Source organism: Streptomyces sp. NPDC001530, assembly GCF_042894545.1.
In the GTDB taxonomy this organism is placed as follows: Bacteria; Actinomycetota; Actinomycetes; order Streptomycetales; family Streptomycetaceae; genus Streptomyces.
Window position 1 is genome coordinate 441,343 of record NZ_JBIAVS010000002.1, and the last position, 57,671, is coordinate 499,013.

Consider the following 57,671-nt stretch of genomic DNA (forward strand, 5'->3'; position numbering starts at 1 on the left):
GCCGGGGGTGGGTGGGGGCTTGTCGCGCTGTACCCCGCGCCCCTTCAGGGGCGCGGGGAACTGCGCAATCTTTTAGGGGGTCTGGGGGCGCAGCCCCCAGATACGGGACGGGTAGGGGCGGAGGGGGCGAAAACCGTCTACCCCAGCACGTCACCCACCCGCACCCGCCGGAACTCGATCGTCTCGTACGTCCCCGTCGCGCCCGTCTCATAGAGGAGACCGACCCGGCTCGCGCCGAGCTGCACGAGGTCGGAGTACGCGGCCCGCTGCGAGGAGAGGGTCTTCGCCTTGGTGAAGGTCGCACCGGCGTCGTTGCTGCGCCAGATGGCCATGGACTGTCGGGCGGTCGGGACGGAGGGGCCGGAGAAGAGGAGGGGAGCGGAAGGGCCGGTCAGTTGGAGGACGCTCGCCTGGACCACGGGGACGTCGTTCAGGGTGGGCTGGATCGCGTAGGGGCGATCCAGGGTCTCCCCGCCGTCGCTGGAGTAGGAGTCGAGGCGGTTACCGGTACTCGTGCCGTTCTGGTCCCGGGACGTGAAGTACAGCCGACCATCGGGAAGTTCCGCCACCCCGCTCTCGTTCGCGTTGTCGACCCCGTCGTACGAGTCGTCCACGAAGCCCAGCCGCCACGTGACCCCGCCGTCGTCGCTGTAGAGGGCATGCGCCCCGTAGTACTTGGGCTCCTGCCCGGTGTCGGCGGAGCCCGGCGGCGGCGCGGCGGAGTGGTTGGCGGGGACGACGAGGCGGCCGGCGTGCGGACCGTGGCGCAACGCGATCGCATGGCCCGGCCCGGTGGCGTACCACCGCCAGCTCGGCAGCTTCACCTCCGCCGTGATGTCGCGTGGAGGCGAGAAGTGGCGGCCGTCGTCCCGGCTCGTCTGGACGAAGACGCGGCGGCTCTGCTCCGCGGTGACCTCACCGCGCATGATCTGCGCCTCGGTCACCGCACCGCTGTTGTAGGACGTGAGGAGGACGACGCTGCCGGTGCGGGGGTCCACGACCGGCGCCGGGTTGCCCCGGGTGTCGCCGTCCCCGGACGCGACGACCCGCAACGGACCCCACGTACAGCCGCCGTCGAAGGAGCGTCTGAGGACGACGTCGATGTTGCCGGTGTCGCCCGCGCTGTTGTGTCTCCCCTCGGCGAAGGCGAGCAGCGTGCCCGCGCGGGTGGTGACCGTGGCGGGGATGCGGTACGTGTCGTAGCCGCCCTGACCCGCCGTGTACGGCACGGAGGAGGTGCACCCCCGGCTCGCGAGCGGCGCGCCCGACGCGGTGCCGGTGGCCGCGAGCGCGGTGAGCAGTCCGGCGGCCGCCGCCAACGCGACCCTTCGGCTTGTGACAGTCATGGCACTCCCTGGACTGGATGGACGCAGACATGGGACGTGTGACGTATGACGTATGACGTATGACGTGCGACATGGGATGTCCAGGAGAACCTAGTGCGCCCAGGGAGACACAGCAATATCCGTGCCGCTACGGCGTGTTGATGTGGCGTCAGCTCAGCACGCGGCGCCGGGAGTGACGAGTCCCGACTCGTACGCCACGATCACCAGCTGGGCCCGGTCGCGGGCGCCCAGCTTGCCCATGATGCGGCTGACGTGGGTCTTCGCAGTGAGCGGGCTCAGGCCCAACGCTCCGGCGATCTCGGTGTTGTTGAGGCCGCGCGCGACCAGCGTCAGCACCTCGCGCTCGCGGCCGGACAGTCCGTCCGGGCCACCCGCCGCGGGCGCGGAAGCCGACGGGCTGCGCAGGAAACTGGCGATCAGACGGGCGGTCGGGCCCGGCGAGAGCAGGGCGTCCCCGGAGGCCACCGTACGGATGGCGTCGAGCAGCTCGGCGGGTCTCGTGTCCTTCACCAGGAAGCCGGACGCGCCCGCGCGCAACGCCTCCGCGATGTGCTCGTCGGTGTCGTACGTGGTGAGGACGAGGACCTTGACCCCGGCCAGGTCCTCGTCGGCCGCGATCAGCCGGGTCGCCTCGATGCCGTCCAGGTCGGGCATGCGGATGTCCATGACGACCAGGTCGGCCCGCGCACTGCGCGCCAGATCCACCGCCTCCCGGCCGGTGGCCGCCTGCCCGACGACCTCCATGTCCCGCGCCGACTCCACCAGCATGGCGAACGCGGCCCGCACGAGCGTCTGATCGTCGGCGAGCAGTACGCGGATGGTCATCGGGGCTCTCCGCCTCGTTCGAGTTCAGGCGCACCTATGGGGCCGGATACGCGTGCGGGGTCATGTGGACGATCGGGATCGGAGACGCGTACGGGATCAGAAGCGCGTACGGGATCAGACGCAGGTACGGGATCAGAGGCGCGTACCGGAACAGACGCGCGTACGGCTTCGACATCCCGTACAGACGTCACAGACGTCCCAGACGTCCCAGCCGTACGCGTGGAACCCCCCGTCCCCAGCGGCAGCACCGCCCACACCCCGAACCCACCCCCCTCCCGCACCCCGGCCTCCAGTGTCCCGCCCACACTACGAGCCCGCTCCCGCATCCCCACGAGCCCGAAGCCGGGTGTGCCGCCCGCGTCGCCGACGCCGTCGTCCGTGACCGTCACATGCAGGGCCCAGCCCTCCGACCGCAGGTCGACGCGGACGCTCACGTCGGGACCCGCGTGGCGTACGGCGTTGGTGAGTGCCTCCTGGACGATGCGGTAGGCGGCGGCGCCGACGGCGGTCGGGACGTCGCCCGCCTCCACCGCGACCTCCGTCTCCACCTCGGCGCCCGCGGTCCGTGCCGCCGTCACCAGGTCCCGCACCCCGTCGAGCCCGGGCAGCGGCCCGCGCCCGTCGCCGCCGAACTCGGACGCGCGCAGCACCTCCAGGGTGGTGCGCAGTTCGCCGCGTGCGGTGCGGCAGGTCTCGGAGATGTCGTCGAGGGCCTGGGCGACCGCCGTACGGTCGAGGCGGTCGGGGTCGGCGGCCAGGACGTGCGCGGCGACGGACGTCTGGACGCCGATGAGGGTGATGCTGTGGGCGAGCAGGTCGTGCAGGTCGCGGGCGATGCGCAGGCGTTCCTCGGCGACGCGGCGGCGCGCCTCCTCCTCGCGGGTCCGTTCGGCGCGTTCGGCGCGTTCGAGGACCGAGGTGACGTACTGGCGGTGCACGCGCACATACACGCCGAGGACGAGAACCGCGACGACCCAGCCGGTGACGCGCAGCGCCTGAGCGCCCTCGGCTGCGCCCTGCCCGAACTTGACGGTGAGCATGATGCCGATGACGCCGCCGCCGACCAGGACGGAGCGCCGCGGGCGCCCCGTCATGGCGACGGTGAACAGGGCGACCAGCGCGACGACCAGCGGGGCAGTGTGGTTGAAGTCCAGCGCGTGGTACGGGCCGACGCAGGCGATGAGCGCGAGGAACGCGGCGAGCGGGGCACGCCGCCGCCACACCATCGGGACGTGCGCGGCGATCAGGAGGGTCCAGCCGAGCCCGTCCGGCCGACGGCCGTCGCCGCCGACCGTGAGCGCCACGGACACGTCGACGACCAGCATCGCGGCGGTGAGCAGCACGTCCTGGCGCAGCACCCGCGCGGGGCTGACGCTCCTGCGGTGTGCGAAGCCCGTGAGCAGTATGCGTTTGGCGTCCACCGGTTCATCCTCCGCCAGGGGGGTGCCCCTCCGGGAAGAGGGGCACCCGACATGATTCAGCCGACGGCGACGGGTGTTGTCTTCTGCGGGGACTCCGGCGGCTCCGGCTCCTTCGACAGGCGTCCCGGCCACCACACCTTCCTCCGCAGCGCGACGCTCGCGCTGGTCACCAGGTACGTCCGGACGAGGAACGTGTCGAGCAGCACCCCGACCGAGATCACGAACCCGAGCTCGACGAGCTGCACCAGCCCCATGTTCGTGAGTACGGCGAAGGTCGCGGCGAGGACCAATCCGGCCGAGGCGATCACCCCTCCCGTCGTCCGCAGCGCGGTCAGTGCGGCGGTGACGGGTTCGGCGCCGGACAGCGACTCCTCCCGCATCCGGTGCATGAGGAAGATCCCGTAGTCGACGCCGAGCGCGACCAGGAAGACGAAGGACAGCAGCCCGAGCCCCGGATCGGTCCCCTCGAACCCGAACAGCGGCCCGAAGACCAGCCCGCCGATGCCGAGCGTCGCGCCCCACACCGCGATCACGGCGGCGACCAGCAGCAGCGGGGCGACCAGGCTGCGCAGCAGCGCGATCAGGATCAGCAGCACGGAGACGAGCACGATCGGCACGACGACGAGCCGGTCGCGGGCGTTGGTGTCCTGCAGGTCGATCTGCTGGGCGCTCGGGCCACCGACGTACGAGCCCTGGAGATCTCCCCGCAACGACTTGATCGTGGCGGTCTCGGCCGCCGACTGGGGCGCGCCCCTGGCGATGACGGAGATCTCGGTCCAGCCCTTTCCGCTCCGGCCCCGCTCGGCGCTCGCGACCCCCTGGTGGTCACGGACGGCGGCCAGCGTGGCGTCCGCCCGCCCGGTGGGGGTGATCACGGTGATCGGCTGGGTGCCCTGCCCCGGGTACGCCGTGGCGAGTGTCTCGATGGCGGCGACCGAATCCGGCTTGTGGACGAAGGAGTCCTGCTGCTTGAGACCGCCGGGCAGGTTCAGGGCGCCCAGGGCGAGCGCCCCGAGGAGTACGGCCCCGCCCGCGAGGACGGCGTACGGCCGGCGCCCGGCGGAGGACCCCATCGCGGCGAACAGGCTCCGCCGCTGCTTGGGCGTACTCCCGTACGCGGGCACGAGCGGCCAGAACACCCGGCGCCCGAGCAGGACGAGTACGGCGGGCAACAGGGTCAGCATGGCGACGAGCGCGCACAGCACCCCGACGGTGCCCATCGGGCCCATGCCCCGGCTGCTGTTGAGGTCGGCGGCGAGCAGGCAGATCAGTCCGGCGGCGACAGTGCCGGAGGAGGCGAGCACGGCGGGCCCGCAGCCGCGCAGGGCCGCCCGCATGGCGTCGTACGGCCGCTCCAAGCGCCGCAACTCCTCCCGGTAGCGGGAGATGAGCAGCAGCGCGTAGTCGGTCCCAGCGCCGAACACGAGGATGGTCATCATGCCCGAGCTCTGGCCGGTGATGCTGGTGCCGAACGCCTCGTGGAGCCCGTACGCGACACCCATCGACAGGTAGTCGGCGACGCCCGCGACGGCGAGCGGCACCAGCCACAGCAGCGGGCTGCGGTAGATGAGGATCAGCAGGACGGCGACCACGGCGACGGTGGTGTAGAGCAGCGGTCCGCCGAGGGAGTTGTAGACCTCGGCGGCGTCGGTGGCGAGCGCGCCGGGGCCGCCCACGTCGACGCTCATCCCGTGCTCGCTGCGGGCGACCTCGCGTACGTCGTTGACGAAGGCGTCGCGCTTCTTCTCGTCGGTGCCGGGCGCGGAGCTGGCGACCGGGTACATCACCGTGGTCCCGTCCTTCGACGGGACCCCCTTCGGGGGTGCGGTGAGCGGGTTCTCCTGGGTGATCTCGGCGATCTGGCGGGCGGCCGTGGCGCGGTCGGCGGCGCTCAGCCCGCCGTCGCGATGGTAGACGAGCACCAGCTCGGTGGTCTCGCCGCCGGGCAACTGGTCCTCGATCTTGGCCACTTGGGTGGAGTCCGCGCTCGCCGGCAGATAGTCCACGGCACGGTCGTGCTGCACGTCCGCAAGCTTCGACGCGAACGGACCGACGGCCGCCAGCACGGCCACCCAGAGCCCGAGCAGCACCCAGGGCACGGCCCTTCGCCGCGTACGCGCGCTCGTCGTCCGCGTGGTTGTCTTTCCGGGCCCCATGACGGGGTCCTCCCCTCCTGGCCGGGTGTCTGGACAGTCACCAGGCTCCCGGCGCGCGACGTCTGGTTCGTCGCGCGGGAGGGCGAGTTCGGGGCTACTCCGAGGGGTGGCCGAACGGGGGGATTACTCCCTGGGGAGTATTACGACGGCGTACGCGCCGCCACCAGCAGCCGCGTCACATCGTCCGAGCAGATCGTCAGCGCCGCGCCCACGGTGGCCAGGACATCGCGCTCGCCGGGGGTGTACGGCCCGTCGGCCAGCGCGATGCGGGCGCCCTGGAGGAGGATCGCCTCCCGGCCGGTCGGCGCGAGGTGCGGGGCCAGCGGGTCCAGGGCCTCGTGGAGCTCTATGGCCAGACTCGCGCCGCACGGCTCCCCCGAGACGCGGCCGGTGTCGGCGGCGAGCGCCTCGACGAGGGCGCCGAGCTGGTCCTCCGTGCAGTCGTCGAAGCCGGCCGAGCGGACCGCTCCGGCGGCGGTCTCCAGGGACGTACGGGCGCAGGTGCCGCCCGCGGCGAGGACGGCGAGGGCGACGGTGTGGACGGCGTCACGGAGCATCGCCGAGAAGCGGGTGGTGGTGGGGTGGTCGAGGACGTCGGCGCCGTAGTGGTGGCGGCAGGCGGCGCATTCGACGACGGGTCCGGTCTCGCCGCGCGGGAGGACGGGAACGCCGAGGAGGGTGAACCGGCGGCGGCCGGTCAGGCGCTGGTAGTTGCGGTCGCCTCCGCAGCCGGGGCAGAAGAACTCGCCGTCGCCGACGGTCGTCCACGCGGTACGGGTGCCCAGAATGCGGGAAACCTGAACTGCACGACCGTTTCGTCCCCGTCCTGGCAGCACCGTCGCACACCTCCGTAACCCCGCGGCAACATCGCCGCGCTGGCGTGATGTTAGCCACATTGTTGATGTGGAGTCAGTACCCCTGACGAGACCTGCCCGTGACCTCCACTTGGATTGGCCGGTATACGACGCGGCCCCGCCCGCCTTCGAAAGGCGGACGGGGCCGGAAAGAACCAGGTGAACGAGGTCAGCGGGCCGCGCGGTTGACCGCGGAGACGACGGCCTTCAGCGAGGCACGTGTCGTGTTCGCGTCGATACCGATTCCCCACAGGACCTTGTCGTCGATCGCGCATTCGATGTACGAGGCGGCCTGCGCGGAGGCGCCCTCGCTCATCGTGTGCTCCTGGTAGTCAAGCAGGCGTACGTCGATGCCGACGGACTGCAGGGCGTCGAAGAACGCGGAGATCGGACCGTTGCCGGTACCGGTCAGGACCGTGTCCGCGCCGTCGACCGAGGCCTCGACCGTCAGCGTGTCCACGCCGTCCTTGTCCGTCGTGGACTGGCCGTTCTTGACCTGGATACGACCCCACGCGTTGTCGGGGTTCGGCAGGTACTCGTCCTGGAAGGTCGCCCAGATGTCCTTCGGCGTGACCTCGCCGCCCTCGGCATCCGTCTTCGCCTGGATGATCTTCGAGAACTCGATCTGCATGCGGCGCGGCAGGTCCAGCTTGTGGTCGTTCTTCAGGACGTAGGCGATACCGCCCTTGCCGGACTGCGAGTTGACACGGATGACGGCCTCGTACGAGCGGCCGACGTCCTTCGGGTCGATCGGCAGATACGGGACGGCCCACTCGATGTCGTCGACCGTGACGCCCTTGGCGGCCGCGTCGGCCTCCATCGCGTCGAAGCCCTTCTTGATGGCGTCCTGGTGGGAGCCGGAGAAGGAGGTGTAGACGAGGTCGCCGACGTACGGGTGGCGTGCGTGGACCTCCATCTGGTTGCAGTACTCCCACGTACGACGGATCTCGTCGATGTCGGAGAAGTCGATCTGCGGGTCGACGCCCTGCGAGAACAGGTTCATGCCCAGGGTGACCAGGTCGACGTTGCCGGTGCGCTCGCCCTGCCCGAACAGACAGCCCTCGACGCGGTCGGCGCCGGCCATCAGCGCCAGCTCTGCGGCGGCGACGGCCGTACCGCGGTCGTTGTGCGGGTGGATCGACAGGCAGACGTACGCGCGGCGGGACAGGCTGCGGCCCATCCACTCGAAGCGGTCCGCGTGCGTGGAGGGGGTCGAACGCTCCACCGTGGCGGGCAGGTTGAGGATGATCTCGCGGCCCGGACCGGGCTGCCAGACGTCCATGACCGCCTCGCAGACCTCCAGCGCGAAGTCCAGCTCGGTGTCGGTGAAGATCTCGGGGCTGTACTGGTAGCCGAACTCGGTCTCCGGGCCCAGCAGCTTCTCGGCGTACTCCATGACCAGGCGCGTGCCGTCGACGGCGATCTGCTTGATCTGGTCCTTGGAGCCGCGGAAGACGACCCGGCGGAAGACCGGGGCGGTCGCGTTGTACAGGTGGACGTTCGCGCGCTTGGCGCCCTTCAGCGACTCGACGGTCCGCTCGATCAGGTCCTCACGGGCCTGGGTCAGTACGGAGATCGTCACGTCGTCGGGGATCGCGCCCTCTTCCTCGATGATCGAGCGCACGAAGTCGAAGTCGGTCTGGCCGGAGGCGGGGAAGCCGACCTCGATCTCCTTGTAGCCCATCTTCACCAGCAGGTCGAACATCTCGCGCTTGCGGGCGGGCGACATGGGGTCGATCAGAGCCTGGTTGCCGTCGCGCAGGTCGGTGGAGAGCCAGCGAGGGGCGACGGTGATCCGGTTGTTCGGCCAGGTGCGGTCGGGGATGTCGACCTGCTCGTACTGGCCGTACTTGTGGATCGGCATGGACGTGGGCTGCTGGCGGTTCTGGCTGTTCGCCATGGTGCGTGGGCTCCTCGTGGTGTCCGGAAAGGACGGCCGACGGCGCAACGCCAGACTCCGCGGGGAGGGGGTCGGCCTCGACTACAGGCCCTCGCCGCGGCAGCTAAGGAGAAGCAGCCCGAAACGCATGATGCTCCGCAGCCTAGCCGAGCCGTGCTCCTCGCGGGGGGCCGTATCAGTATGCGGGATCGCTGGAGCATTTTGGACAAATAGTGCTCCATACCACTTTTCTGCGGAGCGTGGGCCTCCTTATCGCCCCATTTCACCAATCTTGGTTGCAGGTAGTGACAGTGGCATAACTCAGTGCAAGGGTGCCGGGCATGACGACCAACGGGGGCTTCGAGCCCGTCTTCTGCACCATCGTGCCGCCCCACGTCCTCGACAAGCTCGCCCAGCACGAGGACCCCGCACTCGCCGGACCCGCGCGCCAGACCCTCGAGCGCGACGCCTACGAGCGCACCCACCGCCGGCTGACCACGGTCATCGGCGCCCCGAGCGTCGCCCCGCCCAGGGAAGCGGCCGAGGAGAAGCCGCACCGCACGATCTACGACGCCCGCCACCACCAGGACCTGCCCGGCAAGAAGGTCCGCGGCGAGGGCGACAAGCCCGGCAAGGACGCCACCGTCAACCGCGCGTACGCCGGTCTGGGCGCCACCTTCGAGCTGTACCTGAAGGCGTACCAGCGCAACTCGATCAACGGCGAGGGCCTGCCGCTCGACGCCACCGTGCACTTCGACCAGAACTACAACAACGCGTTCTGGAACGGCGAGCAGATGGTGTTCGGCGACGGTGACGGCGAGATCTTCCTCGACTTCACCATCCCGGTCGACGTCATCGGCCACGAGCTGACCCACGGCGTCACCCAGTACACGGCGAACCTGACCTACTTCGGCCAGCCGGGTGCCCTGAACGAGTCCATGTCGGACGTCTTCGGCTCGCTGATCAAGCAGTACACGCTCGGCCAGACCGCCGCCGAGGCCGACTGGCTGATCGGCGCGGGGCTCCTCGCCCCGCGCGTCACCGGCACGGCGCTGCGCTCCATGAAGGAGCCGGGCAGCGCGTACGACGACGACGTGCTCGGCAAGGACCCGCAGCCCGCCACGATGGACCACTACGTCCGCACGGGCCGCGACAACGGCGGTGTCCACATCAACTCCGGCATCCCCAACCACGCCTTCTACCTCGTCGCCCAGGCCCTCGGCGGCCACGCGTGGGAGCGGGCCGGACAGATCTGGTACGACGTCCTCACCGGCGGCGAGCTGGAGTCCCAGGCGAGCTTCGCCGACTTCGCCAAGCTGACGGTCGCGCAGGCGCGCGGCCGCTACGGCGAGGGCGAGGAGCTCCAGTCCGTACTGAAGGCCTGGGAGCAGGTCGGAGTACCGAGCACGTAGCGCTCGGGTAGCACCGTCCGCCGACTCGTACTAGACAGGAACCATGCGTATTCAGGTGAGGCGCACGGGCGGGTTCGCGGGCATCGAGCGCTTTGCCGAGGTGGACACCTCGGAACGCCCCGACGCCCACGAGTGGCACGCCCTGGCCGAACAGGCAATCGCCGCCGGCCGGGGCACGCCTCCCGTGGGCGTTCCGGACGGCTTCAAATACCAGATCACGGTGGACGACAAGACGGTGTACGCCGCGGATCCGAGACTGACGGAGGAGCAGAGGAAGCTGATCTCGAGGGTGCTGAAGGAGGGCGCGTAGAAACCGGGCGTTCGAGGGGAGCGCCGGTCACGGGGCGCGGGGCCCCTCCCCCCGTAGGCGCCCCCGAAAGCCATAACGCCTAGTTCACTCCGTACCGTTGACTTCTGTTACCGCCGGTACGGATGATCGCGCGCATGGCGACGAACCCCCTCCCGCAGTTCCCGCCCGGCTTCCTCTGGGGCGTGTCCACCTCGGCCCACCAGATCGAGGGGGCCGTGACCGAACGCGCCCCCTCGGTATGGGACGCGTTCACGGCCGAACCCGGCCGAATAAAGGACGGCTCGAACGCGGAGGTGGCCTGCGACCACTACCACCGCTACCCAGAGGACGTCGCACTCATAGCCGGCCTCGGAGTGGACGCATACCGCTTCTCCATCTCCTGGCCCCGCGTGAACTCCCCCGGCGGCCTCGACTTCTACGACCGCCTGGTGGACGAACTCTGCGCCGCGGGCATCCGCCCGGTGCCGACCCTCTTCCACTGGGACCTGCCGGTGGAGCTGGACTGGCTGAGCCGGGACACTTCCCAGCGCTTCGCCGAGTACGCGGCCGTCGTCGCCGCACGCCTCGGCGACCGCGTACAGAAGTGGATCACCCTCAACGAGCCTGCCGAGCACACCCTGTTGGGCCATGCGCTCGGCGCCCACGCCCCCGGCAAGCAGCTCCTGTTCGACGCGCTGCCGGTGGCCCACCACCAGCTCCTCGCCCATGGCCTCGCCGTACAGGCGCTGCGCGCGGCCGGAGTCACCGACATCGGGATCGCCAACTCGCACGGCCCGACCTGGGCGGCATCGCGCCGCACCGAGGACGTGGAGGCCGCGGACTTCTACGACCTCCTCCTCAACCGGCTGTTCGCCGACCCACTGCTGCTGGGCCAATACCCGCAGGGCATCGGCGAGTTGATGCCAGGCGACGTCGAGTCGGACCTGAAGGTCATCGCGGAGCCGCTGGACTGGTACGGGATCAACTACTACCAGCCGACCAAGGTGGGCGCCCCCGAGGGCGCCGAGATCGAGTTCAGCGGACTGACCCTGCCCGCCGAACTCCCCTTCTCCGTCCGCGAACTGGAGGGCTATCCAGTCACGGACTTCGGCTGGCCCGTCGTCCCGGAAGCGCTCACCGAGCTGCTGGTCGGCTTCCACGAGCGCTACGGCGACCGGCTCCCGCCCGTGGTCATCACCGAGAACGGCTGCTCGTACGAGGGCATCGACGACCAGGAGCGGATCACCTTCCTGGACGGTCATGTCCGGGCGCTGCACCGGGCGTGGGAGCAGGGCGTGGACGTACGCGGCTACTTCGTCTGGTCGCTGATGGACAACTTCGAGTGGGCGGAGGGGTACGCACGCCGCTTTGGTCTCGTCCACGTCGACTACGACACGCTGGAGCGGACTCCGAAGGCGTCGTACGCGTGGCTGCGGGACGCCCTGCGGGCGCAGAGATGACCACCGAGGACTCCGTACGGCTGACCGCTCTGGCCGAGCCCGTCGAGCGGGTCGGCCGGGGCTGGACCTCGGCGCTCTCGCTCGCCAACGGGGCGATCTGGGTGGGCTGGTACGGCCCGCTGCAGATCCTCCTCGCCTCCCAGGCGGAGGACTTCGCGCCCGGCACCGGCATGTCGAAGGAGACGATGCTCGCCTGGGTCACGGGCGCCGGCGCGGTCGTCTCCCTGGTCGCCAACCCCCTCTTCGGCGCCCTGTCCGACCGCACGACCGCGCGCTGGGGCCGCCGTACGCCGTGGATCGTGGCGGGAGCGGCGGGCGGCGCGCTGTCCCTGCTGCTCCTGGCCGGCGCGGGCGGCATGTGGACGATGACGGTCGGCTGGTGTCTGGTCCAGCTGACGCTGAACGCCGCCTTCGCCGCGGTCACGGCGGCCGTGCCCGACCGGGTGCCACGGCTCCAACGGGGTTCTGTGGGCGGCTGGTTGGGCGCGGCCCAGATCCTGGGTGTGGTCGGCGGCACGGGCCTCGCGACGGTGACGGGAGGCGTGGGCGGCGGGTACGCGGCGTGCGCGGTGTTCACGCTGGTGGGCGTCCTGCCGTACGTACTCCGTTACCAGGACCTGCGGCTGCCCGCCTCGGCCCGGCCCGTCTGGTCCTGGCGCGCCTTCCTGACCTCCTTCTGGCTGAGCCCGCGCCGCTACCCCGACCTGGCCTGGGCCTGGCTGACCCGCTTCCTGATCAACCTGAGCAACGCCCTCGTCCTCCTCTACCTGCTCTATTACCTGAGGGACCGCCTGCACTACGACGACCCGGACGAGGGCGTGCTGATCCTCACGGCGATCAACGGCGTCACGCTGCTCGCCACCGTCGTGGTGGGCGGGGTGTGGTCGGACCGGGTGGGCCGCCGCAAGCCGTTCGTGATCTGGTCGGGCGTCCTGATGGCGGTGGCCACGGCGGCCCTGTCCGGCTGGCAGACCTGGCCGGGCGCGATCGTCGCGGCGGCGGTGCTGGGCATCGGCTTCGGCGTCTTCACGTCCGTCGACTTCGCCCTGATGACGGACGTCCTCCCCAAGGCCCTGGACCGCGGCAAGGACCTCGGCGTCATCAACATCGCCAACGCCCTCCCCCAGGTCGCCGCCCCCGCGCTGGCCGCGCCGATCGTGACGTATCTGGGCGGATACCGGGTGCTGTATCTGGTGGCGGCGGTGATCGGGCTGGCGGGGGCGGTGCTGGTGGGGCGGATCAAGGGCGTGGACTGAGCGGGTACCTGCCCGCTGAGCGGGCGACTGCCGGCTGAGCGGGCGACTGCCGGCTGAGCAGCTACCTGCTTACAGCGCGCCCGCGTCCTGGGCGGTCCAGACCGACGGGTACAGCGGGCGGTAGCCCAATTCCCGTCGGATTCGGGCCGTGGACACGATCCCGAACCAGGGATCGGGGTCCGTGCGCTCGTACAGCGCCGACGGGATGTCGACACCGTTGAGCTGGTGCAGATCGACAGTGGTGACGGGGGCGTCGTCCGCGATGTTGTAGATGGCGCCCGCCGCGCCCGGGGCGTACAGCAGGCGGCACAGGCCCTGCGCGACATCCGCGTGGTGGACCAGCTGGAGGCGCTGGGTGGCGGGCCAGTGCGCGGCCCACCGCATCGACGCGGCGAGATGCGGGTCGCCTTCGCCGTAGACGAAGGCGAGACGCCCGATCCGTACGTCCATGCCGCCCTCCAGGGCGAGAAGGCCCCGCTCCGCCTCCCCCTTCGACGCCGGGTACGCGCCCCACATCTCGCCGCCGGGTACGGTCGGGTCCTCCTCGGCGAGGGGGCGGCCGCGGCCCGTTCCGTAGACGAGGTTCGTGCTGACCTGCACGAAGCGGCGTACGCCGGAGGTCACGGCCGCGCGGCCCAGCTCCAGCGCGGCGTCGCGGTTGACCGCCCACGCCTCCTCGTCGGGTACACCACGGAAGGCGGCCGCGATGTTCACCACCGCGTCAGCGCCCGCGAGGGCCTTGCCGAGCGCCTCCGCGTCCCGCAGATCACCGACCGCGACCTGGGCGCCGAGGTCGGCGAGGGCGGCCGCCTTCGCCTCGTCGCGGACCAGGACCCGTACCTGGTCACCCGGGGGCGTCTGCTGCAGCAGACGCGGTACGAAGCGGCGGCCGACCTCACCGGTGGTTCCTGTCACCAACGTCAACATGATGGGTTCCTCTCGTCGGCCTTCAGCGTCTCCCCGCGCTCACGGCGGCGGGAGAGACCTCCTGATCCGGGGACTGGCAGTGCCTGGATAAGACGGGCGGGTTCGGCCAGGCTGGAGAGGTGAACCGAGCCGAACTCGCCGACTTCCTGCGCCGCAGCCGCGCCCGGCTGGAGCCCTCGGACGTGGGGCTCACGGCCGGCGCCCGACGCCGTACGCCGGGCCTGCGCCGCGAGGAGGTGGCGGCGCTGACCGGGATGTCCGTGGACTACTACACGCGCCTGGAGCAGTCGCGCGGCCCGCGCCCGTCACGGCAGATGCTGGGCGCCCTGGCGCGAGCGCTCCGGCTCACCGGCGACGAACGGGACCATCTCTTCCACCTGGTGGGCGAGGAACCACCGCGCGCCGAGAGCGCCTCGGCCCACGTCCGCCCCGGCCTGCTCCTGATCCTCGACCGGCTGCACGACGCGCCCGCGCAGGTCATGACCGACTACGGCGACGTGCTCGCCCAGAACGCGATGGCGGCGGCCCTGGTGGGCGAGGCGGGCACCGACCGCAATGTCGTACGGCGCTTCTTCACCGATCCGCGGGCCCGCGCCCTCTTCCCGCCCGAGGACCACGCCGAGCTGGCCCGCTCCCATGTCGCCAACCTGCGCGCCGTCACCGCGGCCCGCCCGGACGACCCGGCCCCGGCGCGCCTGGTGGCGGAACTCCGCGCGGCGAGCGAGGAGTTCGACGGCCTCTGGCAGTCCCACGAGGTGGCTGTGCGGCGCGCCTCGACGAAGAGATTCCTGCACCCCACCGTCGGGCTGCTCAACCTGGACTGCGAAATCCTGCTCAGCTCCGGAGACAACCAACTCCTGATCGTCCACACGGCCCGCCCCGGCACCGAGTCCCACGAACGCCTCCAACTGCTCCGCGTGGTGGGCCTCCAGGACATGTCACCGACAGCAGGCCGCCCCTGAAAGGCTTTTCTCCGCCCCCAGGAGCGCCCCATAAGGGGCGCGGGGAACTGCGCGACAAGCCCCCACCCACCCGCAGAAGAAAGACAACCCAGGGGGTCTGGGGGCGGAGCCCCCAGGTACGGGACGGGTAGGGGCGGAGGGGGCGAACAACCCAACCCGGCGCCCAACTTCGGCCACTTTTGATGACCGTTGAAGGAAAGCGTCGGCATGCCTTGCAATCGTGAGCCACCCGCGCATCAATGGAACCGCACGTTCCGACGGACCGTCAGATACGCCGCCGCATGGCGCCCCGCACCCCACTCGCGGACGGTCCGCGTACACATCTCCCCGCACACTCACCAGCGCACAGAGGTGAGGAGCCAGTGTGCCCGGACAGGGCGGCAGGCGACGGCACCGTCCCACCATCCCCACATGGCAATTCCCGTACAAGGGAAGGGAATCCGATGAGAGCCAAGCGACTCGGAACCGCCGCGGCGTTAGCCGCCGGCACACTCGCCGCGACCGGCCTGGCCTTCGCGCCGACCGCCGCGGCCGTCACCCCGCAGACGGCCACCATCAACGCGACCTGCAGCATCGGCGGCAGCGGCGAGGCCACCCTCACGGCCACCCAGAACGGCACGGCCGCGACCATCACCCTCAGCTCCACCGACATCACGGCCCCGATCTCCATCGGCCAGGACTCGATCAGCTCCACCCTGACCATGGTGAAGGCGAGCGGTGGCACCACCGTGTTCTCCGGGACGAAGAACCCCGCCATCTCCGCGGGCGGCGGCGTCTCCGTAGGCCCGCTCGACGGCACGGTCGCCTCCGGCGACAGCCTGGAGGCCTACGGCGGCTCCCTCCAGATGGTGGTCTTCGGCATCACCATCACCTGCACCGCGGACGCACCGCAGTCCCCGGGCCCGTTCGTGTTCGAGTAGGCCCCCCACGCACACAGACCGGTGCCGCCCGCGCGCAGCGGCACCGGTTCAGGCGCGGCATCCCCACCCGTCCCAGCTGTGGGCATGCGTGCCGCCAGGGGCGGCACGGGTGGGCACAGCGGCACCCCGTACCCCCACCCCGACCTCAGCCCCGGTGCCGGGGAACCATGGTGCGATACGGCACCCGGCACAGGTGGCTGTGCCCACCCTCCCCCAAGTTCTCGGCTTCGCTCGAACAGGGGGGACCCCCATCGCCCAACGGGACGACTGCCCACAGCGGTAGCGGGAGCGCCGGCGTCGGCGGGCAGCGGCAGTGGGGAGCAACGGCGCTCACCCGTTGCCCGCAGCCGGGCGCCGGCTCAGAGCGCGTCCGGCCCGCGCTCCCCCGTCCGCACCCGCACCACCGTCTCCACCGGCACCGCCCACACCTTCCCGTCCCCGATCTTCCCGGTCTGCGCGGCCTTGACCACCGCGTCGATGACCGCGTCGGCGTCCGCGTCCTCGACGACGACCTCGATACGGACCTTGGGGACGAGATCGACCTGGTACTCGGCGCCGCGGTACACCTCGGTGTGCCCGCGCTGACGCCCGTACCCACTGGCCTCCGTGACGGTCAGCCCGTGCACGCCGATTTCCTGGAGCGCGGTCTTGACCTCGTCGAGTCGGTACGGCTTGACGATCGCGGTGATGAGCTTCATTCCTGGGTCTTGACCTTCTGCGCGGTGGGGACGGAGGAGACGGACGACGTGACCGGGGCACCGTGGCCCAGGACCCCGTGATCGTAGGCGCTCTCGGCGTGCACCGTAAGGTCCAGGCCGGTGTACTCCTCGTCCTCGCTCGCCCGGAAGCCCATCACCTTGTCGATGATCTTCCCGATGCCGTATGTGACGGCGAAGGCGTACGCCCCGACGGCCACCACGGCGACCAGCTGCTTGCCGAGCTGGCCGAGCCCGCCGCCGTACAGGAGCCCCTCGGCGCCACCGGTCATCGACTCGGTCGCGAAGACGCCGATGAGGACGGTGCCGATGATGCCGCCGACCAGGTGGACGCCGACGACGTCCAGCGAGTCGTCGTAGTTCAGCTTGAACTTCCAGCTCACGGCGTACGAGCAGACGACACCGGCGGCGAGACCGACGACCAGCGCGCCGAGCAGCGAGACCGACCCGCAGGACGGGGTGATGGCCACCAGACCCGCGACCGCGCCGGACGCCGCGCCCAGCGTGGTCGGGTGGCCGTCGCGCTTCTGCTCCACGAAGAGCCAGCCGAGCAGGCCGGTGCAGCCGGCGGCGAGGGTGTTGAGGAAGGCGGCGGCAGCGAGACCATTGGCACCCAGCGCGGATCCCGCGTTGAAGCCGAACCAGCCGAACCACAGCAGTCCCGCGCCCAGCATCACCATCGGCAGGTTGTGCGGCCGCATGGCGTCCTTCTTGAAGCCGAGGCGCGGGCCGAGGACCAGGCACAACGCGAGTCCGGACGCGCCGGAGGTGATCTCGACCGGCAGACCGCCCGCGAAGTCGAGCGCGCCCAGGTTCTCGAGGATCCAGCCGCCCGGGCCCCACACCCAGTGGGTGACGGGAACGTATACGAGCAGCGCCCAGACCGGCACGAAGACCAGCCACGCGCCGAACTTCGCGCGGTCCGCGATCGCACCGCTGATCAGCGCCGCGGTGATGATCGCGAAGGTGAGCTGGAAGGTGGCGAAGAGGAGGGTGGGGACCGTGCCCTGGACGCTGTCCGGGCCGAGGCCCGCCATGCCCGCGTGCTTCAGGCCGCCGATCAGCCCGCCGAAGGCGTCGTCGCCGAACGCGAGCGAGTATCCGGCGGCCAGCCACACCACCGTGACCAGGGCGATCGACACGAAGCTCATCATCAGCATGTTGAGGACGCTCTTCGTGCGGACCATCCCGCCGTAGAACAGGGCGAGGCCCGGCGTCATCAGGAGGACGAGCGCGGTGGCGGCGAGCAGCCAGGCCGTGTCACCGGTGTCGATGTGCGGGGCAGCCAGGGTCACGGTCTCTCCAGCGGTCCGGGGGCGTCGTCAGAGAGTCACCGGCCCGCGTTTCCGGTTGTGCACGTCCGCGTTTCCGGTGTGTTTCGTGTTGCGCGGGGGTTTCCGGAAGCTCACCGCGCACGGCGGGGGCGCCCAGAGGCGCTCGGCGTGCAGTGGGGGCTTGTGGATCAGGGACAATGGGCGCCATGAGCGTTCGTACCCCGTCATCCAAGCCGTCCGAGGCCACCCACCGCGCCGGCTTCGCCTGCTTCGTGGGCCGCCCCAACGCGGGCAAGTCCACCCTTACGAATGCTCTGGTCGGCCAGAAGGTGGCCATCACCGCGAACCAGCCGCAGACCACGCGGCACACGGTACGGGGCATCGTGCACCGGCCCGACGCCCAGCTGATCCTGGTGGACACCCCGGGGCTGCACAAGCCGCGCACGCTGCTCGGCGAGCGGCTCAACGACATCGTGCGCACGACGTGGGCCGAGGTGGATGTGATCGGCTTCTGCCTGCCCGCGAACGAGAAGCTCGGTCCCGGTGACCGTTTCATCGCGAAGGAACTGGCGTCCATCAAGAAGACGCCGAAGATCGCGATCGTCACGAAGACCGACCTCGTGGACAGCAAGACGCTCGCCGAGCAGCTCATCGCGATCGACCAGCTCGGCAAGGAACTCGGGTTCGAGTGGGCGGAGATCGTGCCGGTGTCGGCGGTCGGCGACAAGCAGGTGGACCTGCTGGCCGACCTGATCGTCCCGCTGCTGCCGGAGGGCCCGGCCCTCTACCCCGAGGGCGATCTCACCGACGAGCCCGAGCAGGTCATGATCGCGGAGCTGATCCGCGAGGCCGCGCTCGAAGGCGTCCGCGACGAGCTGCCGCACTCCATCGCCGTCGTGGTCGAGGAAATGCTGCCCCGCGAGGGCCGTCCCGCCGACAAGCCGCTCCTCGACATCCACGCCTTCGTCTACATCGAGCGGCCCAGCCAGAAGGGCATCATCATCGGCCCCAAGGGCAAGCGCCTGAAGGACGTCGGCATCAAGTCCCGCAAGCAGATCGAGGCACTGCTGGGTACGCCGGTCTTCCTCGACCTCCACGTGAAGGTCGCCAAGGACTGGCAGCGGGATCCCCGGCAGCTGCGCAAGCTGGGCTTCTGAGACGGTATTCCGCCCCCTCCGCCCCTACCCTTCCCGTCCCCGGGGGCTCCGCCCCCAGAGCCCCGCTTCTTGGCCTGAACGGCCTTGTCCTCAAGTGCCGGACAGGCCAAGGAGGTTGTCAGAGGGCGTCGTTACACTCCCGCCCATGACCAACGTGGATGAGGTGGATGAGTACGTGCAGCATCCGGAGCCTCCCGTCGCGGGGGACGAGACCGCCACCCTGCTGGGCTCCCTGGAGCGGCAGCGCGCGACCTTGGCGTGGAAGTGCGGGGGGCTGGACGCGGCCGGGCTGAGGGCCACGGTCGGCGTTTCGTCGATCACCCTGGGCGGGCTGCTCAAGCACCTGGCCCATGTCGAGGACGACTACTTCTCGGGGCGGCTGTTCGGGCGCGAGCCCAGTCCTCCGTTCGACATGGCGGACTGGGACACCGACCCCGAGTGGGACTGGCGCCTGGCCGCCGAGGAGGCCCCCGAGCAGGTCTTCGCGCTGTGGCGGGACACCGTGGCCCGTTCCCGCACCCTGGTCGCCGAGGCCCTGGCCGACGGCGGCCTGGACCGCCCGGCCGACCGCAAGTGGCCCGACGGCCGGTCACCCAGCCTGCGCCGCATCCTCATCGACCTGATCGAGGAGTACGCACGACACGTCGGCCACGCCGACCTCATCCGGGAGTCGGTGGACGGCTTGGTGGGCGAGGACCCCCCACGCTGACAGCGCCCCCTTTTACACCCCCGGGCGGGCACCAATTCACCCCGCCCGGCACCATCCAGCCCACCCGCCGCCCCCGAGAACGAGCCCGCAGGCCGGATCCCACCCACCCACGGCGCACCATCACCCCCCCCCGCCCGGCACCCCACAGCCCGTCCGGCGTTTGAGGACGAGGCCGTCAAGGCCGATGCGGGGGGTCTGGGGGGCGGCAGCCCCCCCCAGGTAGGGGACGGGTAGGGGCGGAGGGGGCGAAACCCGCTGGGGCCTCAGCCCGCGGTGACCACGGCGTGGACCGTCCCGTCGGGCCCCGCGAGGAGCACCGGCGTCTCGGCCCCGCCGAGGTCCCGTACCGCCGCGCGGTCCTCCGCGGACACGGCCTCCGCCTCGGACACCACCGCCGCCGCCTCCAGGGACTTCGCCCCCGACGCCACCGCCATGGCCACCGCCGTCTGCAACGCACTCAACCGCAGCGACTCCAAGGCCACGGTCCCCGCCACATACGTACGGCCCGTCTCATCCCGTACGGCCGCCCCCTCGGGCACACCGTTGCGCGCCCGCGCGGAGCGGGCCAGGGTGACGATCTTGCGGTCCTCGGGGTCAAGCGCGCTGCTGTCGGTCATGCCCTGAGCATACGAAGCACCACTCCGGCTCCGCGCAGCGGTACGCGGCAAACCGGCAGGCGGCTACCCGGCCACCGGATACATCGTCCTGGCGGCGGCGGTACTGGTCGCGGTGGGACTCGGCCGACGCGGTGCGGGGACGGTCGGGAACTGAGGCCTCAGGGACGGTCGAGGCGGAGGCGCTCGGCCTTCGGCAGACCGGCGACGACGAGATCGTACGAATCCTCGATGAGCTCCCGGACCAGCCGGTCCGGGAGCTCGCCGTCGACCGTCACCGTGTTCCAGTGCCGCTTGTTCATGTGGTAGCCGGGGATGACCAGCCCCGGGTACTCGCCGCGCAGCCGGACCGCGTCCTCCGGGTCGCACTTGAGGTTGACCGTGAGGGGGCGGGCGTCCAGGCGCGTGAGCGCGAAGAGCTTGCCCAGCACCTTGAAGACCGAGATCTCCGGGGCGAAGGGGAAGTCCTCGACGGTCGCGTTGAAGGACAGGCAGAAAGTGCGCAGCTGCTGCGGGGTCACTCCGGCTTCTCCTCCTCGGGGGGGTCGACCGGGCCGACCGGCTCGACGAGCACGGTGACGATCTTGTTCCGGCGCCCGGCCGCGGCCTCCGCGGTCAGCCGCAGTTCGCGCCCGTCGGGCAGCTCGACCACCGAGGAGGCCGCGGCGATCGGGACCCGTCCGAGCGCCTTGGCGAGCAGTCCGCCGACCGTCTCCACGTCCTCGTCGTCGTACGCCTCGAAGCCGTACAGCTCGCCGAGGTCGCCGATGTCGAGGCGGGCGGTGACGCGGTAGCGGTCGTCGCCGAGCTCCTGGATCGGTGGCAGCTCGCGGTCGTACTCGTCGGTGATCTCGCCGACGATCTCCTCGAGGATGTCCTCGATGGTGACGATGCCGGCCGTGCCGCCGTACTCGTCGATGACGACGGCGACGTGGTTGCGCTCCTGCTGCATCTCGCGCAGCAGATCGCCCGCGTTCTTGGTGTCGGGCACGAAGCTGGCGGGCCGCATGGCCGTCGACACCAGCTCGGACTCGGCGTCGCGGCTGATGTGCGTCTTGCGGGCCAGGTCCTTCAGATACACGATCCCGACGACGTCGTCCTCGTTCTCCCCGGTGACGGGGATGCGCGAGAAGCCGGACCGCAACGCCAGGGTCAGCGCCTGCCGGATGGTCTTGTAGCGCTCGATGGCGACGAGGTCGGTACGGGGCACCATCACCTCGCGTACGAGGGTGTCGCCCAGCTCGAAGACGGAGTGCACCATACGGCGCTCCTCGTCCTCGATGAGGGACTCCTTCTCCGCGAGGTCGACCAGCGCGCGCAGCTCGGCCTCGGAGGCGAACGGGCCGCGCCTGAAGCCCTTGCCGGGCGTGAGCGCGTTGCCGATGAGGATGAGCAGGGGCGGGATCGGGCCCATGACCCGCGCCAGCGGCAGCAGCACGTACGCCGCCGCCGTCGCCGTGTTCAGCGGGTGCTGGCGGCCGATGGTGCGCGGCGAGACACCCACGGCCACATACGAGACGAGGACCATGACGCCGATGGCGACCGCGAGGGCCTCCCAGGTCCGGTCGAACTCCTTCAGGCAGGCGTAGGTGACGAGCGCGGCGGCCGCCATCTCACAGGCGACGCGCACCAGCAGTGCCACGTTGAGGTAGCGGGTCGGGTCGGCGGCGACCTGGGCGAGCTTGGCGCTGCCGCGCCGGCCGCTGCGTACGGCCTCCTCCGCGCGGAAGCTGGAGACGCGCGCGAGGCCCGCCTCCGCGCAGGCGGCGAGCCAGGCCACGACGACCAGCAGGACGGCGCCGATGACGAGTTGGGGGCTCATGACACGGTCGGCGCCGGCGAGGGGCCCGTCATGCCCTTCTCCGCGCGCCAGCCGTCCACGATGGCGGCCTGCAGACCGAACATCTCGGCCTTCTCGTCCGCTTCCTCGTGGTCGTAGCCCAGCAGGTGCAGCACTCCGTGGACGGTGAGGAGCTGGAGCTCCTCGTCCATGGAGTGCTGCGTCGCGGCTTCCTTGCCCTGCCGCTCGGCGACCTCCGGGCAGAGCACGATGTCGCCGAGCAGGCCCTGCGGCGGCTCGTCGTCGTCCTTCGACGGCGGACGCAGCTCGTCCATGGGAAAGGACATGACATCCGTCGGCCCCGGCAGGTCCATCCACTGGATGTGCAGCTGCTCCATGGCGTCGGCGTCCACGACGATCACCGAGAGCTCGGAGAGCGGGTGGATACGCATCCGCGCGAGCGCGTAGCGGGCGATGTCGAGGATCGCCTGCTCGTCGACCTCGGTTCCGGACTCGTTGTTGACGTCGATCGACATGGTCGTGCTGGTCTACTTCCCCTTGTGTCCGGCTTTGCCGCGGCTCTTGTGGGAGCCGTTCTCGGTGCCGTTCTCGATGTCGTACTTCTCGTACGCGTCGACGATACGGCCGACCAGCTTGTGCCGTACGACATCGTGGGACGTGAGCCGCGAGAAGTGGACGTCGTCGACGCCCTCCAGGATGTCCTGGACCTGGCGCAGACCCGACTTCGTCCCGTTCGGAAGGTCGACCTGCGTCACGTCACCCGTGACCACGATCTTCGAGTCGAAGCCGAGGCGGGTGAGGAACATCTTCATCTGTTCGGCGCTCGTGTTCTGGGCTTCGTCCAGGATGATGAAAGCGTCGTTCAGGGTGCGGCCGCGCATGTAGGCGAGGGGGGCGACCTCGATGGTGCCCGCCGCCATCAGCCGGGGGATCGAATCCGGGTCGAGCATGTCGTGCAGCGCGTCGTAGAGCGGGCGCAGGTAGGGGTCGATCTTCTCGTAGAGGGTGCCCGGGAGGAATCCCAGCCGCTCCCCCGCCTCGACCGCCGGCCGGGTCAGGATGATCCGGTTGACCTGCTTGGACTGAAGCGCCTGGACCGCCTTCGCCATCGCGAGGTACGTCTTGCCAGTACCGGCGGGGCCGATGCCGAAGACGATGGTGTGCTTGTCGATGGCGTCGACGTACCGCTTCTGGTTGAGCGTCTTGGGGCGGATGGTGCGGCCGCGCGAGGACAGGATGTTCTGCGTGAGCACCTCGGCCGGGGTCTCCTGGCCGTCGCCCTCCCCGTTCTCGCTCGCCCTGAGCATGGCGATCGAGCGTTCCACTGCGTCCTCCGTCATCGGCTGCCCCGTGCGGAGCACCAGCATCATCTCGTCGAACAGGCGCTGGACGAGGGCGACTTCACCGGCGTCGCCGACCGCACTGATCTCATTGCCCCGGACGTGGATGTCGGCCGCCGGGAAGGCCTTCTCGATCACGCGCAGGAGGGAGTCGCCGGAGCCCAGCACGGTCACCATGGGGTGCGCGGCCGGAACGGTGAACTGCGCTCTCGCCTGTCCCTGCGCGGGGGTGTGAGCTGTGGGTGTCTGAGTCATGGGCCGGCTCTGTAGGCCTGCGTATCCTCCTCGATGCGGCAGCCTGCCACGGGGGCAGCCTTGCGATTCCAAGCGTACGTCGCCGCACTGACAGAGCCGTAGGTCTTTTCCGCACCGCACGCGGAACCTCACACGGCGCGTCCGCACCTCACGCGGAGCGCCGTCGCGTCTCGCGGCGCGCCCTCGGCATCACGCCGCGCCTCCTCGCGTCACACGGAGCGCCGTCGCGTCACACGGCGCGCCCTCGGCATCACGCCGCGCCTCCTCGCGTCACGCGGAGCGGCCGAACCCGATCGTCGGCACCGCCCGGCGCAGCGGCCACGGGCGGGTCACCTCCGGCAACAGGCCCTCCAGGAAGGCGTAGCGCCGCAGGGCCGTCGGATCCTGGTCGTCGACCGACTGGACGCGGCGCCACCAGGCGGCGATCTCGGACCAGCCGGGCGCGGACAGCGACCCGCCGAACTCCTGGACGGACAGCGCGGCGGTCAGCCCAGCGAAGGCGAGCCGGTCGGCGAGCGGCCAGTCGGCGAGCGTGCCGGTCACGAACCCGGCGACGAAGACGTCACCGGCGCCGGTGGGGTCCATGGCCTCGACGGCGATCGCCGGAACCTCGGCGGTCTCTCCGGTCCGGCCGTCCACGGCGTACGCGCCCTCGGAACCGAGGGTGACGACCGCCACCGGTACGTACTCGGTCAGCGCCTGCGCCGCCGCGCGCGGGCAGTCGGCGCCGGTGTAGCGCTTGGCCTCCTCCGCGTTCGGCAGGAACGCCTCGCAGTGTTCGAGATCGGCGAGACCCGCCAGGTCCCAGCGGCCCGTGTCGTCCCAGCCGACGTCCGCGAAGATCCGGGTGCCGCGGCTCGCGGCCTGGGCGATCCACGGCGCGCGCGTGCCCGGCGTCAGCGAGGCGACGGCGGCACGCGCGGGGGGCGGGCAGTCCGGCGCCGGTTCCTCCGGCGGCGGTTCGTGCCCGTGGCTGACCATCGTGCGCTCGCCCTCGTACGCCATCGACACGGTGACCGGGGAGTGCCAGCCGGGCACCGTGCGCGACGTGGTGAGGTCGATGCCCTCGCCCTGCTCCAGGGCGTCCCAGCAGTACTCCCCGTAATGGTCGTCACCGAAGGCCGCCGCGAGGGAGGTCCTCAGCCCCAGCCGCGCCAGCGCGGTCGCCATGTTGGCGACTCCGCCGGGGCTGGAACCCATCCCCCGTGCCCAGGACTCCGTCCCGCGTACGGGGGCGGAATCAAGCCCCGTGAAGATGATGTCCAGGAAGACCGTGCCCGTGAGATAGACGTCCCAGGGCGGGTCCTGGGGGGTGCGCAGCCCGGCGAGCGGGTCGACGTGGGCCTGGCTGAACGGTCGCTCTCCGTTGGACGCGATCACGGTGCGCTCCCTGACGTGGTGCGGATCTGGCCAGTGTGCACCACACGGCCCGCCGGACACCGTCGGTCAAGGCTGTTTTCGCCCCCGCCGCCCCTGCCCGTCCCCTCCTTCGGGGCTCCGCCCCCAGATACCCGCCAAAGGATTGCGCAGTTCCCCGCGCCCCTTGAGCGGCCCGGGGTAACAGCAGGCAAAGCGGCCTCCCTTACCCCCACATCCCCACCCCAAACAAAAGGTGCCCCACATCACACCGCCCCACCTTCTTCGCACCCCCACCCCCTTGATACAAATTGCCCGCGCGTTCCTGTCCGTCGACAGCCGCCCAATCCCCTTCTTGAGCCGCTTCTTTCGCATGCCCTGGGAACGCCCGTGTTCGCCCGCACCACCACGCCCTGGCCCCTCGTCGCCCTTTTCACGGCCGGGTATCTCGCCGCGTATCTGCTGCCGACCACCGTCGGCCGACTGGACACGGGTCTCCCGCTCTCGGCCACACAGGCCGGCGCCATCGGCAGCGCGCTGCTGCTGAGTTCGGCTACGGCGGGCTTCCTGCTCGCCTCCCGTGTCGACCGCTTCGGCCCCCGCAGGCTCGCCCGCACGGGCCTGCTCCTCGCGGCCGCCGGCTACGGCACCGCCGCCCTCACGTCGACCCTCCCCCTGGTCATCGCCGGCGCCATCGTCGGCGGCTTCGGCTCCGGTGCGGCCACCACGGTCGCCGCGACCGGCATCGCCGCCCAGCGCGACCCGCACCGCACCACCACCCTGGGTCTGCTCGGCGTCTCCGCCCTCGCGGGCGCGCTGTATCTGACGATCCCCCACCTGGGCCCGGCGCACGGCCTCCCCCTCGCCGCGATCGCCTGCACGGCACTGCTGGTGCTGCCCCTGGCCGGCCGCCTCCCCACCCGCGCCCCCACGCCCCAGACGCTCCGCACCGCCACCCCGCTCCCCCATCTCCGCTCCGGCCTCGTCCTCGCCGCCGCCCTGTTCTTCTGGTCCCTGGCCCAGAACTCCCTCTGGGGCGTCAGCGGCCGCATCGGCGTGACGCAGGCGGGGCTGACGGAGGTGACCGTCGGCGCGGTCTTCGCGGTGGCGCTCGGCGCGGGGCTGCTGGGGGTGATCGGCGCGGGCGTGCTGGGCCCGCGGCTCGGTCGGGCGCTGCCGATCGGCGCGGGCACGGCACTGATCGCCGGCTGCATCGCGCTCAGCGCGGCGGCGACCGACCTGTCGACCTTCGCGACGGGCGAGATCGCCTGGAACACGCTCTACCCGGTCGTGCTCTCGTACGTGATCGGCCTCGCCGCCTCCCTGGACCCGCGCGGGCGGTGGGCGGTGCTCGTCGGCTCGGCCTCCTCGCTGGGCACGGCGTGCGGCCCGCTCATCGGCAGTCTGCTCTCCGCGCGGGCGGGTTTCCCGGCGATGGGCGCGCTCCTGGCGCTCGGCCTGCTCCTGGTCACCGTCCCGATGACGGCCGTGGCGCTCCGCCCGAGGCGCGCCACCGCACTGGAACACCCGGTCGTCGAGATCCCGCTGGAGGCCGTGCCCGCTCAGCGGACGGGGTACGACATGGCGGGACCCCGGCAGGCGGCAGCGGCCACACCGGGGTCCGGAACCGGCTGACGGCTACCCGAACTCGTACGCCTCGACCTCGGCGATGTAGCGGGCCCGCCGCTCCTCGTCCTGCTCCAGGAAGGACGCCTCGAACGAGTTGCGCGCCAGTTCCCGCATCCGTTCCCGATCCAGCCCCAGCGCCTCGTGCACGGCGTGGAAGGTGTCGCCGATATAGCCCCCGAAGTACGCGGGATCGTCGGAGTTGACGGTGCACAGCAGTCCGGCGTCCAACATGGCGGGCAGCGGGTGGTCCTCCAGGACGTCCACGGCGCGCAGCCGTACGTTCGACAGCGGGCACAGCGTCAGCGGCACCCGGTCCCGTACCAGCCGCTCGACGAGCTCGGGGTCCTCCATGCAGCGCAGCCCGTGGTCGATGCGCTCGACGCCGAGCACGTCCAGCGCCTCGGTGATGTACGCGGGCGGGCCCTCCTCGCCCGCGTGCGCGACGCGCCGCAGACCGAGCGCGGCGGCGGCCTCGTACACCGCGCGGAACTTGACCGGCGGGTGCCCGACCTCGGCGGAGTCGAGGCCGATGCCGACGATCCGGTCGAGGTACGGCTTCGCGGCCTCCAGCGTCTCCATCGCCGACTCGGCGGACTCGTCCCGCAGGAAGCACATGATCAGCTGCGTGGAGATGCCGTGCGTCTCTTCACTGCGAACCAGCGCCCTGGACAGTCCCTCGACGACCGTCCCCATCGCCACCCCACGGGCGATGTGGGCCTGCGGATCGAAGAAGATCTCCGCGTGCCGCACGCCCTGCGCGGCGGCCCGCGCCAGGTAGGCGTCGGCCAGGTCGGCGAAGTCCTGTTCCGTCCGCAGTACGGCCATGAGCTCGTAGTACAAGTTCAGGAACGACTGGAGATCGTCGAAGAGATACGCCTTGCGCAGCTCTTCGGTGTCCGCGTACGGCAGCGTCACGCCGTTGCGCGCGGCGAGCGCGAAGGCCAGCTCGGGCTCGAGGGTGCCTTCGATGTGCAGGTGCAGTTCTGCTTTGGGGAGGGGCATCAAAGCATCGTACGGTCGTTGTCCCGGGCACTCCGGAATCGGCACCCCGGGCACTGTCACCGGCGCTTCGCGACCCGCACCCGAAGCACTGTCACCGGCGTTTCGCACCCCACACCCGGAGCACCCTCACCGGCGCTTGGGAACCGGCACCCGCACCAGATCGTGCGCCACCGTCAGCTCCCCCGCGAACCCCGCGGCCCGCGCCTGCCGCTCGAACTCGTCGGGCTCGGAGTAGCGCTGGCTGAAGTGGGTGAGCACGAGATGCCGTACCCCGGCCTCCTTCGCCACGCGCCCCGCCTGACCGGCCGTCAAGTGACCGTGTTCGATGGCGAGTTGCATGTCCTCGTCGAGGAACGTCGACTCGATGACGAGCAGGTCGCACGCTTCGGCGAGCGCGTGCACCCCCTCGCACATCCGGGTGTCCATGACGAACGCGAACCGCTGCCCGCGCCGCACCTCGCTGACATCCTCGAGGGACACCCCGTGCAGCGAGCCCTCCCGCTGCAGGCGTCCGACGTCGGGTCCCTTGATGCCCCGCTCGGCGAGCCGCTCCGGCAGTATCCGCCGCCCGTCCGGCTCGACCAGCCGGTACCCGAACGACTCCACGGGGTGGGAGAGCCTTCGGGCTTCCAAGGTGTACGAGGGCGTGGTGGCGAGCACGCCGTTCACCTCGACCGGCGCTTCCCTCAGCGCGACGGTCTCGCGGTAGGCGGTCGCGTACCGCAGCCGGTCGAAGAACCGCTGCCCCGAGCGCGGATAGTGGGCGGTCACCGCGTGCGGTACGCGGTCGAGGTTGATGCGCTGGATCACTCCGGCGAGCCCGAGCGCATGGTCCCCGTGGAAGTGGGTGACACAGATGCGGTGCAGGTCGTGCGCGGCGACCCCGGCACGCAGCATCTGGCGCTGCGTGCCCTCGCCGGGATCGAAGAGCAGTCCCTCGCCGTCCCACCGCAGCAGATAGCCGTTGTGGTTGCGGTGCCGGGTCGGGACCTGGCTGGCGGTGCCGAGGACCACCAATTCACGTACGGACAAGGTCGGTTACCCCGGGGGCCACTGCATGCCGCGGCCGCCCAGGACGTGGGCGTGCGCGTGGAAGACGGTCTGGCCGGCGCCGCTGCCGGTGTTGAACACGACCCGGTAGCTGTGCAGCTTGTCTTCGACCGCGACCTCGGCGGCCTCGCGCAGCAGGTCCGCGACAATGCCGGGTTCGGCGGCCGCGAGCGCAGCCGCGTCCGGGTAGTGCACCTTGGGGATGACCAGGACGTGGGTGGGCGCCTGAGGGTTTATGTCGCGGAAGGCGACGGTCGTCTCGGTCTCCCGGACCACGGTCGCCGGAATGTGCCCCGCGACGATCTTGCAGAACAGGCAGTCGTCCTGCGGCTCTCCCGCCATGCGTGTGCCTCCTCACGCCAGCCGATCATTACGTCCGCATGCTATCGGCCCGACCGGGCAGGCCGCTGACGGCTGTGCGCGCCACCAGCGGCGTACGCACGGCTCGGCCGCGGGGTCGGACCGCGGCGGCCGCGGCGCATGGGCGCCGTCCAACGCGTAACAGTGTGCGGCGGCCGAGCCGCGGTACTGCACAGGCAGCGGCGAGCCGATCGCCCACGACTCCGCCTCACCCGCCATCCCCCGGCCGGCCAGGCCTCGCCGAGACCCTCACCGCCCCGGCCCCCGCCATCGCGCTCGGGCGGGTGGGGAACATCCGCCGCGAAGCGGTGGATCACCCCCGCCACGGCGGCGCCGCAGGTCACAGCGGCGGCAAGGCGGGCGCAGCCTTCGCCGGGTTCTCCGCGAGGGCCGCCAGAGCGATCCGGATCGCCTCGTCGAGTTGGGCGTCACGTCCGGCGGCGTAGTCCTGCGGGGTCTGGACGACCTCGACGTCGGGGTCGACGCCGTGGTTCTCCACGCTCCACTCGTAACCCTCAAGCCAGAAGGCGTACTTGGGCTGGGTGACGAGGGTGCCGTCGACGAGCCGGTAGCGGCTGTCGATGCCGATCACGCCGCCCCAGGTGCGGGTACCGACCACGGGTCCGATGCCGAGCGCCTTGATCGCCGCGTTGACGATGTCGCCGTCCGAGCCGGAGAACTCGTTGGCGACGGCGACGACCGGGCCGCGCGGCGCGTCCTCCGGGTAGCTGTACGGCCGCAGCCCGCGCGGCAGGTCCCAGCCCACGATCCGGCGCGCCAGCTTCTCGACGACGAGCTGGGAGGTGTGGCCGCCGCGGTTCTCCCGGACGTCCACGACCAGCCCCTCCCGGGCCACCTCGATCCGCAGGTCGCGGTGGAGCTGGGCCCACCCGGAGCCCACCATGTCCGGCACGTGCAGATACCCGAGGCGGCCTCCGGACTGTTCGTGGACGTAGGCCCGCCGGTCCGCGACCCACGCGTGGTAGCGCAGCGGCTCCTCGTCGTCGAGCGGGACGACGACCGCGTGGCGCGGATCGCCGCCTCCCGAGGGCGAGATGGTCAGTTCCACCGGCTTGCCCGCCGTGCCGACGAGCAGCGGTCCGGGCCCGGCCACCGGGTCCACCGGCTGCCCGGCGACCGCGACGATCGCGTCACCGGCGCGCACCGCGACCCCGGGCGCGGCGAGCGGCGCCCGCGCGTCCGGGTCGGAGGTCTCGGACGGGAGGATCCGGTCGATGCGCCAACTGCCGTCCTCGTGACGGGAGATGTCCGCGCCGAGCAGCCCCTGCGCCCGGTCGCCGCCGCCCCATCCGCCGCGCGGGGTGACGTACGCGTGCGAGGTGCCGAGCTCGCCGTGCACCTCCCAGAGGAGGTCGACGAGGTCGTCGTGCGTGGCGACCCGCTCAAGGACCGGCCGGTAGCGGTCGAGTACGCCGTCCCAGTCGATCCCGCCCAGGTCGGGCCGCCAGAAGTTGTCCCGCATGAGGCGGCCGGTCTCGTCGTACATCTGCCGCCATTCGGCGACCGGGTCGACGGTCTGGCGGACCCGCGACAGATCGACGGTGATGTTCGTGTCGCTCTCGTCGTCGTTCGAGGCGCGCCGGTCGCTGGGTACGACCTTGAGCTTGCCGTCGGTCCACAGCAGGACCCGCTTGCCGTCGCCGCTGACGGTGAAGTGGTCGGCGTCGGCGGCGAGATGCTCGATGCGCTGCTGGGCGAGGTCGTACCGCTCCAGCTCGGTCTTCGGGTCCGGGTCGTCGCGGGTGGCTCGGGAGGCGCCGAGCACACCGCGGACCGGGTGCCGCAGCCACAGCAGCCCGTCCTTGGCGGCGCGCAGCGTCGAGTAGCGGGCGGCCTCGACGGGGAACGGCACGATCCGGTCGGCGAGTCCGTCGAGGTCGATCCGGGTCGCGGGCGTGCCCTCGCTGTCGGGCGTCTCGTCCTTGTCGGGCGCCTCGAAGGGGCGGCCGTGCCGCTGCGGCCCGAACGGCGACGGCGTGATCGCGGCCAGGGTGATCAGATACGGCCGCGAGCCGCCGACGAAGGCGAGGTCGAAGACGTGCTCGTCGTAGACAGGGTCGAAGGAGCGCGCCGACAGGAAGGCGAGGTGCTTGCCGTCGAGGGTGAACGCGGGCGCGTAGTCCCGGAAGCGGAGCGGGGTCGCCTCGGTCACCGACAGGTCGGCGGTGTTGGCGAGCTTGAGCTGACGCAGCGGGCGCGGCCCGGGGTGCGACCAGGCGAGCCAGGCCGAGTCGGGCGAGAAAACCAGCCCGCTGACCTCGCCGTCCGTGCTGCGGTCGACCTCGCGCACCTCGCCGCTCTCGCGCTCGACGAGCAGCACGCGCCCGTCGTGCGAGGCGACGGCGGCGCGGCTCCCGTCGGGCGCCATCGCGAGCCCGAGGACGCGCCCGAGCTGCCCGGCGGCGAGCCGGCGCGGGGTGGCCCCGGGCGCGACTCCCGTCGCCGGGGCGAACTCCAGGGCATCGTCGCCCTCGGCATCCGTCACCCACACCACGTGCTCCTCGCCCTCCGCCCGGAAGGTGCGGGGCAGCCGGGCGCGTACGCCCTGCTCGGCGGCGAGGGCGCGGGCCGGGCCCGAGCGGTGGGTGACCCAGTGGACGGCGCCGCGCACGGAGATCGCGCTGCCGCGTGCGGTGTGGTCGGGCGCGGCGGCGGAGAACCAGCGCGACGCGCTCACCGGGTGCGGCTGCTGGTCGACGCGCTGGCCGCCGAGCCGGAGGTCCAGCCGGCGCGGCTCGGCGCCGTCCAGGTCGTCGAGGAGCCACAGTTCACCGGCACAGGCGTACACGACGCGCGTGCCGTCGGTGGCCGCGTGCCGGGCGTAGAAACCGTCGACGGGGGTGTGCCGCCGCAGATCGGACGCGTCGGCGAGGGAGGAGTAGAGCGCCCCGACGCCTTCGTGATCGGACAGGAAGGCGATCCGCTCCCCCACCCAGAAGGGGTACTCGATGTTCCCGTCGAGCTCGGCATGCAACCGTACGAACTCGTCGGCGCCCTCCCGGTCGATCCACAGCTTGCCCGCCGTACCGCCGCGATAACGCTTCCAGTGGGCGGCCTCGCGCCCCATGGGAGCGGACAGCAGGACGACGCCCGGGCCGCCGTGGGCGACGTCGCCGACCGGCCCGTACGGAAGGGTCGTCGCGGAGCCGCCGTCCAGGGGGACGGCCCGGGCCCAGCTGCGCCGCAGGCTCGCCTGGCCCTGGGTGCTGAGCGCGAGGACCCGGCCGTCCGGGGTCCAGCCGCGCACCTGGGTCTTGGAACTCCCCCAGTACGTCAGCCGTTTGGAGGGGCCACCGGCCAGCGAGGCGGCGTGCACCTCGGGCGCGCCGTCGCGCGTGGACGTCCAGGCGACGGTCGTGCCGTCCGGGGAGATGCGCGGATGGTTCACCGGGACGTTGTCGGCGCTGATCCGCCAGGCGCGGCCTCCGCCGTCCAGCGGGGCGGCCCAGACGTCGTCCTCGGCCGTGAAGACGACCAACTCGCCGTGCAGATGCGGAAACCGGAGATACGCGGAGGGTGCGGACTCTGTCACCCGATCACCCTATGCAGCGACAGCGCACCCTGAAAGGGGTTTCGATCACTTGATCCGCGTGCGGCTGGGCACCTCATCTGTCACTTGCCCTGGGAGGGCCAGCAGGTGGGGTCGCCCTTGCACCACATGGTCTTCGTCACGGTGACGGTGACGGTGGGGTTGGGCTGTCCGTTCGTGGGGTGGTACGTGACGGGCGGGTTGGGGGTGTTGGTGGCATTGCAGTTCCCCAGACCGTTCACATGGAACCACTCCTTGCCGCCGACCTTCGCGACGAGATCCCCGCGCACGCACGCGCCGCTGACGGCTCGGGTGACCTTGCCCTCGACGGTGATGTCCCGCCCGTCTTCCGTCTGCCCCCGGCAGTCGACGGAGGCGACCGTGTTCTCGGTCGGCGAGGGGGTCTTTCCCGGGGTGTAGGCCTTGTTGTTGCTGCCGTACGAGGCCGTGCAGCTGAGCCAGCGCACGTCCACGTGCTGCCGTTCGAGTTCCTTGGTCGCGGTCTGGTCGGTCGTGTACGCCACCGTGGCCGAACTCAGGCCGTCCGTGGGCTCACACGCGGCCACCCCGAACACCCCGGCCGCACCGAGCCCGACCGCCACCAGCACCTGCCGACGCCCTGTCCGACGCCCTATACGCCTCAAAGCCCCCATAGACGGCAGCCTGCCACTGTCCCGCGCACCGCGGTAGACCGCATGCGGCCACGCTACCCAGGACCACCCGAAGGAGTTTCCCGCCCCCGCTAAAGATTTCTAGCGTCGGCCGGGGGAAATCTTTCAGCCCGTCCGGCGTTTGAGGACGAGCGCGTTAGCGCGATACGGGGGGTCTGGGGGACGGAGCCCCACAGGTACGGGACGGGTAGGGGCGGAGGGGGCGAAGAAAACCCCTGCTCAGCCACGCAGCAGCAGCCACTCCTGGAGTTCGACCAGGTTGCCCTCAGGGTCCTTGAGGTGGGCGACGCGCATGCGGTCGGTCATGAGGGCCGGACCGTGCAGGATGGTCGCCCCGCGCGAGGTGATCTGCTCGCAGTACGCGTCCAGGTCGTCCACGCGCAACACCACCAGCGACCGATGCCCCGTCGCCAAGTCCCCCAGTTCACCAAGGACTTCGGCCATCACCGCACGGTCCTGTATGGCGATGCCCGCCGACCCGGTGGCGGGGCTGAACTTCTCGTACGGCCCCTCGGTCGCTCCCGACTGCGGCTTGAGCCCCAGGACTTCGGCGTAGAAGCGATAGCACGCGGCGAAGTCCGAGACGAGCAGCCGCACTTGAGCAAGTTCCACGACGTTCCCCCGTGCCTGTCAGGACCAGCGTCCGGTACGCGCCAGCAGCACCGCCGCCGCCACAGTCCCGGCGGTCGATGTACGCAGCACGGTACGCCCCAGGTGGAACGTCCTCGCGCCCGCCTCGGTGAAGAGCTCGACCTCCTCCGGAGAGATCCCGCCCTCGGGGCCGACCACCAGCACGATCTCCCCGGCGGAGGGAAGTTCGGCCGTGGCGAACGGCTCGGTCCCGAGCTCCGTGTCCTCGTGCAGCACCGCCGCCAGATCCGCTTTGGCGAGAAGTGCGGCAACCTGTTTGGTCGTCATCGCGTCCGCGACCTCGGGGAAGCGGACCCGACGGGACTGCTTGCCGGCTTCCCGAGCGGTGGCCCGCCACTTGGCGAGCGCCTTCAGCCCGCGGTCGCCCTTCCACTGGGTGATGCAACGGGAGGCCGCCCAGGGGACGATCGCGTCCACGCCGGTCTCCGTCATGGTCTCGACGGCGAGCTCGCCCCGGTCGCCCTTGGGGAGCGCCTGGACGACCGTGATGCGCGGCTCTTCCGCCGGTTCCTCGGCCACCGTGCCCATCTGGACGATCAGCCGGTCCTTGCCCTCGGTGCCCAGCACCACGCAGTCCGCCCAGCGCCCGGCGCCGTCGGTGAGGACGACGTCCTCGCCGGGCCGCAGTCGCTTCACGGAGACGGCGTGCCGCCCTTCGGGGCCGTCGAGGACGTAGCGTCCGCCGCTCTCCGCGTTGAAGTGCTCGACCACGAATACGGGAGCCGTCACTGGTCCTCGCCTCCCACCTGGAACGCCGACAACGCTGTCCTGGCCTCGTCGAGTTCGGCGACGAGCACCTCCACCAGCTGCCCCGCCGACAGCTCGCGCGCCATGCGGTGCCCCTGCCCGGCCCAAAGCGCCATGCCCTGCGCGTCGCCCGCCTGCGCGGCCGCCTTGCGCAGCGGGGAGGTGAGGTGGTGGATCTCGGGGTACGCGGCGGGCGCGTACGGGCCGTGCTCGCGCATGAAGCGGTTGACGAGGCCGCGCGCCGGGCGGCCGGAGAACGCGCGCGTCAACTCCGTCCGTACGAACAGGGGGTTGGTCAGCGCCTGCTTGTGCACGGCGTTCGCGCCGGACTCGGGGGTGGCGAGGAACGCGGTGCCGAGCTGGGCCGCGCTGGCGCCCGCCGCGAGCACTGCGGCGATCTGGCTGCCGCGCATGATGCCGCCGGCCGCGACGATCGGGATCTGCACGGTCTCGCGGACCTGTGCGATCAGCGAGAGCAGTCCGATGCCGGTGCCGTCCGTCTCCGGGTTGTCGCGGTGGGTGCCCTGGTGGCCGCCGGCCTCGACGCCCTGCACGACGACCGCGGCGGCGCCGGCCCGCTGCACCGCCAGGGCCTCCTCCGCCGTGGTGGCGGTGACCATCGTCAGCGTGCCGGCGCGGGCGAGGGAGTCCAGGACGTCGCGGGTGGGGATGCCGAAGTGGAAGGAGACCACCGGCACCGGGTTGTCGAGGAGGACGGCGAGCTTGGCGTCGTAGCCGTCGTCGCGGCCACTGTCGGGGTCGCCGAGCTCGGTCTCGTACCAGGCGGCCTCGCCCGCGAGCTGGTTGGCGTACACCTCGACGGCGGCCGAGTCCGCATACTCGGGCTGCGGCATGAAGAGGTTCACGCCGAAGGGGCGGCCCGTGAGTCCGCGCAGCTGCTTGATCTCCTGGTACATGCCGTCGGCGGTCTTGTACCCGGCGGCGAGGAACCCGAGCCCGCCGGCCTCGGCCACGGCGGCCGCGAGGTGCGGGACGGAGACGCCGCCCGCCATGGGGGCCTGCACGATCGGGTGAGGGAAGAGATCGGTCAGTGCGGAGGACATGACGGCATGTTGTCACGTCCTCCGAACAAGTCCGAATCCGGCCTTCCGCCTGGCATAGGCCAATGGGATGGGCACCCGCGACCACATATTTTCGCCCCCGTGGAACGCCCCGCAAGGGGCGCGGGGAACTGCGCGACAAGCCCCCACCCACCCGCAGCCAAAAGACAACCCAGGGGGTCTGGGGGGCACAGCCCCCAGTACGGGACGGGCAGGGGCGGAGGGGGCGAAACCCCCACCTCAGCGACCGTTGAACGCGTCCTTCAGACGTGAGAACAGTCCCTGCTGCCCGGGCTGGAACTGCCCGGTCGGCCGCTCCTCGCCCCGCAGCTTCGCCAGCTCCCGCAGCAGCCGTTCCTGCTCGGGATCGAGCTTCGTCGGAGTCATCACCTCGACATGCACGATGAGGTCACCACGCCCCCCACCCCGCAGATGGGTGACACCCCGCCCGTGCAGCGGAATCGACTGCCCGGACTGCGTGCCCGGACGGATGTCGACCTCCTCCAGCCCGTCGAGGGTCTCCAGTGGCACCTTGGTGCCGAGGGACGCCGCGGTCATCGGGATGGTGACCGTGCAGTGGAGGTCGTCACCGCGCCGCTGGAAGACGGCGTGCGGCAGCTCGTGGATCTCGACGTAGAGGTCACCGGCGGGCCCGCCACCGGGCCCGACCTCACCCTCACCGGCGAGCTGGATCCGCGTGCCGTTGTCGACACCGGCGGGGATCTTCACGGTCAGCGTCCGCCGGGAGCGGACCCGTCCGTCACCCGCGCACTCGGGGCACGGGGTGGGGACCACGGTCCCGAAGCCCTGGCACTGCGGACAGGGCCGGGACGTCATGACCTGGCCCAGGAAGGACCGCGTCACCTGCGACACCTCACCGCGACCGCGGCACATGTCACACGTCTGGGCCGAAGTCCCCGGCGCCGCGCCCTCGCCGTTGCAGGTGGCGCAGACGACGGCCGTGTCGACCTGGATGTCCTTCGTCGTGCCGAAGGCCGCCTCGTCCAGCTCGATCTCGAGCCGGATCATGGCGTCCTGGCCACGGCGCGTACGCGAGCGCGGCCCGCGCTGCGACGCCGTACCGAAGAACGCGTCCATGATGTCCGAGAAGTTCCCGAAGCCGCCGGCGCCGAAGCCGCCCGCGCCCGCGCCGCCCGACTGGGACAGCGGGTCGCCACCGAGGTCGTAGACCTGCTTCTTCTGCGGGTCCGACAACACCTCGTACGCGGCGTTGATCTCCTTGAACCGCTCCTGCGTCTTCGGATCGGGATTGACGTCCGGGTGCAGCTCGCGCGCGAGCCTCCGGAACGCCTTCTTGATCTCGTCCTGGGACGCGTCGCGGCGCACGCCGAGTACGGCGTAGTAGTCCGTGGCCACTTACGACTCCGCCAGGATCTGTCCGACGTACCGTGCCACCGCTCGTACCGCTCCCATCGTTCCCGGGTAATCCATGCGGGTCGGTCCGACCACGCCGAGTTTGGCGACTGCTTCGCCGCCCGAACCGTAGCCGACCGAGACCACGGACGTGGAGTTGAGTCCCTCATGGGCGTTCTCGTGACCGATCCGCACGGTCATGCCCGAATCCTTCGCCTCACCAAGCAACTTGAGGAGGACGACCTGCTCCTCCAGCGCCTCGAGGACGGGGCGGATGGTGAGGGGAAAGTCATGTCCGAAGCGCGTCAGATTGGCGGTGCCGCCGATCATCAGCCGCTCCTCGGTCTCCTCGACGAGTGTCTCCAGGAGGGTGGAGAGCACCGTCGCGACCGTACCCCGGTCCTCCGGCTCCTCGAAGGCCTCCGGGAGGTCCTGCACGAGCTGCGGGACGTCCGCGAAGCGGCGGCCCGCGACCCGGCTGTTGAGCCGCGCGCGCAGATCGGCGAGGGAGGTCTCCCCGAACGGCGCCGGGCAGTCGATCATGCGCTGCTCGACCCGGCCGGTGTCGGTGATCAGCACGAGCATCACGCGCGCGGGGGCGAGCGACAGCAACTCCACGTGCCGCACGGTCGAGCGCGTCAGCGAGGGGTACTGCACGACGGCGACCTGCCGCGTGAGCTGCGCGAGCAGCCGCACGGTGCGCGCCACGACGTCGTCGAGGTCGACGGCGCCGTCGAGGAAGTTCTGGATCGCGCGGCGCTCGGGCGCGGTCATCGGCTTGACGCCCGCGAGCTTGTCGACGAAGAGCCGGTAGCCCTTGTCGGTGGGGATGCGCCCGGCGCTGGTGTGCGGCTGGGCGATGTAGCCCTCGTCCTCCAGCGCAGCCATGTCGTTGCGCACGGTCGCCGGGGAGACGCCGAGCCGGTGCCGCTCGGTGAGCGCCTTCGATCCGACCGGCTCCTCGGTGCCCACGTAGTCCTGGACGATGGCGCGCAGCACCTCGAGCCTGCGTTCACTGAGCATCGCGCACACCTCCAGAAGTCTTTCCCGCGCTCTTCGTGGCCTTCGGCCTGGCACTCAGCGCACGTGAGTGCCAGCATTCCCCGGCCCAGTGTACGGCGGTGAGGTACGGCCCCGGCAAGGGCGGGCCTGCGATGTCGTGCCTGGCAGGCTCTCATGGTTAGCGTCTCCGTATGAGGCTGACTTGGGAAGAGCTGGGGTGGGAAAGGGTGGCACCCGGGGTCGGGCGGCGGCGGCTTCCGGTCTGGGACTGCACGGCCGGGCTCGTGGTGGGCGGGGGCGCGGCGCTGATGATCGACGCGGGGTCGAGCCTCGGGGAGGGCGCGCGGCTGCGCTCGCAGGCGCGGCGGCTCCTCGGTGGCGACCGCCGCGTGACGCACCTCGCACTCACACACCCCCACTTCGACCATGTCTTCGGGGCGGCGGCGTTCGCGGGGGTGGAGGTGTTCGGGGCGGTCGGCCTGGACACGGTCTTCGCGCGCGACCGCGAGGAGCTGCGCGCGGACGCCGTACGGAGCGGTCTCGACCCGCGCGAGGCGGAGGAGGCCGCGGACCTCCTGGTCCACCCCCGCCATCTGGTGTCCGGCGAGTGGACCCTCGACCTGGGCGGCGGCACCCAGGTCCTGCTGGCGAACGTCGGCCCGGCTCACACCTGCTACGACCTGGTGGTGCTGGTCCCCGGATCGCCGTCGTCCCCGGAGATCGTCTTCTGCGGCGACCTGGTGGAGGAGTCGGGCGAGCCCCAGGCGGGCCCGGATGCCGTCCCGTCGCACTGGCCGGCGGCGCTGGACCGGCTGCTCGATCTGGGCGGGGAGGACGCGGTGTACGTGCCGGGGCACGGAGCGGCGGTGAATGCGGCGTTTGTCCGTGCGCAGCGGGACGCGTTGGCCACACGTTTCGGCGTGTCTTCGTAGCGGACCGGGGGCTTCTCCTATCGTCATCCGAATGCGCCAGTACTCTCCGGACCTGACCCCGCCGTGGAAGAAGCCCCAGCCCGTGCCCGAGGTCCCCGCGGACCCCGGCCTGGTGGTCGAGGAGCCCGGCACCGGCTTCTGCGGCGCGGTGATCCGCTGCGAGGCGGGCACGGTGACCCTGGAGGACCGCTTCGGCAAGCACCGGGTGTTCCCGCTGGAGCCGCGCGGCTTCCTCCTGGAGGGCAAGGTCGTGACGCTGGTCCGCCCCGCCGCCGGTCCGCCGCGTCCCACCCGGACGGCCTCCGGTTCGGTCGCCGTACCCGGCGCGCGGGCCCGGGTCGCGCGGGCCGGACGCATCTACGTGGAGGGCCGCCACGACGCCGAACTGGTCGAACGCGTCTGGGGCGACGACCTCCGTATCGAGGGCGTCGTCGTCGAGTACCTGGAGGGCATCGACGACCTCCCGTCGATCGTCGCGGACTTCGCCCCGGGGCCGGACGCCCGCCTCGGCGTCCTCGTCGACCACCTCGTCCCCGGCACGAAGGAGTCCCGCATCGCGGACGCGGTCACGAGCGACCACGCCCTGGTGCTGGGCCACCCCTACATCGACATCTGGGAGGCCGTGAAACCGTCCTCCGTGGGCATCCGGGCCTGGCCCCGGATCCCGCACGGCCAGGACTGGAAGACGGGCGTCTGCCGCGCCCTGGGCTGGCCGGAGAACACCGGCGCGGCCTGGCAGCACATCCTGTCCCGCGTGCACTCCTACAAGGACCTGGAGCCGGAACTCCTGGGCCGGGTGGAGGAGTTGATCGACTTCGTGACCGCACCGGCGTAACTGTGGGCAGCAGTCGTACGCAGCTGTGGGCAGTCGTGCCGCTGGGGCGGCGCCCATCCCAGCGGAAAGCGGCACCCCGGGCGCCTCAGTCCACCAGGTCCCGCACCACCGCGTCGGCCAGCAGCCGCCCCCGCAGCGTGAGAACGGCGCGACCGGCGTCGTACGGACCGGGTTCGAGGAGTCCGTCGGACAGGGCCCGGCGGGAGGCGGCCAGACCGTCCGGCCGGAGCAGGGACAGCGGGCAGCCCTCGCGCAGCCGCAGCTCGAGCAGGATGCGCTCCACGCGGCGGTCCTCCTCGGAGAGGAGTTCGCGGCCCGCGCCCGGTGAGCGGCCGGAGGCCAGGGCCGCGGCGTAGGCCCCGGGGTGTTTCACGTTCCACCAGCGCACGCCGCCGACGTGGCTGTGGGCGCCGGGGCCCGCGCCCCACCAGTCGGCGCCGCGCCAGTACAGCTCGTTGTGCAGACACCGGCCGGCGTCCGAGGTGGCCCAGTTGGAGACCTCGTACCAGTCGAAACCGGCCACCGAGAGGATCTCGTCGGCGATGAGGTAGCGGTCCGCGTGGACGTCGTCGTCCGTCATCGGGACCTCGCCGCGGCGGATACGACGGGCGAGCTGGGTGCCCTCCTCGACGATCAGGGCGTACGCGGAGATGTGGTCGGGACCGGCGCCGAGCGCGGCGTCGAGCGAGGCGCGCCAGTCGTCGTCGGACTCCCCCGGCGTGCCGTAGATCAGGTCGAGGTTCACATGCTCGAAGCCCGCCGCCCGGGCCTCGGCGACACAGGCCTCGGGGCGGCCGGGGGTGTGCGTGCGGTCGAGCACCTTCAGGACGTGCTGCCGGGCGCTCTGCATGCCGAAGGAGATCCGGTTGAAGCCTCCGGCGCGCAGGGTCGCGAGGTACGCCGGGTCCACCGACTCCGGGTTCGCCTCGGTCGTGATCTCCGCGTCGTCCGCGAGGCCGAACTCGTCGCGGATCGCCCCGAGCATCCGTACGAGATCGTCGGCGGCCAGCAGGGTCGGCGTACCGCCGCCGACGAAGACCGTGCGGACGGGGCGCGGGTCGTCGCCGAGGACCTTGCGGGCCAGGCGGACCTCGTCGATCAGCGTCTCCGCGTAGTTGTCGCGGGAGGCGAGCACGCCTCCGGTGCCCCGCAGCTCGGTCGCCGTGTAGGTGTTGAAGTCGCAGTAGCCGCAGCGGGTCGCGCAGTACGGCACATGGAGGTAGAACCCGAGGGGCCGCTCGGCCGCCCCGGCCAGGGCGCGCACGGGCAGCGCCCCGTCATCGGGGACGGGCTCACCGTCGGGAAGTGCGGAAGGCATGAGTTCTATTGTCCAGCACGGGCAGGGGTGCCCTCGTTTCCTTCGCCCCAGGAGCGCCCCTGTCAGGGGCGCGGGGAACTGCGCGACCAGCCCCCACCCACCCGCAGCCGAAAAACAACCCGGGGGGTCTGGGGGGCGGGGCCCCCAGAGACGATGGGGGTCCCCCCTGCTCGAGCGAAGCCGAGAGCTTGGGGGAGGGTAGAGGCGGAGGGGGCGAAAAACGCCGTCGGCCCGCCCTACTCGGCCTGCAGCACCAGCAACGCCAGGTCATCCTCCGGCGGCCTCGCCCCGAACTCGTGCACCAGCCGGCGGATCCGTTCCGCAACCAGCTCGACGCCGAGCCCGACACACCCCGAGAGGGCCTTCGCAAGCCCGTCGTCGTCATCGAACTGCCGCGACCCGCTGCGCCGCTCCGTCACCCCGTCCGTGACACACAGCACAGTGTCACCGGAGTGCAGCTCGAACGTCTCGGAGGTGTACCCGGCGTCCTCGAACACGCCGAGGAGCGTCTGCGGCCGAGCCACCTCCCGTACGTCGCCGCCGGGACCGAGCAGTAACGGCAGCGGGTGCCCGGCGGAAGCCAGCGTGCAGCGCACACCGCCGTCGAAGGGAACGAGCTCGCCGTACAGCATGGACAGGAACCGCGTCTGCGGCCCGGGATCCGCACCGAGCCCGGGCCCACCCGCGGCCACCAGCGCACGCGCCGCCGCGTCCGCGGCCTCCGTCGCGTCGTCGAGCAGAAGCTGGTTGAGGCGGTCGAGAACGTCCGCGACGTCGTAGCCCTCGCGGGCCAGCAGCCGCAGCCAGGGCCGGGCCAGGCCGATCACGACGGCGGCCTCGGGCCCCTTGCCCTGGACGTCGCCCACCGCGAAGCACCAGCGCCCGTCCCCCGCCGGGAACAGGTCGTAGAAGTCGCCGCTGGGCCCGCCCTTGTCGAGCGGCTCGTACACGAGGGCGCTGCGCACCCCGGGGATCTCGGCGACCGCGCCGGGCAGCAGGCCGCGCTGGAGGACCCGGCTGATGGTGGCCTGGCGCGCGTACTGGCGGGCCGCGCCGATGGACAGGGCGATACGGCGGCTGAGGTCCTCGACGAGCCCGGTGATCTCGTCGGGGAAGCCGAGCTGCCCGGCCCGCCCGATGACGAGCGTGCCCAGCGGCCGCCCGCCCGCGATCAGCCGGTACGCGAGCGCCGCCCCGCTCGCTCCGCGCCCGCCCAGCGCCTCGCCGGGCCAGGGCACGGGGACGGCCCGGGAACGCACGGCGTCGGGCAGCAGCGGCGGGTCCTTCTCCAGGGCCCGGCGCAGCTCCTCGATGCGGTTCTCGCTGCCGTGCCAGACGCGGGCGAGCCGGGGTCCCAGGGCGAAGCCGGGTCCGCCCGCCCGGTCGGTGGCCTCGTCCTCCAGCCACACCGCGCACCAGTCGGCCAGACGCGGCACGAGCAGCTGTCCGGCGAGCGCGGCCACCAGGTCCTCGTCGAGTTGCCCGGCGAGCAGATCGGATGCCTCGGCGAGGAAGGAGAGGGCGCCGCGGTTGAGCCAGTCCTGGTCCTGCTGGGCGTTTCGCCTCGCAGCGGGCGCGAGTATCTCGCCGGCCCGCAGCCGCCGCTCAAGGGCCCTCTCACCGGCGTACGCCTCTATCTTCTCCGCATCGCCCGTCTTCTCCGTATCGCCCGTCTTCCCCGCGCCCCCGGAATTCCTGCAGGCTCCGGCGGTCCTGTCAGCTCGGTCGTTCCTGTCGCCTTCCACGACCCCATCGGCTCCCGAATTCCGACCGCCACCCGAGAGCCCCCCGCCGCCCAAGACCCCACCGACACCGGAGACCCCACTGCCACCCGAGCTCCCACCGGATGCGCCATGCCTCTCGACCCCCGAAATCATTTCGCCACCCGAGACGCTCTCGGCACCCGAAACGCCCTCCACCCCCATGACCCCGCTTCCGCCCCCCGCAACAGGCAGCCGCGCCCACACGGTCTTCACGCCGGTGCGATACGTGATCCCCCAGGCCTCGGAGAGCGCGGCCACGAGCCGCAACCCGCGCCCGTACTCCGGTGTGCCGTAAGGCCGTTCGACGCTGTCGCCGCGTACCGCGCGCGAGGGGTGATGGTCGGAGACCTCGACGACGAGCGGGCCCGGCGCCCCGTCGCCCGCGCATTCGAGGCGGCACAGCAGTTCGACGTCGGTACCCGCGTGCACGACGGCGTTGGTGACGAGTTCGCTGACCACCACGACGGCGTCGTCGGTGAGCCGGTCGTCGATGGTCTCGGCGCCGGGCAGGGCGAGTTCGGCCCAGTCGGCGAGCGCGCCGCGGGTGAACCGGCGGGCGGTTCCGGGGGCGAGCGGAGTGCCCGGCAGCGAGGTACGGGCCATGGCTTCCTGGCCGGCGCGGTGGTGCGCAGGCGCATCAGGGGAACGCGCCATGGACTCCCGTTGCGTCGGAATGGCCCCCACTGTGCAGCTCCCTGAGCAGTTCGGACGAATACGCCTCAGGCGATGCGGACAGAGTGACAGACTGGCCCTGCCCATAAGCGCCGAGTTACCGAAGTGGGCCACCATGAGTGAGAACAGTGGTATGCATGTGCTCGAAGACGGACAGATTCGAGCATCGGATCTGCGTCCGCTGCTCGCCGCGATGACGGCCGCGAGGGACGGCGATTTCAGCAAAGTGCCGGAAACGGGGCACGGGCTGGTAGCCGAACTGAGCACGATGTTCAACCAGATCATGGACCGCAGCACCCACTTCAACTCCGAGGTGCAGCGCGTCCGCCGGGAACTGGTCCGTCACGGCCGGCTCGATGAGCGCCTTTCGGCCAGCCCGGGCCAGGGCAACTGGACCTCGCGCGTCAACGACGTGAACCAGTTGCTCGACGCCCTGGTGGCCCCCGCGGCGAACGCGACCCGCGTCCTCGACGCGGTGGCCGGCGGCGATCTGACCCAGCGGGTCGACCTGCACGACGGCAATCGTCAGCTCCGGGGCGATTTACGCCGGTTGGGCCGGGCGGTCAACAAGATGGTCGACCAGCTCTCCCTCTTCACCGGCGAGGTCACCCGCGTCGCCCGCGAGGTCGGCACGGAGGGGCGGCTCGGCGGCCGCGCCAAGGTGACGGGCCTGTCCGGGAGTTGGCGGGACGTGACCGAGGCGGTCAACACGATGGCGTCCCGGCTGACGGCCCAGGTGCGGGACATCGCCCTGGTGACCACGGCGGTGGCGCGCGGCGACCTGACCCGTACGGTGACCGTCGAGGCGACCGGCGAGCTCCTCGAACTGAAGCTCACCGTGAACACGATGGTCGACCAGCTGTCCGCCTTCGCCGACGAAGTCACCCGAGTCGCCCGCGAGGTCGGCACGGAGGGCCAGTTGGGCGGCCGGGCGCAGGTGCGCGGTGTGTCGGGGGTCTGGAAGGACCTCACCGACAACGTCAACTTCATGGCCTCGAACCTGACTTCACAGGTCCGCAACATCGCCCAGGTCACCACGGCCGTGGCCAACGGCGACCTGAGCCAGAAGATCACGGTCGACGCACAGGGCGAGATCCTGGAACTCAAGTCGACCATCAACACCATGGTCGACCAGCTCTCCGCCTTCGCCGACGAAGTGACGAGGGTCGCCCGCGAGGTCGGCACAGAAGGAAACCTCGGCGGCCGGGCGCAGGTACGCGGCGTGAGTGGCGTCTGGAAAGACCTCACCGACAACGTCAACTTCATGGCGGACAACCTGACGTCGCAGGTCCGCAACATCGCCCTCGTCTCCACGGCCGTGGCCCAGGGCGACCTCGGCAAGAAGATCACCGTCGAGGCGAAGGGCGAGATCCTCGAACTGAAGTCGACCATCAACACCATGGTCGACCAGCTCTCCGCCTTCGCCGACGAAGTGACGAGGGTCGCCCGCGAGGTCGGCACCGAGGGCAACCTCGGCGGCCAGGCCCAGGTCCGCGGCGTCTCCGGGGTCTGGAAGGACCTCACCGACAACGTCAACTTCATGGCCCTGAACCTGACCTCCCAGGTCCGCAACATCGCCCAGGTGACGACGGCCGTCGCGAACGGCGACCTGTCGAAGAAGATCACCGTCGACGCCCGCGGCGAGATCCTGGAGCTGAAGGACACCGTCAACACGATGGTGGAGCAGCTGCGCGCCTTCGCCGACGAGGTGACCCGCGTGGCCCGCGAGGTCGGCACCGACGGCCGGCTCGGCGGCCGCGCCCAGGTGCTCGGCGTGTCCGGCGTCTGGCGCGATCTGACCGACAACGTCAACTACATGGCCGACAACCTGACCTCACAGGTGCGGAACATCGCGCAGGTCGCGACGGCCGTGGCCCAGGGCGACCTGTCGAAGAAGATCGACGTGGACGCCCGCGGCGAGATCCTCGAACTGAAGACGACCATCAACACGATGGTCGACACCCTCTCCTCCTTCTCCTCCGAGGTCACGCGCGTGGCCCGCGAGGTGGGTTCCGAGGGCCAGCTCGGCGGCCAGGCCCGGGTCGAGGGCGTGTACGGCACCTGGAAGCGCCTGACGACCAACGTGAACGAGCTCGCCTCCAACCTCACCACCCAGGTCCGCGCGATCGCCGAAGTGGCGTCCGCGGTGGCCCAGGGCGACATGTCCCGCTCCATCACCGTGGAGACCCAGGGCGAGGTCGCGGAGCTGAAGGACAACATCAACCTGATGGTGGCCAACCTCCGCGAGACCACGCGTGCGAAGGACTGGCTGGAATCGAACCTCGCCCGTCTCGCCGCGCTGATGCAGGGCCACCGCGACCTGATGGAGGTCGCCGACCTGATCCTGCGCGAGCTGACCCCGCTGGTGAACGCCCAGTACGGCGCCTTCTTCCTGGCCGACCCGGAGGAGGACGGGACGTCCCTGCGAACGGCGGTGCCCACCAAGGGACTTGCCTTCATTGCCGGGTACGGATCGGCGCAGGGCGCGACCGTCGACACGGGCGGCATGCCGGTGCACGGGCTGGTGCGGCAGGCGGCCCGCGAGAAGAAGCGGATCCTCGTCGAAGAGGCCCCGCCGGACTACATCAAGATCAACAGCGGTCTGGGCGAGGCGGCCCCGGCGAGCGTCGTGATCATCCCGATCCTCTTCGAGGACAAGCTGCTCGGCGTGATCGAGCTGGCGTCCTTCTCCCGCTTCTCCGACGTCCACCTGGCGTTCTTCGACCAGTTCGTGAACACCATCGGCGTCGCCATCAACACCATCATCGCCAACTCCCGTACGGAGTCCCTGCTCGGCGAGTCCCAGCGGCTGGCCATCCAGCTCCAGGACCGCTCGGACGAACTCCAGTCGCAGCAGGCTGAGTTGCAGCGCTCGAACGCCGAACTGGAGGAGAAGGCAGCACTTTTGGCGACGTCGTCGCAGTACAAGTCCGAGTTCCTGGCGAACATGTCGCACGAACTTCGTACACCGCTGAACTCACTGCTGATCCTGGCCCGGCTGCTCTCCGACAACCCGGACGGCCATCTCTCCGACCAGGAAGTGCAGTTCGCGACCACGATCCACCGCTCGGGCTCCGACCTCCTCCAGCTGATCAACGACATCCTGGACCTGTCGAAGATCGAGGCCGGCCGGATGGACGTACGCCCCAAGAAACTCCCCCTCATCAAGCTGCTCGACTACGTTCACGCGACCTTCCGCCCGCTCACCCTCGACCGGGGGCTCGCCTTCGAGGTGACGGTCGGCGAGGACGTACCGCGGGAGATGTACTCGGACGAGCAGCGGCTCCAGCAGATCCTGCGCAATCTGCTCTCCAACGCGATCAAGTTCACCGCGACCGGGCGGGTCGAGCTGCGCGTCAACCGCGTCAAGGACCCGGACCACACCTACACCCGCGAGAACAGCGACGACGTGATCGCCTTCGCGGTCTCCGACACCGGCATCGGCATCGCCGCCGAGAAACTCCCGGTGATCTTCGAGGCGTTCCAGCAGGCCGACGGCACCACCAACCGCAAGTACGGCGGCACGGGCCTCGGCCTGTCCATCAGCCGCGAGATCGCCGGGCTGCTCGGCGGCCGGATCATCGCCGAGAGCAAGCCCGGCAAGGGCTCCACCTTCACGCTGTACGTCCCTGTCGTGAGCCCCGGGCACGCGGCGACCGGACCCACCTCCGAGGACCGTCCGGCACCCGTGCCCGAGCAGCTGTCCAGCGAGCCGCACACCGCACACGACACCGCCGACACCTGGCCGACCCCCACCAAGCTGGAGGCGTGGAAGTCCGGCCGGGCAGGTCAAGTGCTGCCGGGGCGCCGGGTGTTGATCGTGGACGACGACATCCGCAATGTCTTCGCGCTCACCCATGTGCTGGGCCGCGTCGGCATGCCCGTCCTGTACGCGGAGAACGGCCGCGAGGGCATAGAGACGCTCGAACGCAATCCCGACGTCGAACTCGTCCTGATGGACATCATGATGCCGGAGATGGACGGTTATGAGACGATCTCCGCCATCCGTCGCACCCCCCGCTGGACGGGCCTGCCCATCGTCGCGCTGACCGCGAAGGCGATGCCGGGCGACCGCGAGAAGTCCATCGCACGGGGTGCCAACGACTACGTACCGAAGCCGGTGGACGTCGACCAGCTGCTCACGGTCGTCTGCGCCCTCCTCGACCCGGAGAGCACGGACGACGACGAGAGTACGGACGACGACGAGAGCGCGGAGCCGGAGGGGCGCACCGATGTCGAGGGAACTGGGGGCACCTCCCTGCTCGAGCCAAGCCGAGAGCTTGGGAGAGCGTGGACGCCCGAAGGGTCGAGCACGGTCGTTCCCTCGACACCGGCTGAGGCGCCCCGGAGGCGGAGCGCCCAAGAAAACGCAGACTGAGTGAGGCAACAGTCATCATGATCGCTGAGGAAACGACCGACGAGCGCGCCAGCATCCTCCTGGTTGACGACATGGAGGACAACCTGATCGCGCTGGAGGCCGTCCTGGGGTCCCTCAACGAGCCGCTGGTGCGGGCGCGTTCGGGCGAGGAGGCGATGAAGGCCCTGCTGCGGCAGCGGTTCGCCGTCGTCCTGCTCGACATCCGGATGCCGGGCATGGACGGCTTCGAGACCGCCGCGAACATCAAGCGGCTCGACCAGACGAAGGACGTCCCCATCATCTTCCTGACGGGCACGGACGCCGACGCGGGCTACGCCTTCCGCGGGTACGCGACCGGAGCCGCCGACTATCTGACGAAACCCTTCGACCCCTGGGTCCTGCGTGCCAAGGTCACCGTCTTCCTCGATCTGCACCGCAAGAACCAGCAGTTGGAGCGGATGCTCGCCCGCGAGCAGGAACAGTTCAACGAGCTCGCCAACCGCCTCAAGAAGATCGAGACCCACATGGCGGCCAGCAGCCTCCAGGACGTCTTCGAACTGCGCCACCAGGTACGGCAGATGGAGGAGTTGTTGAGAGAGATGCGGAGGGGGCGGGGCCTGTAGCCCCGCCCGGCTGCCACTTTGAGGTCAGACCCCGCCCGGCTGCCGCTTGAGGTCAGACCCCGCCCGGCTGCCGCTTGAGGTCAGGCCCCGCCCGGCTGCCGCTTGAGGTCAGGCCCCGCCCGGCTGCCGCTTGAGGTCAGGCCTCGCGCGTCCCCGCGTACATCTCGTCGATCAGGTGCTTGTACTCCCGCTCGACGACCGGGCGCTTCAGCTTCAGGCTCGGTGTGATCTCGCCGTGTTCGACGTCGAGGTCGCGCGGCAGGAGGCGGAACTTCTTGATGGTCTGCCAGCGCTGCAGACCCTCGTTGAGTTCCTTGACGTAGCCCTCCACAAGGGCGACCGTCGCGGGGGCTGCGACGACATCGGCGTACGACTTGCCGTCCAGGCCGTTCTCCTTCGCCCAGTCCAGGATGGACGGCCCGTCGAGGGCGATGAGCGCGGTGCAGAAGTTCCGGTCGGCGCCGTGCACGAGGATGTTGGAGACGTACGGGCACACGGCCTTGAACTGGCCCTCGACCTCGGCGGGCGCGATGTACTTGCCGCCCGAGGTCTTGATGAGGTCCTTCTTGCGGTCGGTGATGCGGAGGTAGCCGTCGGGAGACAGCTCGCCGATGTCGCCGGTGTGGAACCAGCCGTCGGCCTCCAGGACCTCGGCGGTCTTCTCGGGCAGCCCGTGGTAGCCCTCCATGATGCCGGGGCCGCGCAGCAGGATCTCGCCGTCGTCCGCGATGCGCACCTCGGTGCCGGGCAGCGGCTTGCCGACCGTGCCGGTGCGGTACGCCTCGCCGGGGTTCACGAAGGAGGCCGCGGAGGACTCCGTGAGGCCGTACCCCTCCAGGATGTGAATGCCGGCGCCGGCGAAGAAGTAGCCGATCTCGGGCGCGAGCGCGGCGGAGCCGGAGACGCAGGCGCGCAGGTTGCCGCCGAAGGCCTCGCGGATCTTGGCGAAGACGAGCGCGTCGGCGACCTTGTGCTTGGCGCCGAGCCCGAAGGGGACGGAGGCGGTGCCGGTGCGGCGGAAGTTGTCCTGGCTGGTCTTGGCGTACTCGCGCGCGACCTCGGCCGCCCACTGGAAGATCTTGTACTTGGCGCCGCCGCCGGCCCGTGCCTTGGCCGCGACCCCGTTGTAGACCTTCTCGAAGATGCGCGGGACGGCCGCCATGTATGTCGGCTGCACGACCGGAAGATTCTCGATGATCTTGTCGACTCGGCCGTCGACGGCGGTGACGTGCCCGACCTCGATCTGGCCGGAGGTGAGCACCTTGCCGAAGACGTGTGCGAGCGGCAGCCACAGGTACTGCACGTCCTCGCCGCTGATCAGCCCGGTCGCGGCGATCGCCTTCGCCATGTACGCCCAGTTGTCGTGCGGGAGGCGGACGCCCTTGGGGCGGCCCGTGGTGCCGGAGGTGTAGATGAGGGTGGCGAGCTGGTCGGCCGTGATCGCGCCGACCTTCTCCTTGATCAGGTCGGGGTTCTTCTCCAGGTAGGCGGCGCCACGCGTCTCCAGCTCGGCGAGGGTGAGCACCCAGTCGCCGGTCTCGACGCCGGCCGGGTCGATGACGACCACGTGCGTCAGCTCGGGCAGCTCGGCGCGCTTCTCCTGGGCCTTGGCGAGCTGGGCCGCGTCCTCCGCGATGAGCACCTTGCTCTCGGAGTCGGAGAGGATGAACGCCGACTCCTCGGCGTTCGTCTGCGGATACACGGTCGTGGTGGCCGCGCCCGCGCACAGGATGCCGAGGTCGGCCAGTATCCACTCGACCCGGGTGGAGGAGGCGAGCGCGACGCGCTGCTCCGGCTGCACACCCAGTTCGATCAGACCGGCCGCGATGGCGAAGACCCGCTCGGCGGCCTGCCCCCAGCTCAGCGACTTCCACTCGTCCGGGCCCTCACCCGAGGCCGGTGGCACCGGGTAGCGGTAGGCCTCGGCGTCCGGTGTGGCCGCCACGCGCTCCAGGAAGAGGGCCGCCACGGACGGCGGACGGTTCTCGATCAGGGTCTGTGTGTCGCTCACGACATCCTCCGGGGCCCGCGACAGTGCGTGCGTCTGGCTCGATCGACTGTTGGCTGCTGCCAACTGCTGTCTCTTGGCTGCCGACTACTGCTGTGCGGCTGGCTGGTTTCGGCTGTTGTTTAACTCGCGAGTAACCATCGAGCAGAGATCAGAGTAAAGCGCGTCCGGCCGGTGCGTAAGGGGCGGCGGCCTGTCACTTCCTACAGAGAGCAACCCTACGCACGCGTACGGGCCCGTCGCGCCGAAGCGCGACGAGCCCGCATTCTGCCCGAGTTTCCGGGGGTAACAGACGACTGTTCCCGAGGAACGGACGACTACTTCTTGCCCTTGGCCGAGCCACCGCTGTCGTCGCTGGACAGCACGGCGATGAAGGCCTCTTGCGGAACCTCCACAGAGCCCACCATCTTCATCCGCTTCTTGCCTTCCTTCTGCTTCTCCAGCAGCTTCCGCTTACGGGAGATGTCACCGCCGTAGCACTTGGCGAGGACGTCCTTGCGGATGGCGCGGATGGTCTCGCGGGCGATGACCCGGGAGCCGATGGCCGCCTGGATGGGCACCTCGAAGGCCTGCCGCGGGATCAGCTCGCGCAGCTTGGCGACGAGCCGCACGCCGTACGCGTACGCCTGGTCCTTGTGCGTGATCGCCGAGAAGGCGTCCACCTTGTCGCCGTGCAGCAGGATGTCGACCTTGACCAGGCTGGAGGTCTGCTCGCCGGTGGGCTCGTAGTCGAGCGAGGCATACCCGCGGGTCTTGGACTTCAGCTGGTCGAAGAAGTCGAAGACGATCTCGGCGAGGGGCAGGGTGTAACGGATCTCGACCCGGTCCTCGGAGAGGTAGTCCATGCCGAGCAGGGTGCCGCGCCGGGTCTGGCACAGCTCCATGATCGAGCCGATGAACTCGGAGGGCGCGAGGATCGTGGCGCGCACGACCGGCTCGTACACCTCGTTGATCTTCCCCTCGGGGAACTCGCTCGGGTTGGTGACCGTGTGCTCGGTTCCGTCCTCCATCACGACCCGGTAGACCACGTTGGGCGCGGTGGCGATGAGGTCGAGTCCGAACTCACGCTCGAGCCGCTCACGAATGACGTCGAGGTGCAGAAGGCCGAGGAAACCGACGCGGAACCCGAAGCCGAGGGCGGCGGAGGTCTCCGGCTCGTAGACGAGCGCGGCATCGTTGAGCTGCAGCTTGTCGAGCGCGTCACGCAGCTCGGGGTAGTCGGACCCGTCCAGCGGATAGAGGCCCGAGAAGACCATGGGCTTGGGGTCCTTGTACCCGCCGAGCGCCTCGGTCGCGCCCTTGTTCAGGGTGGTGATCGTGTCACCGACCTTGGACTGGCGGACGTCCTTCACACCGGTGATGAGGTAACCGACCTCACCGACGCCGAGCCCGTCGGCGGGCAGCATCTCGGGCGAGTTGGTCCCGATCTCCAGCAGCTCGTGCGTGGCGTTGGTGGACATCATCCGGATCCGCTCACGCTTGTTGAGCTGCCCGTCGATGACTCGTACATACGTCACGACACCCCGGTAGGAGTCGTACACGGAGTCGAAGATCATCGCGCGCGCGGGCGCATCGGCGACACCGACCGGGGCCGGGATCTCGGCGACGACCTTGTCGAGCAGCGCCTCGACGCCGAGCCCGGTCTTGGCGGAGACACGGAGTACGTCGTCCGGCTCGCAGCCGACAAGATTCGCGAGCTCTTCAGCAAACTTCTCAGGCTGAGCGGCCGGCAGATCGATCTTGTTGAGTACGGGGATGATCGTGAGCTCGTTCTCCATCGCCAGGTACAGATTGGCGAGGGTCTGGGCCTCGATGCCCTGCGCGGCGTCGACAAGGAGGACGGTCCCCTCGCAGGCGGCCAGCGACCGGGACACCTCGTACGTGAAGTCCACGTGCCCGGGGGTGTCGATCATGTTGAGGATGTGGGTGTTGCCCGGGTCCTCGGTCGGCGCCCAGGGCAGACGGACCGCCTGGGACTTGATCGTGATGCCACGCTCGCGCTCGATGTCCATGCGGTCGAGGTACTGGGCACGCATCTGCCGCTGCTCGACCACCCCGGTCAGCTGGAGCATGCGGTCGGCGAGCGTGGACTTGCCGTGGTCGATGTGCGCGATGATGCAGAAATTGCGGATCAGAGCCGGGGCGGTACGGCTCGGCTCGGGCACATTGTTAGGGGTCGCGGGCACGCAGGGTCCTGTCTCTTGAGGCGCCTGTCGCCTCGGGTCGGATCGATACGTAGGTTCCATGGTCCCACGGGTGGGGGACTGCGACCGGTTTGGGCCGCCTGGGCACGGGTCCGACGCCTGGTTTGGGCCGGTCGAACGCTGACTGGTAGCCTGGGTGGCTGTGTCTCATGCCCTCTCTGCAGGAGGCACATCCCAAGGAAATCAAACGGCGAGCGAGACGTGCTGTCTCGTGCGCCTGAACCTGTAAAGGCTCATTCGTGGCGAACATCAAGTCCCAGATCAAGCGGATCAAGACCAACGAGAAGGCCCGGCTGCGCAACAAGGCCGTCAAGTCTTCCCTGAAGACCGCGATCCGCAAGGCCCGCGAGGCCGCTGCCGCGGGTGACGTCGAGAAGGCCACCGAGTACACGCGCGCTGCGTCGCGCCAGCTCGACAAGGCCGTCTCGAAGGGCGTCATCCACAAGAACCAGGCCGCCAACAAGAAGTCGGCGCTTGCTTCGAAGGTCGCTTCCCTCAAGGGCTGAGTCGGCCGAGTCCTCTCGGACTCGTCCCCTGACTTGACCGTCGGCTGGACCAGAGCGGGCCCTCTCTCATCCGCTCCCACCCGACACCCCCGGACCCACGCGCGGCCTGCGTTCGCCACGCGGGCGTGGATCCAACAGCTTGAACCGAAGGCCCCGTTCCTCTCCTTCCCCAGGAGGGCGGACGGGGCCTTTGGCGTTGGGGGCCTCCGGCATGGCTCGGCTTGTCAGTCCGTCCGGCGTTTGAGGACGAGGCCGTTCAGGCCGATGCGGGGGCCTGGAACCGGGAGCCCCAGGGGCAGCACCCCCCAGGGGACGGGAAGGGGTAGGGGGCGGCGGGGGCGTAAACCCTTCAAGCCCGCCACCGACGCCGAGAACCTAACCCCGTCGAGACCGAGCCGCCCGAGCGATAGCAACGACGGCCTTCTCCAAGGCGTACTCGGGATCATCCCCGCCCCCCTTGACCCCGGCGTCAGCTTCGGCAACGGCCCGCAGGGCGACAGCAACCCCATCCGGAGTCCACCCCCGCATCTGCTGCCGCACCCGGTCGATCTTCCAGGGCGGCATCCCGAGCTCACGGGCAAGGTCGGCCGGACGCCCCCCACGGGCGGAGGACAGCTTCCCGATCGCCCGCACCCCCTGCGCCAGCGCACTGGTGATCATCACAGGCGCGACCCCGGTCGACAGGGACCAGCGCAACGCCTCCAACGCCTCCGCGGCCCGCCCCTCGACCGCCCGGTCGGCGACCGTGAAGCTCGACGCCTCGGCCCGCCCGGTGTAGTACCGCCCGACGACAGCCTCGTCGATCGTCCCCTCGACATCCGCGGTCAGCTGAGACACCGCGGAAGCGAGCTCCCGCAGATCGCTCCCGATGGAGTCGACGAGCGCCTGACAGGCCTCCGGCGTGGCCGACCTGCCCAGCGCCCGGAACTCACTCCGCACGAACGCCAGCCGGTCCGCCGGCTTCGTCATCTTGGGGCACGCCACCTCCCGCGCCCCTGCCTTGCGCGCGGCATCGAGCAGCCCCTTGCCCTTGGCCGCACCGGCGTGCAGCAGCACGAGAGTGATCTCCTCGGCCGGTGCCTCCAGGTACGCCTTCACGTCCTTGATGGTGTCGGCCGACAGATCCTGCGCATTGCGTACGACCACGACCTTGCGCTCGGAGAAGAGCGACGGACTCGTCAGCTCGGCAAGGGTGCCGGGCTGCAACTGGTCCGGGGTGAGGTCCCGTACATCCGTGTCGGCGTCGGCGGCCCTGGCGGCGGCCACCACCTCCTGCACGGCACGGTCGAGCAGGAGATCCTCCTGGCCCACGGCAAGCGTGACGGGGGCGAGAGGGTCGTCATGAGCGGTCTTCTTGGCCATCACCGAAAGCATCCCACGAGCCACTGACAACGCCCGCCGCACGGGTGCCTCCGGCCGACAACAGCGCCGTGGTTGGGGGCGCCGGGAGCCCCGCCCCGACTGGAGCACTGGGGACCGCTCCCGGGTTGGGGGGACGGGAACGTGCGGCCCGGTTGGGGGTACGTGGGACGTGGGCTTGCGGCCCCGGTTGAGGCTACGGGGACGTGCGGCCCCCGTTGGGGGTACGTGGGCCTGCGACCCCCGGTTGGAGGCTGCGAGGACCTGCGCCCCCGTTAGGGTCGTGGGTTACCCGCGACCTGGTTGGAGGTCGCAGGGCCTGCGACCCGGTTGGGTGCTGCAAGGAAGTGCGCCGCCGGTTGGGGGCCCTGGTCCCTGCGACCCGATTGGGTGCCGCGGGGAACCGCGCGACCGGCCGCAGACGGCCCGCGACGGCAAACCACCTGCTGTCCGGGGCTCTCCCAGCGAAGCACTACGGCTCCTCCCTCCAGCCGTCCCACTCCCCCGCGAACTCGTCGAGCTCCTTCGGGTCGAGCCGCTCCTCGGAGTCCGTCAGGACCACCAGCCACTGCGCGTCCTCGGCATCGTCCTCACCGGCCAGCGCGTCCCGTACGAGCTGCGGCTCCTCAGCGAGCCCGAACCGGTCACCGAGCGCCTCCGCCGCCTCTTCCGCGGCATCGCGGTCGGGCAGCACCAGCACATGTCTCACATCGCTCACGTGGACATTTTCCGATACCCCTGGAGCAGCCGACGCCGGGGACGGCCAGTCCGACGTTGCCTCGCGGTGAAGGCGATCACCGAACGCATCCGCCCCCGCAGCTACCGCGTCTCCCGCCCCCTCCGCATTCCCGTGCCGCGAGTCCCCGCCATCACTCCCAGGCCTCCCGCGCATGCCGTCCCCGACTCACTCCCGCGCCTTCCTCACCTCCGGCACCCGGTCCAACTCGATCCCGAAGCGCTCCCGATACGTGGCCAGCACCTCCTCGTCCGTGGCCAGCTCCGACACCTCCTTCGTCCCGTCGGCCGTCGTCACCGTAAAGTTCCGGCCGCTGAGCGTGATCCGTCCCCCGTCCTCCGTGACCCGCGAACAGACCAGCGACCGCCCGAAATGCGACACCGGCGAGGTGCTGTGCCACCAGGCCCCGGTGACGAAGTCACCGAGCACCCGCGGCCGCACCTCCAGGCGGTACTGCGCCTTGCCGTCCCGGATGACATCGAGATCCTCGCCCTTCCGCGCCCCGCCGCCACCGCGCACTCCCGCCGCATCCGGCCCCGACTCGGCAATCCGGAACGTGCCGCCCGGATCCTCCTGCTCCCCCCTCTCACCGAAGACCAGCGGGTAGTGGCTGTGCGCCCCGAACCCGACGTCGGTCAGCCAATCGCCCCCGTCCGCCGTCCGCACCCGCAGCGCGAGATGGTCGTACGGAATCCCGAGCCGCCCCTCCTTGCCGTACACCCGCGCCGCGAGCAGCGTCACATCGAAGCCCAGCGCCCCCAGCAACGCCCCGAACGCCCCGTTCAGTTCGTAGCAGAAGCCACCCCTGCGCGCGCCCACGAGCTTGTCCAGCAGCCGCTCCTCCTCCAGCACGATCTCCTCACCGAGGTGGATCGACAGGTTCTCGAAGGGCACCGTCTGCAGATGGCGCAGCTGAAGATCGCGGAGCACATCGGACGTGGGCCACGCGGGGTGCTGGGCCCCGATCCGGCGGAGGTAGGCGTCGGCCTGTGCGGATTTCATGAGTTCAGTCTCTCGCCACGCTCAGCCCTCCGCCCGCACCGGCGACGGCCAGCGCCCCGTCCTCGTCCGTACGCAGCACCACCGCACCCGAGGCCCGCAGTGCCGCGACGGTGCTCGGCGCGGGATGCCCGTACGGGTTGTCCTTACCGCACGAAATCAGCGCGAGCCGCGGGGCCACCCTGCGTATGAGCTCCGGGTCCTGGTAGGCGGAGCCGTGATGGGCGACCTTGAGGACGTCCACGGCTCCCAGCTCCTCGGCCGCCGACGATCTCAACAGGGCCTGCTGGGCCGGGGGTTCGAGATCACCGAGCAACAGCAGCCGCAGCCCCGCGGACCGTACGAGCAGGGCGACACTCGCATCGTTGGGGCCGTCCGGCGTCGGGGCCGGGTCCGGTGGCGGCCACAGCACCCGCCAGTCGAGGCTTCCCGTGCGCCGCCGCTCCCCCGCCACGGCCCGTGTCACGGGGATGTGCCGTGCGGCCGCCTCCCTTCGTACGAACTCGGCCTGGTCCGGCGGCTCTTCGAAGCCGGTCGTCTCGATCGCGCCCACCGAACGCCCGCTCAGCACGCCCGGCAGCCCCGCCACATGATCGGCGTGGAAGTGCGTCAGTACGACGAGCGGAATCCTGGTGACGCCGAGCGCGCTCAGACAGCGGTCGACCAACACCGGGTCGGGCCCGGCATCCACCACCACCGCGGCACCGTCGCCCGCCGCGAGCACCGTCGCGTCACCTTGCCCCACGTCGCACATCGCGAACCGCCAGCCGGGCGGCGGCCACCCCGTGATCACCCTGGTGAGAGGCGGCGGCTGCACCACGACCAGCAGGAACAGCACCACGCAGGCCCCGCTCAGCCACGGATGCCTCAGGAGCCGACGCCCGACGAGCACGATCACGGTCGTCACGAGAGCGAGCAGCAGCGCTCCCGTCCAGCTGCCCGGCCAGTCCACTCCCCCACCGGGCAGAGCCGCTCCGGTCCGCGCGATGTCCGCGATCCACCGGGCGGGCCAACTCGCGCACCACGCCAGGGCCTTGGCGACGGGCATCGCCACTGACGCCGTCGCCAGTGTCGCGAAGCCCAGCACCGTGGCCGGAGCGACCGCGAACTCCGCGAGCAAATTGCACGGCACCGCCACGAGGCTCACCCGAGCCGACAGGACGGCGACCACCGGTGCGCACAGGGCCTGTGCCGCGCCGGCCGCGGCGAGCGCCTCGGCCAGGCGCGGCGGCACACGGCGCCTCTGGAGCGCCGCACTCCATCGCGGGGCGAGGGTGAGCAGGGCGCCGGTCGCGAGGACGGAGAGCAGGAAGCCGTAACTGCGGGCCAGCCA

The 57,671-nt window shown here is 70.8% G+C and carries 46 protein-coding genes and 1 pseudogene (1 of these 47 running past the window's edge); 14 read left to right on the top strand and 33 right to left on the bottom strand.

Annotation, left to right across the window (positions count from 1 at the left end; genetic code table 11):
• Positions 1–137: 137 nt before the first annotated feature.
• The 6 genes and pseudogenes from ACFY0T_RS04870 to leuA form a co-directional block, all read right to left on the bottom strand.
• On the bottom strand, positions 138–1,346 hold the full coding sequence (locus ACFY0T_RS04870) for an exo-alpha-sialidase (protein WP_388864584.1): 1,209 nt from the start codon (positions 1,344–1,346) through the stop codon (positions 138–140).
• 153 nt (positions 1,347–1,499) lie between these two features.
• A complete protein-coding gene (locus tag ACFY0T_RS04875) occupies positions 1,500–2,171 on the bottom strand; it encodes a response regulator (protein WP_388864586.1) in 672 nt (223 codons plus the stop codon).
• A gap of 218 nt (positions 2,172–2,389) precedes the next feature.
• Positions 2,390–3,577 (bottom strand): annotated as a pseudogene (locus ACFY0T_RS04880) (sensor histidine kinase); the annotation flags it as partial.
• A 71-nt stretch (positions 3,578–3,648) separates the two neighbouring features.
• The gene (locus ACFY0T_RS04885; RefSeq protein ID WP_388864588.1) at positions 3,649–5,748 is read right to left on the bottom strand and encodes an MMPL family transporter; all 2,100 of its coding nucleotides are present in this window, start codon (positions 5,746–5,748) and stop codon (positions 3,649–3,651) included.
• Positions 5,749–5,888: 140 nt separating this feature from the next.
• Positions 5,889–6,584 (bottom strand): TerB family tellurite resistance protein, encoded by a 696-nt coding sequence (locus tag ACFY0T_RS04890; RefSeq protein WP_388864589.1) that lies wholly within the window; start codon positions 6,582–6,584, stop codon positions 5,889–5,891.
• A 187-nt stretch (positions 6,585–6,771) separates the two neighbouring features.
• A complete protein-coding gene (leuA, locus tag ACFY0T_RS04895; protein WP_388864591.1) occupies positions 6,772–8,502 on the bottom strand; it encodes a 2-isopropylmalate synthase in 1,731 nt (576 codons plus the stop codon).
• A gap of 320 nt (positions 8,503–8,822) precedes the next feature.
• On the opposite strand from leuA, the gene ACFY0T_RS04900 reads away from it, so the two are divergent.
• From ACFY0T_RS04900 to ACFY0T_RS04915, 4 genes are all read left to right on the top strand, one after another.
• Positions 8,823–9,893: a M4 family metallopeptidase gene (locus ACFY0T_RS04900; protein ID WP_388864593.1), complete on the top strand. Its 1,071-nt coding sequence runs from the start codon at positions 8,823–8,825 to the stop codon at positions 9,891–9,893.
• 43 nt (positions 9,894–9,936) lie between these two features.
• A complete protein-coding gene (locus ACFY0T_RS04905) occupies positions 9,937–10,203 on the top strand; it encodes a protealysin inhibitor emfourin (RefSeq protein WP_388864595.1) in 267 nt (88 codons plus the stop codon).
• Positions 10,204–10,325: 122 nt separating this feature from the next.
• The gene (locus tag ACFY0T_RS04910; RefSeq protein ID WP_388864597.1) at positions 10,326–11,642 is read left to right on the top strand and encodes a GH1 family beta-glucosidase; all 1,317 of its coding nucleotides are present in this window, start codon (positions 10,326–10,328) and stop codon (positions 11,640–11,642) included.
• Positions 11,639–12,898, top strand: a complete 1,260-nt coding sequence (locus ACFY0T_RS04915; RefSeq protein WP_388864599.1) for an MFS transporter — start codon at positions 11,639–11,641, stop codon at positions 12,896–12,898. Before ACFY0T_RS04910 ends, ACFY0T_RS04915 begins: the two co-directional genes overlap by 4 nt.
• Before the next feature lie 69 nt (positions 12,899–12,967).
• Here the strand turns inward: ACFY0T_RS04915 and ACFY0T_RS04920 are convergent, their stop codons facing one another.
• Positions 12,968–13,825, bottom strand: coding sequence for an NAD-dependent epimerase/dehydratase family protein (locus ACFY0T_RS04920; protein WP_388864601.1), 858 nt, complete (start codon positions 13,823–13,825; stop codon positions 12,968–12,970).
• Between the two features lie 119 nt (positions 13,826–13,944).
• On the opposite strand from ACFY0T_RS04920, the gene ACFY0T_RS04925 reads away from it, so the two are divergent.
• Positions 13,945–14,787, top strand: coding sequence for a helix-turn-helix transcriptional regulator (locus tag ACFY0T_RS04925; protein WP_388864603.1), 843 nt, complete (start codon positions 13,945–13,947; stop codon positions 14,785–14,787).
• Positions 14,788–15,230: 443 nt separating this feature from the next.
• Complete coding sequence (locus ACFY0T_RS04930) at positions 15,231–15,707, top strand: hypothetical protein (RefSeq protein WP_388864604.1); 477 nt, start codon at positions 15,231–15,233, stop codon at positions 15,705–15,707.
• 359 nt (positions 15,708–16,066) lie between these two features.
• Here ACFY0T_RS04930 and ACFY0T_RS04935 read toward each other — a convergent pair whose 3' ends face one another.
• A complete protein-coding gene (locus ACFY0T_RS04935) occupies positions 16,067–16,405 on the bottom strand; it encodes a P-II family nitrogen regulator (protein ID WP_388864606.1) in 339 nt (112 codons plus the stop codon).
• On the bottom strand, positions 16,402–17,718 hold the full coding sequence (locus ACFY0T_RS04940; RefSeq protein WP_388864608.1) for an ammonium transporter: 1,317 nt from the start codon (positions 17,716–17,718) through the stop codon (positions 16,402–16,404). The genes ACFY0T_RS04935 and ACFY0T_RS04940 overlap by 4 nt, the downstream gene beginning before the upstream one ends.
• A 176-nt stretch (positions 17,719–17,894) precedes the next feature.
• On the opposite strand from ACFY0T_RS04940, the gene era reads away from it, so the two are divergent.
• Positions 17,895–18,854, top strand: a complete 960-nt coding sequence (gene era / locus ACFY0T_RS04945; protein WP_388864609.1) for a GTPase Era — start codon at positions 17,895–17,897, stop codon at positions 18,852–18,854.
• A 145-nt stretch (positions 18,855–18,999) separates the two neighbouring features.
• Positions 19,000–19,563 (top strand): DinB family protein, encoded by a 564-nt coding sequence (locus tag ACFY0T_RS04950; protein ID WP_388864611.1) that lies wholly within the window; start codon positions 19,000–19,002, stop codon positions 19,561–19,563.
• Positions 19,564–19,826: 263 nt separating this feature from the next.
• On the opposite strand, the gene ACFY0T_RS04955 is transcribed toward ACFY0T_RS04950, so the two are convergent.
• The 6 genes from ACFY0T_RS04955 to ACFY0T_RS04980 all read right to left on the bottom strand — a co-directional run bounded on the left by ACFY0T_RS04955 (position 19,827) and on the right by ACFY0T_RS04980 (position 24,953).
• The gene (locus tag ACFY0T_RS04955) at positions 19,827–20,180 is read right to left on the bottom strand and encodes a cytidine deaminase (RefSeq protein ID WP_388864613.1); all 354 of its coding nucleotides are present in this window, start codon (positions 20,178–20,180) and stop codon (positions 19,827–19,829) included.
• A 158-nt stretch (positions 20,181–20,338) separates the two neighbouring features.
• Positions 20,339–20,698, bottom strand: a complete 360-nt coding sequence (locus tag ACFY0T_RS04960) for an MmcQ/YjbR family DNA-binding protein (protein WP_388864615.1) — start codon at positions 20,696–20,698, stop codon at positions 20,339–20,341.
• Positions 20,695–21,999, bottom strand: a complete 1,305-nt coding sequence (locus tag ACFY0T_RS04965) for a hemolysin family protein (RefSeq protein WP_388864617.1) — start codon at positions 21,997–21,999, stop codon at positions 20,695–20,697. Before ACFY0T_RS04965 ends, ACFY0T_RS04960 begins: the two co-directional genes overlap by 4 nt.
• Positions 21,996–22,493, bottom strand: coding sequence for an rRNA maturation RNase YbeY (ybeY, locus tag ACFY0T_RS04970; protein ID WP_189185145.1), 498 nt, complete (start codon positions 22,491–22,493; stop codon positions 21,996–21,998). The genes ACFY0T_RS04965 and ybeY overlap by 4 nt, the downstream gene beginning before the upstream one ends.
• A gap of 12 nt (positions 22,494–22,505) precedes the next feature.
• Positions 22,506–23,573 (bottom strand): PhoH family protein, encoded by a 1,068-nt coding sequence (locus ACFY0T_RS04975; RefSeq protein WP_388864619.1) that lies wholly within the window; start codon positions 23,571–23,573, stop codon positions 22,506–22,508.
• A 270-nt stretch (positions 23,574–23,843) separates the two neighbouring features.
• Complete coding sequence (locus tag ACFY0T_RS04980) at positions 23,844–24,953, bottom strand: carbohydrate kinase family protein (RefSeq protein ID WP_388864621.1); 1,110 nt, start codon at positions 24,951–24,953, stop codon at positions 23,844–23,846.
• A 366-nt stretch (positions 24,954–25,319) separates the two neighbouring features.
• On the opposite strand from ACFY0T_RS04980, the gene ACFY0T_RS04985 reads away from it, so the two are divergent.
• Positions 25,320–26,564, top strand: coding sequence for an MFS transporter (locus ACFY0T_RS04985; protein WP_388864622.1), 1,245 nt, complete (start codon positions 25,320–25,322; stop codon positions 26,562–26,564).
• 3 nt (positions 26,565–26,567) lie between these two features.
• On the opposite strand, the gene ACFY0T_RS04990 is transcribed toward ACFY0T_RS04985, so the two are convergent.
• From ACFY0T_RS04990 to hrcA, 10 genes are all read right to left on the bottom strand, one after another.
• On the bottom strand, positions 26,568–27,560 hold the full coding sequence (locus ACFY0T_RS04990) for an adenosine deaminase (RefSeq protein WP_388864623.1): 993 nt from the start codon (positions 27,558–27,560) through the stop codon (positions 26,568–26,570).
• Between the two features lie 126 nt (positions 27,561–27,686).
• On the bottom strand, positions 27,687–28,592 hold the full coding sequence (locus tag ACFY0T_RS04995; protein WP_388864625.1) for a ribonuclease Z: 906 nt from the start codon (positions 28,590–28,592) through the stop codon (positions 27,687–27,689).
• 6 nt (positions 28,593–28,598) lie between these two features.
• Positions 28,599–28,952 (bottom strand): histidine triad nucleotide-binding protein, encoded by a 354-nt coding sequence (locus ACFY0T_RS05000; protein WP_388864626.1) that lies wholly within the window; start codon positions 28,950–28,952, stop codon positions 28,599–28,601.
• A gap of 358 nt (positions 28,953–29,310) precedes the next feature.
• Entirely contained in the window at positions 29,311–32,523 is a 3,213-nt protein-coding gene (locus ACFY0T_RS05005; protein ID WP_388864628.1) for a S41 family peptidase, read from the bottom strand.
• An 80-nt stretch (positions 32,524–32,603) separates the two neighbouring features.
• Positions 32,604–33,173 (bottom strand): hypothetical protein, encoded by a 570-nt coding sequence (locus ACFY0T_RS05010; protein WP_388864630.1) that lies wholly within the window; start codon positions 33,171–33,173, stop codon positions 32,604–32,606.
• A gap of 237 nt (positions 33,174–33,410) precedes the next feature.
• Positions 33,411–33,803: a VOC family protein gene (locus tag ACFY0T_RS05015; RefSeq protein WP_388864632.1), complete on the bottom strand. Its 393-nt coding sequence runs from the start codon at positions 33,801–33,803 to the stop codon at positions 33,411–33,413.
• Positions 33,804–33,821: 18 nt separating this feature from the next.
• Positions 33,822–34,571, bottom strand: a complete 750-nt coding sequence (locus ACFY0T_RS05020) for a 16S rRNA (uracil(1498)-N(3))-methyltransferase (RefSeq protein ID WP_388864634.1) — start codon at positions 34,569–34,571, stop codon at positions 33,822–33,824.
• Entirely contained in the window at positions 34,568–35,653 is a 1,086-nt protein-coding gene (locus tag ACFY0T_RS05025; RefSeq protein ID WP_388864636.1) for a nitronate monooxygenase, read from the bottom strand. The genes ACFY0T_RS05020 and ACFY0T_RS05025 overlap by 4 nt, the downstream gene beginning before the upstream one ends.
• Positions 35,654–35,890: 237 nt before the next feature.
• On the bottom strand, positions 35,891–37,027 hold the full coding sequence (gene dnaJ / locus ACFY0T_RS05030) for a molecular chaperone DnaJ (protein ID WP_388864638.1): 1,137 nt from the start codon (positions 37,025–37,027) through the stop codon (positions 35,891–35,893).
• A complete protein-coding gene (gene hrcA, locus ACFY0T_RS05035) occupies positions 37,028–38,047 on the bottom strand; it encodes a heat-inducible transcriptional repressor HrcA (protein WP_028804625.1) in 1,020 nt (339 codons plus the stop codon).
• 170 nt (positions 38,048–38,217) lie between these two features.
• Here hrcA and ACFY0T_RS05040 point away from each other — a divergent pair, with 170 nt between their 5' ends.
• A complete protein-coding gene (locus ACFY0T_RS05040; RefSeq protein ID WP_388864639.1) occupies positions 38,218–38,958 on the top strand; it encodes an MBL fold metallo-hydrolase in 741 nt (246 codons plus the stop codon).
• 31 nt (positions 38,959–38,989) lie between these two features.
• Positions 38,990–39,793 (top strand): DUF3097 domain-containing protein, encoded by an 804-nt coding sequence (locus tag ACFY0T_RS05045; protein ID WP_388864641.1) that lies wholly within the window; start codon positions 38,990–38,992, stop codon positions 39,791–39,793.
• 85 nt (positions 39,794–39,878) lie between these two features.
• Here ACFY0T_RS05045 and hemW read toward each other — a convergent pair whose 3' ends face one another.
• Together hemW and ACFY0T_RS05055 are read right to left on the bottom strand one after the other, a co-directional pair.
• Entirely contained in the window at positions 39,879–41,111 is a 1,233-nt protein-coding gene (hemW, locus tag ACFY0T_RS05050; protein WP_388864643.1) for a radical SAM family heme chaperone HemW, read from the bottom strand.
• Positions 41,112–41,347: 236 nt separating this feature from the next.
• Positions 41,348–43,558: a SpoIIE family protein phosphatase gene (locus ACFY0T_RS05055; protein ID WP_388864645.1), complete on the bottom strand. Its 2,211-nt coding sequence runs from the start codon at positions 43,556–43,558 to the stop codon at positions 41,348–41,350.
• A gap of 103 nt (positions 43,559–43,661) precedes the next feature.
• Between ACFY0T_RS05055 and ACFY0T_RS05060 the strand changes: the two genes are divergently transcribed.
• On the top strand, positions 43,662–47,924 hold the full coding sequence (locus tag ACFY0T_RS05060) for a HAMP domain-containing protein (RefSeq protein WP_388864647.1): 4,263 nt from the start codon (positions 43,662–43,664) through the stop codon (positions 47,922–47,924).
• 17 nt (positions 47,925–47,941) lie between these two features.
• Positions 47,942–48,526 carry a response regulator gene (locus tag ACFY0T_RS05065; RefSeq protein ID WP_388864649.1) on the top strand — a complete coding sequence of 195 codons (585 nt, stop codon included), beginning with the start codon at positions 47,942–47,944 and terminating at the stop codon, positions 48,524–48,526.
• 136 nt (positions 48,527–48,662) lie between these two features.
• Here the strand turns inward: ACFY0T_RS05065 and ACFY0T_RS05070 are convergent, their stop codons facing one another.
• Both ACFY0T_RS05070 and lepA read right to left on the bottom strand, forming a co-directional pair.
• Positions 48,663–50,537, bottom strand: a complete 1,875-nt coding sequence (locus ACFY0T_RS05070) for an AMP-dependent synthetase/ligase (RefSeq protein WP_388864651.1) — start codon at positions 50,535–50,537, stop codon at positions 48,663–48,665.
• Positions 50,538–50,851: 314 nt separating this feature from the next.
• The gene (gene lepA / locus ACFY0T_RS05075; protein ID WP_388864653.1) at positions 50,852–52,720 is read right to left on the bottom strand and encodes a translation elongation factor 4; all 1,869 of its coding nucleotides are present in this window, start codon (positions 52,718–52,720) and stop codon (positions 50,852–50,854) included.
• Between the two features lie 257 nt (positions 52,721–52,977).
• Between lepA and rpsT the strand changes: the two genes are divergently transcribed.
• A complete protein-coding gene (rpsT, locus tag ACFY0T_RS05080) occupies positions 52,978–53,244 on the top strand; it encodes a 30S ribosomal protein S20 (RefSeq protein WP_028802556.1) in 267 nt (88 codons plus the stop codon).
• Positions 53,245–53,619: 375 nt separating this feature from the next.
• Here the strand turns inward: rpsT and holA are convergent, their stop codons facing one another.
• The 4 genes from holA to ACFY0T_RS05100 all read right to left on the bottom strand — a co-directional run.
• Positions 53,620–54,606 (bottom strand): DNA polymerase III subunit delta, encoded by a 987-nt coding sequence (gene holA / locus ACFY0T_RS05085; protein ID WP_388864655.1) that lies wholly within the window; start codon positions 54,604–54,606, stop codon positions 53,620–53,622.
• A 469-nt stretch (positions 54,607–55,075) separates the two neighbouring features.
• Positions 55,076–55,321 carry a hypothetical protein gene (locus ACFY0T_RS05090; protein WP_388864656.1) on the bottom strand — a complete coding sequence of 82 codons (246 nt, stop codon included), beginning with the start codon at positions 55,319–55,321 and terminating at the stop codon, positions 55,076–55,078.
• A 186-nt stretch (positions 55,322–55,507) separates the two neighbouring features.
• Positions 55,508–56,341: an arylamine N-acetyltransferase gene (locus ACFY0T_RS05095; protein WP_388864658.1), complete on the bottom strand. Its 834-nt coding sequence runs from the start codon at positions 56,339–56,341 to the stop codon at positions 55,508–55,510.
• 4 nt (positions 56,342–56,345) lie between these two features.
• Positions 56,346–57,671: the 3' portion of a ComEC/Rec2 family competence protein gene (locus tag ACFY0T_RS05100; protein WP_388864757.1), read on the bottom strand. 1,185 nt of this gene lie beyond the right edge of the window; only the last 1,326 of its 2,511 coding nucleotides appear in the window; its start codon lies off the right edge, out of view — the gene reads right to left on this strand; its stop codon occupies positions 56,346–56,348.

Coding starts and splice junctions, on each gene's coding strand:
- ACFY0T_RS04870 (WP_388864584.1), bottom strand. CDS start 1,346: ATGACTGTCACAAGCCGAAGGGTCGCGTTGGCGGCGGCCGCCGGACTG.
- ACFY0T_RS04875 (WP_388864586.1), bottom strand. CDS start 2,171: ATGACCATCCGCGTACTGCTCGCCGACGATCAGACGCTCGTGCGGGCC.
- ACFY0T_RS04885 (WP_388864588.1), bottom strand. CDS start 5,748: ATGGGGCCCGGAAAGACAACCACGCGGACGACGAGCGCGCGTACGCGG.
- leuA (WP_388864591.1), bottom strand. CDS start 8,502: ATGGCGAACAGCCAGAACCGCCAGCAGCCCACGTCCATGCCGATCCAC.
- ACFY0T_RS04900 (WP_388864593.1), top strand. CDS start 8,823: ATGACGACCAACGGGGGCTTCGAGCCCGTCTTCTGCACCATCGTGCCG.
- ACFY0T_RS04905 (WP_388864595.1), top strand. CDS start 9,937: ATGCGTATTCAGGTGAGGCGCACGGGCGGGTTCGCGGGCATCGAGCGC.
- ACFY0T_RS04910 (WP_388864597.1), top strand. CDS start 10,326: ATGATCGCGCGCATGGCGACGAACCCCCTCCCGCAGTTCCCGCCCGGC.
- ACFY0T_RS04915 (WP_388864599.1), top strand. CDS start 11,639: ATGACCACCGAGGACTCCGTACGGCTGACCGCTCTGGCCGAGCCCGTC.
- ACFY0T_RS04920 (WP_388864601.1), bottom strand. CDS start 13,825: ATGTTGACGTTGGTGACAGGAACCACCGGTGAGGTCGGCCGCCGCTTC.
- ACFY0T_RS04930 (WP_388864604.1), top strand. CDS start 15,231: ATGAGAGCCAAGCGACTCGGAACCGCCGCGGCGTTAGCCGCCGGCACA.
- ACFY0T_RS04935 (WP_388864606.1), bottom strand. CDS start 16,405: ATGAAGCTCATCACCGCGATCGTCAAGCCGTACCGACTCGACGAGGTC.
- era (WP_388864609.1), top strand. CDS start 17,895: ATGGGCGCCATGAGCGTTCGTACCCCGTCATCCAAGCCGTCCGAGGCC.
- ACFY0T_RS04950 (WP_388864611.1), top strand. CDS start 19,000: ATGACCAACGTGGATGAGGTGGATGAGTACGTGCAGCATCCGGAGCCT.
- ACFY0T_RS04955 (WP_388864613.1), bottom strand. CDS start 20,180: ATGACCGACAGCAGCGCGCTTGACCCCGAGGACCGCAAGATCGTCACC.
- ACFY0T_RS04965 (WP_388864617.1), bottom strand. CDS start 21,999: ATGAGCCCCCAACTCGTCATCGGCGCCGTCCTGCTGGTCGTCGTGGCC.
- ybeY (WP_189185145.1), bottom strand. CDS start 22,493: ATGTCGATCGACGTCAACAACGAGTCCGGAACCGAGGTCGACGAGCAG.
- ACFY0T_RS04975 (WP_388864619.1), bottom strand. CDS start 23,573: ATGACTCAGACACCCACAGCTCACACCCCCGCGCAGGGACAGGCGAGA.
- ACFY0T_RS04990 (WP_388864623.1), bottom strand. CDS start 27,560: ATGCCCCTCCCCAAAGCAGAACTGCACCTGCACATCGAAGGCACCCTC.
- ACFY0T_RS05000 (WP_388864626.1), bottom strand. CDS start 28,952: ATGGCGGGAGAGCCGCAGGACGACTGCCTGTTCTGCAAGATCGTCGCG.
- ACFY0T_RS05010 (WP_388864630.1), bottom strand. CDS start 33,173: ATGGGGGCTTTGAGGCGTATAGGGCGTCGGACAGGGCGTCGGCAGGTG.
- ACFY0T_RS05025 (WP_388864636.1), bottom strand. CDS start 35,653: ATGTCCTCCGCACTGACCGATCTCTTCCCTCACCCGATCGTGCAGGCC.
- hrcA (WP_028804625.1), bottom strand. CDS start 38,047: ATGCTCAGTGAACGCAGGCTCGAGGTGCTGCGCGCCATCGTCCAGGAC.
- ACFY0T_RS05040 (WP_388864639.1), top strand. CDS start 38,218: ATGAGGCTGACTTGGGAAGAGCTGGGGTGGGAAAGGGTGGCACCCGGG.
- ACFY0T_RS05045 (WP_388864641.1), top strand. CDS start 38,990: ATGCGCCAGTACTCTCCGGACCTGACCCCGCCGTGGAAGAAGCCCCAG.
- hemW (WP_388864643.1), bottom strand. CDS start 41,111: ATGCCTTCCGCACTTCCCGACGGTGAGCCCGTCCCCGATGACGGGGCG.
- ACFY0T_RS05060 (WP_388864647.1), top strand. CDS start 43,662: ATGAGTGAGAACAGTGGTATGCATGTGCTCGAAGACGGACAGATTCGA.
- ACFY0T_RS05065 (WP_388864649.1), top strand. CDS start 47,942: ATGATCGCTGAGGAAACGACCGACGAGCGCGCCAGCATCCTCCTGGTT.
- holA (WP_388864655.1), bottom strand. CDS start 54,606: ATGGCCAAGAAGACCGCTCATGACGACCCTCTCGCCCCCGTCACGCTT.
- ACFY0T_RS05095 (WP_388864658.1), bottom strand. CDS start 56,341: ATGAAATCCGCACAGGCCGACGCCTACCTCCGCCGGATCGGGGCCCAG.